This is a genomic window from Oscillatoria salina IIICB1, from assembly GCF_020144665.1.
Taxonomy (GTDB): domain Bacteria; phylum Cyanobacteriota; class Cyanobacteriia; order Cyanobacteriales; family SIO1D9; genus IIICB1.
In genome coordinates, this window is sequence record NZ_JAAHBQ010000055.1 from 1 (window position 1) to 40641 (window position 40641).

The 40641-nt window shown below is 42.2% G+C and carries 31 protein-coding genes; 15 read left to right on the plus strand and 16 right to left on the minus strand.

Annotation, left to right across the window (positions count from 1 at the left end):
* Positions 1 to 22: 22 nt before the first annotated feature.
* The 3 genes from G3T18_RS16795 to hetZ all read right to left on the minus strand — a co-directional run bounded on the left by G3T18_RS16795 (position 23) and on the right by hetZ (position 4916).
* Positions 23 to 2359 carry a transglutaminase TgpA family protein gene (locus tag G3T18_RS16795; protein WP_224411731.1) on the minus strand — a complete coding sequence of 779 codons (2337 nt, stop codon included), beginning with the start codon at positions 2357 to 2359 and terminating at the stop codon, positions 23 to 25.
* Positions 2360 to 2651: 292 nt separating this feature from the next.
* A complete protein-coding gene (locus tag G3T18_RS16800) occupies positions 2652 to 3698 on the minus strand; it encodes a hypothetical protein (protein ID WP_224411732.1) in 1047 nt (348 codons plus the stop codon).
* A gap of 108 nt (positions 3699 to 3806) precedes the next feature.
* Positions 3807 to 4916 (minus strand): heterocyst differentiation protein HetZ, encoded by a 1110-nt coding sequence (hetZ, locus tag G3T18_RS16805; RefSeq protein ID WP_224411733.1) that lies wholly within the window; start codon positions 4914 to 4916, stop codon positions 3807 to 3809.
* Positions 4917 to 5096: 180 nt separating this feature from the next.
* On the opposite strand from hetZ, the gene G3T18_RS16810 reads away from it, so the two are divergent.
* Complete coding sequence (locus G3T18_RS16810; protein ID WP_224411734.1) at positions 5097 to 5585, plus strand: hypothetical protein; 489 nt, start codon at positions 5097 to 5099, stop codon at positions 5583 to 5585.
* A 7-nt stretch (positions 5586 to 5592) separates the two neighbouring features.
* Here the strand turns inward: G3T18_RS16810 and sds are convergent, their stop codons facing one another.
* The 5 genes from sds to psaC form a co-directional block, all read right to left on the minus strand.
* Positions 5593 to 6564, minus strand: coding sequence for a solanesyl diphosphate synthase (gene sds / locus G3T18_RS16815; RefSeq protein ID WP_224411735.1), 972 nt, complete (start codon positions 6562 to 6564; stop codon positions 5593 to 5595).
* An 876-nt stretch (positions 6565 to 7440) separates the two neighbouring features.
* A complete protein-coding gene (locus tag G3T18_RS16820) occupies positions 7441 to 9321 on the minus strand; it encodes an N-acetylmuramoyl-L-alanine amidase (protein ID WP_224411736.1) in 1881 nt (626 codons plus the stop codon).
* A 590-nt stretch (positions 9322 to 9911) separates the two neighbouring features.
* Entirely contained in the window at positions 9912 to 11387 is a 1476-nt protein-coding gene (locus G3T18_RS16825) for a cation:proton antiporter (RefSeq protein WP_224411737.1), read from the minus strand.
* Between the two features lie 293 nt (positions 11388 to 11680).
* Positions 11681 to 13582 carry a glutamine--fructose-6-phosphate transaminase (isomerizing) gene (gene glmS / locus G3T18_RS16830; protein WP_224411761.1) on the minus strand — a complete coding sequence of 634 codons (1902 nt, stop codon included), beginning with the start codon at positions 13580 to 13582 and terminating at the stop codon, positions 11681 to 11683.
* 189 nt (positions 13583 to 13771) lie between these two features.
* Entirely contained in the window at positions 13772 to 14017 is a 246-nt protein-coding gene (gene psaC / locus G3T18_RS16835; protein ID WP_224411738.1) for a photosystem I iron-sulfur center protein PsaC, read from the minus strand.
* Positions 14018 to 14292: 275 nt separating this feature from the next.
* Here psaC and G3T18_RS16840 point away from each other — a divergent pair, with 275 nt between their 5' ends.
* Both G3T18_RS16840 and G3T18_RS16845 read left to right on the plus strand, forming a co-directional pair.
* Positions 14293 to 15678: a hypothetical protein gene (locus G3T18_RS16840; protein ID WP_224411739.1), complete on the plus strand. Its 1386-nt coding sequence runs from the start codon at positions 14293 to 14295 to the stop codon at positions 15676 to 15678.
* Between the two features lie 12 nt (positions 15679 to 15690).
* Positions 15691 to 16110: a hypothetical protein gene (locus G3T18_RS16845; protein ID WP_224411740.1), complete on the plus strand. Its 420-nt coding sequence runs from the start codon at positions 15691 to 15693 to the stop codon at positions 16108 to 16110.
* Between the two features lie 230 nt (positions 16111 to 16340).
* Here the strand turns inward: G3T18_RS16845 and G3T18_RS16850 are convergent, their stop codons facing one another.
* A complete protein-coding gene (locus G3T18_RS16850) occupies positions 16341 to 20942 on the minus strand; it encodes a hybrid sensor histidine kinase/response regulator (protein WP_224411741.1) in 4602 nt (1533 codons plus the stop codon).
* Positions 20943 to 21256: 314 nt separating this feature from the next.
* Between G3T18_RS16850 and G3T18_RS16855 the strand changes: the two genes are divergently transcribed.
* On the plus strand, positions 21257 to 21499 hold the full coding sequence (locus G3T18_RS16855; protein WP_224411742.1) for a hypothetical protein: 243 nt from the start codon (positions 21257 to 21259) through the stop codon (positions 21497 to 21499).
* 54 nt (positions 21500 to 21553) lie between these two features.
* On the opposite strand, the gene era is transcribed toward G3T18_RS16855, so the two are convergent.
* Both era and G3T18_RS16865 read right to left on the minus strand, forming a co-directional pair.
* The gene (gene era / locus G3T18_RS16860; RefSeq protein WP_224411743.1) at positions 21554 to 22510 is read right to left on the minus strand and encodes a GTPase Era; all 957 of its coding nucleotides are present in this window, start codon (positions 22508 to 22510) and stop codon (positions 21554 to 21556) included.
* Between the two features lie 403 nt (positions 22511 to 22913).
* The gene (locus tag G3T18_RS16865) at positions 22914 to 24047 is read right to left on the minus strand and encodes a succinylglutamate desuccinylase/aspartoacylase family protein (RefSeq protein ID WP_224411744.1); all 1134 of its coding nucleotides are present in this window, start codon (positions 24045 to 24047) and stop codon (positions 22914 to 22916) included.
* Between the two features lie 184 nt (positions 24048 to 24231).
* On the opposite strand from G3T18_RS16865, the gene G3T18_RS16870 reads away from it, so the two are divergent.
* From G3T18_RS16870 to G3T18_RS16880, 3 genes are all read left to right on the plus strand, one after another.
* Entirely contained in the window at positions 24232 to 25827 is a 1596-nt protein-coding gene (locus tag G3T18_RS16870) for an ABC transporter substrate-binding protein (protein ID WP_224411745.1), read from the plus strand.
* 29 nt (positions 25828 to 25856) lie between these two features.
* Positions 25857 to 26774 (plus strand): vWA domain-containing protein, encoded by a 918-nt coding sequence (locus G3T18_RS16875; protein WP_224411746.1) that lies wholly within the window; start codon positions 25857 to 25859, stop codon positions 26772 to 26774.
* Positions 26775 to 26855: 81 nt separating this feature from the next.
* Positions 26856 to 30182, plus strand: a complete 3327-nt coding sequence (locus G3T18_RS16880) for a tubulin-like doman-containing protein (RefSeq protein WP_224411747.1) — start codon at positions 26856 to 26858, stop codon at positions 30180 to 30182.
* A 52-nt stretch (positions 30183 to 30234) separates the two neighbouring features.
* Here G3T18_RS16880 and G3T18_RS16885 read toward each other — a convergent pair whose 3' ends face one another.
* The gene (locus G3T18_RS16885) at positions 30235 to 30501 is read right to left on the minus strand and encodes a glutaredoxin family protein (RefSeq protein WP_224411748.1); all 267 of its coding nucleotides are present in this window, start codon (positions 30499 to 30501) and stop codon (positions 30235 to 30237) included.
* A gap of 90 nt (positions 30502 to 30591) precedes the next feature.
* Here G3T18_RS16885 and cysH point away from each other — a divergent pair, with 90 nt between their 5' ends.
* The gene (gene cysH / locus G3T18_RS16890) at positions 30592 to 31326 is read left to right on the plus strand and encodes a phosphoadenosine phosphosulfate reductase (RefSeq protein ID WP_224411749.1); all 735 of its coding nucleotides are present in this window, start codon (positions 30592 to 30594) and stop codon (positions 31324 to 31326) included.
* Positions 31327 to 31391: 65 nt separating this feature from the next.
* Here the strand turns inward: cysH and G3T18_RS16895 are convergent, their stop codons facing one another.
* On the minus strand, positions 31392 to 31874 hold the full coding sequence (locus G3T18_RS16895; protein WP_224411750.1) for a tetratricopeptide repeat protein: 483 nt from the start codon (positions 31872 to 31874) through the stop codon (positions 31392 to 31394).
* A 529-nt stretch (positions 31875 to 32403) separates the two neighbouring features.
* Here G3T18_RS16895 and sbcD point away from each other — a divergent pair.
* The 4 genes from sbcD to G3T18_RS16915 all read left to right on the plus strand — a co-directional run bounded on the left by sbcD (position 32404) and on the right by G3T18_RS16915 (position 36702).
* Complete coding sequence (gene sbcD / locus G3T18_RS16900) at positions 32404 to 33675, plus strand: exonuclease subunit SbcD (protein WP_224411751.1); 1272 nt, start codon at positions 32404 to 32406, stop codon at positions 33673 to 33675.
* Between the two features lie 333 nt (positions 33676 to 34008).
* A complete protein-coding gene (locus tag G3T18_RS16905) occupies positions 34009 to 34428 on the plus strand; it encodes a potassium channel family protein (protein WP_224411752.1) in 420 nt (139 codons plus the stop codon).
* The gene (locus tag G3T18_RS16910; RefSeq protein WP_224411753.1) at positions 34425 to 35945 is read left to right on the plus strand and encodes a TrkH family potassium uptake protein; all 1521 of its coding nucleotides are present in this window, start codon (positions 34425 to 34427) and stop codon (positions 35943 to 35945) included. The genes G3T18_RS16905 and G3T18_RS16910 overlap by 4 nt, the downstream gene beginning before the upstream one ends.
* Positions 35946 to 35961: 16 nt before the next feature.
* Positions 35962 to 36702: a DUF3891 family protein gene (locus tag G3T18_RS16915; RefSeq protein WP_224411754.1), complete on the plus strand. Its 741-nt coding sequence runs from the start codon at positions 35962 to 35964 to the stop codon at positions 36700 to 36702.
* A 121-nt stretch (positions 36703 to 36823) separates the two neighbouring features.
* Here G3T18_RS16915 and G3T18_RS16920 read toward each other — a convergent pair whose 3' ends face one another.
* Together G3T18_RS16920 and G3T18_RS16925 are read right to left on the minus strand one after the other, a co-directional pair.
* Positions 36824 to 37366, minus strand: coding sequence for a (2Fe-2S) ferredoxin domain-containing protein (locus tag G3T18_RS16920; RefSeq protein ID WP_224411755.1), 543 nt, complete (start codon positions 37364 to 37366; stop codon positions 36824 to 36826).
* A gap of 21 nt (positions 37367 to 37387) precedes the next feature.
* The gene (locus tag G3T18_RS16925; RefSeq protein WP_224411756.1) at positions 37388 to 37642 is read right to left on the minus strand and encodes an Asr1405/Asl0597 family protein; all 255 of its coding nucleotides are present in this window, start codon (positions 37640 to 37642) and stop codon (positions 37388 to 37390) included.
* Between the two features lie 278 nt (positions 37643 to 37920).
* Here G3T18_RS16925 and G3T18_RS16930 point away from each other — a divergent pair, with 278 nt between their 5' ends.
* Positions 37921 to 38481 carry a DNA starvation/stress protection protein DpsA gene (locus G3T18_RS16930; protein ID WP_224411757.1) on the plus strand — a complete coding sequence of 187 codons (561 nt, stop codon included), beginning with the start codon at positions 37921 to 37923 and terminating at the stop codon, positions 38479 to 38481.
* A gap of 261 nt (positions 38482 to 38742) precedes the next feature.
* Positions 38743 to 38943 carry a hypothetical protein gene (locus G3T18_RS16935; protein ID WP_224411758.1) on the plus strand — a complete coding sequence of 67 codons (201 nt, stop codon included), beginning with the start codon at positions 38743 to 38745 and terminating at the stop codon, positions 38941 to 38943.
* A 59-nt stretch (positions 38944 to 39002) separates the two neighbouring features.
* Here the strand turns inward: G3T18_RS16935 and G3T18_RS16940 are convergent, their stop codons facing one another.
* Positions 39003 to 39947: a GDSL-type esterase/lipase family protein gene (locus G3T18_RS16940; protein WP_224411759.1), complete on the minus strand. Its 945-nt coding sequence runs from the start codon at positions 39945 to 39947 to the stop codon at positions 39003 to 39005.
* 143 nt (positions 39948 to 40090) lie between these two features.
* Between G3T18_RS16940 and G3T18_RS16945 the strand changes: the two genes are divergently transcribed.
* The coding region (locus G3T18_RS16945; protein ID WP_224411760.1) for a class I SAM-dependent methyltransferase at positions 40091 to 40641 on the plus strand (551 nt) is incomplete at its 3' end.

The following is a 40641-nucleotide window of genomic DNA, read 5'->3' on the forward strand; positions in this document are numbered from 1 at the left end:
ACTCCTTACTCCCCCTTGGGGGTTAGGTAGAATTCCTGGAAATAACACGCCGAAAACTACGTTTTAGTAATTGAAATTGTTGGCGCAAATAATCAGTATTGGGTAACTTTTCACCATAGCGCCAATCGATATAAGCTTGGGAAATTTCGGCAATAATTTCCGCCACAGCTTCTTGATGCTGCTGACGAGATAGATCTGCATATTCCAAAGGAGTTTGGGCTGGATGTTTTTTGTAACCTTTCGCCGCCAAAAGATCGAGCATTTGCTGATATAATCTTGCCATTGGCGGCAGTTTCGTCAACCTGCGTTGATAACTCCAGCTTCGCAATTGATTCCAAGCGAACCAACCCAGGAAGACAAAAGCGATCGCGCCAATTAAACCGCCAAATAAACCTAACAAACCACTAGAGAAAAATCGCCACAAGTTAGCAAATAATCTCGTCAGTCCCCCAACAATAATAATCCACAACTGATTAAGAATCGCTGTCACAGGCGAAGGCAGCCAACCAGCAACCCAATTCCAAAACCTACGCAATACCCCAAAAGTCTCATTTTCTTCAATCGAAGGCGGAATTAATTCATTACCAGGAATCGGATCGAAAGTAAACCAACCGTATCCAGGAAAATATACTTCAGTGATTGCTTGAGCATCAGTATTACTAACCAGATAATAGCCAGTAAACGGATTAAAATCACCTTGATTAAACCCCGTTGCTAATCTCGCCGGAATGCCAATCGAACGCAACATTATGGTTAAGACAGTGGGAAAATGATCCGGATAGCCGCCTTCATACTTAAATAAAAACGCTTCCACTAAATCTTCATCCTCAGCAAAAAAAGGTAGATCCCCTTGAATGCTATAACGTTGTTTTAAAGCTTGGGCGAGAAATAAAGCCTTTTCGTAAGCAGAAGTAATCGGTTTCGGCGAAGTAGCCAAAATTTCTTCTGTACGTTGGCGAACTTTGGCAGCAATTTCTGGCGGAACTTGTAAATAGTAATTTTGAATTTCTTCCGGATAATCAGTAGAAGCTGTTCCTAGTGCAGTGCGATCGCGAAATGGGACTTCCGAAACTACCGTATAAGTCAATCCATCCACCAAACCCAAAGGCGATCGCAAATCGCCCTCTGGTCCAATAGCTACCTCTCGCGTCGGAAAATAAAGTCTTTCTGGATAAGCTAACGCGGCAATTACATTTGGTAAATCAGCCACTGCCGTGTAACTTTGAATTACATCTTTGGTTCTAACTCGGGGAACAAAAGTTTGATTAGGGATGAAAAATTGATAAGACCAACTCGGACGAGTTAGAGTTTCTTCCTCTTCAACACGAGACACTTCCCAACCCTGACCAGTATAGCGGTCAAATGCCAGCACCCGCCAAAATCCCGGTGCTTGGGAACGCACCCGCAGCAAAACTTTTGGTTTCAGTTGTCCGCGTAGATTTTGATTAATTTTGGTATCAAAACCATAGTAATAAGTTTCGTCAACTTCTCCGGCACCTTCACTAGGATTTTGTCCCACACCACCACTACCTTCTTCACTTTCGGTACTACCAGGATTAACAATGCCGCGATTTTCAGGATCGAAACGGACATTATCGAGATCCACAGGCGAACTGACAGGTAAGGTTTGCAATTGATAACCGGGAAAGCGCGGCATTAAAGCAAAAATAGCTAACCCTAAACCGACAACAACCAACAACAATACGAAAAGACGTTGAGGAGACAGAGGAGAATATTTACTAGGTCGAATTCGATTTAATCTCGTTTTACGAGGAGCATTAGTGGGAGTGGGTAAAAAATCTAAACTAGGGAAATTAAGTCGAGAACGATAATCGAGGACTAAAACCGGAAGCGCGATCGCCAAAAACAACAATAAAAAAGGCGCAAAAGCCAAAGTTTGGGAAATCGTCCCCGCCACACCCAGTAAAATCAAGCCAATGACCATCGAATACCCCAAATCCTTACGTTGGGGTAAATGGAAACTGTGGATAACTTGCAATTGCACTAACAACTGAGCCAGAACCAAGCGCGTATCATTTAAATTAGCGAAAATATTCTCAAAAAAAGATGCCAGAGCAAAAAGCATCGCGATCGCTAAGACAAACTTCGTGGTAACATTGCGCTTGCGCCGTCGATACCAACTCCAAAAAGCGCCAACAATGGAAAGCGGAATCGCCCACAAACTCATCTGCGTATCTTCAGCCGCAATATCAGTAGCGACGATTCCCACAATTACTAGCGCCTGTACCAGCACCCGTAACCAAATCGATTCTTCAGTTTGAGGCAAAGGTATTCGAGCAAAAAACTGTTGCAGTGGGGCAAACAAAGGTAAATGCCCGATCCGATCTGATTTGAACATTTTGCCATAAATATAGATATCAGGGAGAGGTTTTCCACACTCTCAATATCCTCTAGGGTATCTTTTAGTTGTTAACGATGGCGAGGAATATTAGCCGAACAGTAGAGATTATTCGCACCTGAAACGTCACTGCTGAAAAATTACTGCGGGGCGATCGAAGCGGAGAAAAGGTAAGTCGGAGAGAGAGAAGGAAAAAAGAAGCCGGCAAAATTTAGACTAAGATATTGAGGCGCAATCGCTGCACCGACACGCATAGGGCGTATAGCCAAAAACATTTCTGGCAAAAAGTTGACTACTCACAAACCGCGATCGCAAAATTCAAAGGAGAAGAAGCGCGATCGCGCAGCTTAATCTCTAAAGGATAAATTTGTCCTACCTGACAATCAAACAACTCTACACAAAGATAGCCCGGATAAGTACGCTGTGCCATCACCGAAGCTTGAGGCGAAACCCAATTCAAACTACCACCTTGAGGCAATCTTAGTCTTACCCGTACCGAAATACCTGGATAAAAATCGCCACCGACTTCACTAGTTTGAGCCAAATCTGCTCGGATCTTCACCACTCCTGCTGTCGTCTGCCATTGACGTTCTACCGTAGTTTGCACGGGCGAGAGATTTAGCGTCAAACTATTAACAATTTCTCTAGCCGCGAGTAACGAAAGGGCAATTTGTTGTTCGATAGTAGCAGCTTCGTAATTTTGAGGTAATAAAGAAGCCAAATCTTGTTGAGTTTGCTCTACTGACGACGAACGACTCGGAGACAAACTAGGAGAAAGCAAAACAAATCCTAAGCGATCGAGAGCTTGAGAGCGTTCGGGAAACAAACTACTAACCGCACGTACCATTTTAGCGGCTGGCGGAATAGGCAATTGCATCGCTTCCGAGCAAGCCTCTAACAAATTTACCAGAACCCTTTCCGGCATCGGCATCAAGAGCCTCAACGTCGCCAATTGTGGATGCCACAACTGTCGAGCAGGAACCGAAAGGTTAACTACCTCGTCTGATAACTCGGCTTCATAGTCGCGAATTTCAGTTTCCCAAGGAAACAAAGGCAGATGAGCTTCAATTTCCTGTTGCATTTTGCGCTTCAAAAGCGCCTGAAAACGATTTTCCACGGTTGGTATCTCTCCCATAGCTGAAGAAGGGGGGGCATTAGCTGGATCGCGAATCTCCGATTCATCCCAATCAAGATCGTCTAATTCTAATTCTTCGACAAACCAATCTTCCGCCAAATCGGCGCTTGGCTTGAGTCGATCTCGATCTGGGCGATCGGGAACGGACTTTTCTTGGAGCCAATTTAGTAATTGGCAATACAAAAAATCCAAGTTTTGATTCATGTCACTATTCATCTTCAGATGCACCCGATCCGGATACTTAACAACCGTGCTTTTATCATAATTGGCATGAAGACTACCGCGATCGCGACCGACTTAAACGTTAGTAGTTCATGGATTGCGAATACCCCACGCGAGGGAAAGCAGTTTAAACCATTGCTTGTCCACTTGATTCGCAGTCATCGAAAGTGTTTGAGCAATTTCTGAGTTAGGTACTTTTTTTTGCTTGAGTTCAAGCAGTTTTGTTTGTTCTGGATTTAGTTGGTTTTTAAATTGCTCCCACTCTCCAGGCGTAAGTCCGAGATTGCGCTCTAAATCAGCTTCTAACCACTGATGAACGAGTTCCCAACGATGGGAAAGAGCAAAGCGGATCAGATGATATTTAAATCGCTGTTGCAAGTAATCTCGTTCGCGAGCAGTTAAGCCGAGAATCTCTTCTATTTCGCTAGCAGTCAAGTCTTGTAACCGCAAAATGAAGTAGTTAATACACTCAGGTTGCTGCCGTTCTTCTAAATAAGCGATTAGTTCCTCAATTATAGTCTCGCGTAGCGTCCCCTCCAAAAAGGCGGACTGTTGCTCGACCATTACTTCCCGAAGCTGCTGCACAGCAGAATCATTCCAGTTGTTGGTTGACTCTGGCGCTCCACCTTCAGCCGCTAAGTCCATATCTACGACTGATTCGCGAGGTTGTTGTTGAGAAAAAGTTTGCGCTCGCAAAACGATCAATTGTTGAGATCTCTTTGGTCCGAGGGGAATGCGTCGCTTGGCGTAGCGTTCGGAAAATGCCATATATTCTGCTAGTTCGAGCAGAGTCCGGGGACTGTAATTTTCACTCAGTTGGTTTTCCCGGCGAAAGGCATTCAACGCTTCAGCATAAAATCCTTGTAAGAAATCTTCAATCAGTACCAATCTGGCTTGATAGCTGGCTCGATTTTGTCCGCCAGAGATGTAGCGATAGACGATCGCGCTGAGGGTACTTTGTAGTTCGATCCGTCCTCGCTTTGAGCCAAGTTGGTAATAACGCCGACACTGTTCGAGACGGTGTAGGGCGAGTTTTTTTGCCCAGCTTTGTATATCTCCAGATGCTTGAATTCTCCTACTTTGTTGACAAATCCTGGTTACTTCGTCTGTAATACGCGCTGCTACCTCGCGACATTTCTCTGATGATGCCCGAGTAAGCTGCTTAAGTCGCTCGAATAGTAGTTGAAAGATTGCCTCCACGCTCTGGTCGATTTTCCACCGAAATTATCTATATTGAAAACACGCCCTAGCTCACACTCATAAGGGGAAACTCTGGTTCAAAAGGTTTGCCAGTTGCTTAGGCGGAGCCTTCTCCAAAGGAGATCGCGCTTTACTTCTTTAGTTAATGGTAGTTAACATCTGAAAAAAGATTAAAAAAAAATGGATTTAGAGCAACAAATTTCTCTTTTGATTCAGGATGCTCCTCGTTATGGTGTTTCTGCTGTCGCGATCGAACAGGCGATCGCGCCAGTGCTCAGACTCTTTGCTAACCAGCTCCAACATCTCGAATACTATGTTCTTCAGACGCTCGCTGACGATTGGGTCTTGACTACTTTAACCAATCGCGCTCAACCTTCTCTGGAAAAAAAGGTTATTTATGCTTTCCCGACGCTTAAAGATGCTGCTGATTTTCAGGTCAACAAAGATCCGCAAATTATTGCCTCATCCGTTCCTGTTGCCCATATTTTGTTCCAGGTTTTTCATCTCGAACAGGTAGACAGTGTGGTATTTGTCGAAACACCAGGTAATTTAACCTCTGGTCAAGAAGTACGGATTGAGGACTTAAAAAAGTTAATGATGATGCAAATTCAACAATTACGAGCTAAACCCTCATCTGATGCTAGTAATCTTCCTCCCGATTTTGCTTAATAATTTTTTAGTACAGACGACTAACTACATAGTCAGCCAGATTAATTAAAGCTTGGCGGGATTCTGAAGCTTTGAGGCAGCTAATTTTATCCACCGCTAATTTAGCTTGTTGGCTTGCTAGCAGTCGGGAACGCTCAATCCCGCTACTTTCTTTAATCAGTGCTAGGGCTTGCTGAATATCCCCTTCTTGGCTGAATTCCCTTTCAATGAGGGTTTCTAAATAAGGTTTTTCTTCTAAAGCGTATAAGGCAGGAATGGTCAGATTGCCACTGACTAAATCTGAGCCTGCTGGTTTGCCCAATACTTCTGTTGAACCAGTAAAGTCCAAGATATCATCAACAATTTGAAATGCCAAACCTAAATTGCGTCCGTACTCGTATAAATTTTGGGCAATTTCTGGAGAAACTCCGCTTAATATTCCTGCTGCCTTGCTACTATTAGCTATTAATGAGGCTGTTTTATAGTAACTCTTTTCTAGGTAAGCTTCAATAGATAAGCTAGTGTCAAATCGGTTTAACCCTTGAAGAATTTCTCCTTCGGCGAAGTCGCGAATTACTTCTGAAAGTAGTTTGACTACTAGGAGATTGTCCAGGTTGGCTAAGTACCATGAAGATTGAGCAAATAAAAAATCACCTGCGAGAACGGCAATCCGATTGCCAAATCGACTATTGACTGTCGCTACGTTCCGCCGCATTTCTGATTCGTCAACAACGTCGTCGTGTACTAAGCTCGCTGTATGAATCATTTCGGTGATTTCTGCCAAGCGGCGGTGACGCTGAGTAATCTCGGCATCGAGCATTGTTCCCCGGGAAATTAACAACACGATCGCTGGTCTGAGTCGCTTTCCTCCTGCTCCAAACAAGTGTTCGGCAGCCGCTCCCAAAATTGGGTGTCGCGCACTCACCAGGTTTTTTAAGTTCTCTGTCAAGAGTTTTAAATCTCCCTCAACAGGAGCGAACAGGGTGGTTACTGAGGTCATTGGTTAGCCTGTTCTGGCGTTCTAGTTACGAAATTTTACATTTACTTTAATTTATTTTAAGCCAACCTTTCCCGACATGAAAGTCTTTTTCTGAGAATTATCATCTTGGAGTTTGACCCACATTACCAGAAATTGTCAAGTAAATTTGCGGCGATCTCTTTAAGATTTCTGTAGATTGTGTTATTCTTATATTAAGGGTTTTAAGAATTTAAGCAGCTCGTTGATTCCCAAATTGGCGGTAAAAATATTTACCCGCAAACCAATTTTGGAGACAGGTCTAGTTAGGCGATTTTCGTCTAACCACTTGATTATAAGTCTCAATTATTTAAGCCCTAAGTTTTGCTTCTGTAAACTCTCAACAACAGGAGCGCAGTTTCTGGTGCGGTTTACAGTAGCAGCAAGGCAAGGACTTTTGTGATTAACAAAAAGTCAGTTCTGCTGTACTTATCCGCCAATGTCCGCAAAACTAATCAAGCACTCTGCCTCAGCCTCACCACGGGCAAAAACGCAGTGAGTGTAAGTTCAAGCTAGCTCGAACTAAAAAAAGCGAGTTATCCTCTACAAATTGTTCACCCTAGATGAGTTATGGAGTTATGGCCGTGATTATCCCCCTTCTTGCCACTAGCTATTTATTAGCTATTTATTTGTTATTAACTTTAGTTGGGCGTACAGCTAAAGTAACACAATCAAATTCTAAAGAGATCACATAAGGAAAGCAGCTAGCTTCAGGTTTGCTGAAGAAATTTAAGGAGTAAACGACACTCCTTAAATTTCATATCTAGAAGCAGTCAGTAGAAGCAAGGTAATTTTTGCTCTACTGACTGGTATGGTAATTAAGCAATGAGGAACGGGGGTAGCCTCGATCGCGCCAGCAGACTAAACACGATTTTGTTGAATGTACTCTAAAATTCCCACAGCGATCGCCTGCGCCATTTGGTTTCGATAAGTTGGGTTAGAGAGATTAGCCGCATCATCCCGACCAGTAACAAAACCAACTTCGACCAATACCGAAGGCATAGAAGTTCTGCGGAGGACATAAAACCGAGCTTGTCGCACCCCGCGATCGCGGACATTGACATTGCGGAGAATACTACGGTGAATTGTTTGAGCCAGACGCAAACCGCTACGGTAATGATAAGTTTCCAAACCATTAACATCCGGACGGCTAAGACTAATCGCATTAGCGTGAATACTAACGAACAAATTAGCCCCCGCCCGATTAGCCATTTGCACTCGCCCTTCCAAGCTAATAAAGCGATCGTCAGAGCGAGTCATCATCGCATTAACTCCCTGCTGTTCCAGATATTGTCCCACTTGCTGGGCGATCGGCAAGATAACATCCTTTTCTTGGAGTCCTCCTCTACCGATCGCCCCTGGATCTTTTCCCCCGTGTCCAGGGTCGATCGCCACCAGCGCTCGTCCGTTAGGAACTCTCGGCAAAGATCTTGACGGCGGCGAACTCAGATTATTATTGGGCGTTGGCTGCGTCCTTTCTGGTGGCGGTACAGGAATAATCGTGCTGTTATTAGAACTACTAGCCAAAGTTGGTTGTCTAGTTTGTTCCAGCTCTAACGAGATACTATTTTCAGTTGGTTGATTAAGTTGTCCGATCGCTACCCCCACCCCAGGCTTAACTGCTACCACAACAGTATCTCGATCTTGTTGGCGAATGCGTACTTGGGAAATCGTACTACCTGCGGGTAGAGAAGGTCCTCTAATCGTGTCAGCCAGTTGAGCATTAGGAATACTAATTTCGTAAGTTCCCTCTTGACGATTCCAACTGCTAGTAGCTCTGAGTGATTGGTTAGCACGAATAATCAGTTGACTACCGCCAACAGTCAAATCCACCGCCTCAATTATTACCCGTCGCTCAACCGTTTCCCCTCGAACTTCTCGTTCCGGAGTAGAAGAAGAAGCATCTTCTAGCTGTCTAGCCGGGACTCCATCGGGTAAAATCACCAAACCGCCACTACTAAAACTCGCCTTCCAATCAGGACTATCTCGGTCTACCTCCAAAGTAATTCGAGCCACTGGAGGAGAATTCGAGCCTTGGCGAAATGCCACCTGACTAACTCCATAACGATTAACCTCCAAATTCTCTTGAGCCAATCGATTCGGGAGAGTCACACCTTCAAGTTGAATATCGATTTCGCGGCGATCGCGGCTGCGGGTAATTTTAATTTTTTTAGGTTCTCCATCATTGAGACGCACAAAAAAACCACTCCGCGTTACCTGAAAATCATCAAGCGTTTCTACCGAACGATTTTCTCGAGTTGGTTGGGGAGGACTTTGTACCCTCGGTTGCTCATTTTGAGGCGAAGTTTGCTGCGTCGGTGGCGGTTGTATGGGCTGTGGTTGAGGTTGTACGATCCTTTGCGGTGGCGGTAATACTACCGTCCACTGAGTCGGAGAAATACCTCGAACTCTCACTTGTTGAGGATCTACAGTATATCCCGGTGCTAATTCAATCACCAAACGAGTTGTTTGGCTATCAACCTGTCCAATTCGTAACTCTGTTAACAATCCACCTAAATTTTGCCGAACTGAAGGTCGTCCCAAACTAGTTCCGGGTAAATCGATTACGATTCGACTAGGATTAGTAATCAATTGCGCCCTTGGTTGAACGCCTTCGTTCGTACTAAACGAAAGTCGGTTTTGACTCTTATCAAAACGCCAAAAAAGTAGTCTCCCAGCTTCAGCCGGAGAGCTAAACAGCAAAACACTTAAAAAACTTAGTAATAACCAGTGAAATCTCACAGTTGTCGATCCTCGCTTGTACCAAGCACAGTAACAGTAGAAAGAACTGTTCTAGTTTGGCATAGGTTCGCTCCTTAAATTATCTCAAAAGCAGCGATCGGGCTATTTCCCAGATACCACAAGTTGGCAGAATCATCGTGCTTTGGGATAACTTAGTTGCCACAGGACTTATTTAGCAAGCCTATTCCTAGGGTTTGTATGTTAGCACCTTATACCACTATTCGTGTCTGACCGGGAATTAGCCAAGTCCTCGCAAAAATGCCATAACTTGAGTAGCAGCATTAATGCACCTCTAGTTTTCGCGATGCTTTCTAGACTTAAATATTATCGACGCAAACAGCAACAGTTTAGTTTCAAAAATTTTAGTTGAAATTCCTACTTGCGACTAGGTTATTTGCTTCCAGTGCTAACGCTAGCGCCGAGCGCATCAGAATTATCGCTCTCCTGCTTAATTTTCATTTTGTCACTGTTAAAATCAAGCTTGACAAATCGAAAAAAATGTGGATAAAAACCTGTGCCAGATTTTTATCCTTTTGTTCTCTGTTCAATTAATAGTAGCTAAGTAAGCGATCGCGCTTTTGAACATCTTTTTAATTGTTAGGTTTTTGCGCAGTTTCAATTTCTGACGAGGGAGAATCACTTTCTGAACTAGCTGACAAATTCACTGATTCAGTTGTCGTCCCATTCAAAGAAGATGCTGTTTGCGGTTCTTGGAAAACAAAGCGTAACAGAGGCGGCGCGATAAAGGTCGTCAGAATTACCATCATAATAATCGCAGCTTCCGTCGCTTCCGACAAAGCACCACTCGCTGCGCCCACACCAGCAAATACCAATCCTACTTCGCCTCTTGGTATCATCCCGACACCAATAGCCAACTTGTTCAAATCCGGCTGACCGAAAAGAGTAAAACCAGTAATTACCTTACCAACAATAGCCACCACAATTAGAAAGGTAGCAATGATTAATCCTTCTCGATTGCTAGGGACGGCAGGATTGAGGACTCCTAAATCAGTTTTTGCGCCGACACAAACAAAGAAAATTGGCACAAGAACGTCAGCCACGGGAACCACTTGTTCTTCTAATTCTTTCCGCTTTTCGGTTTCTGCTAGCACTAGCCCAGCAGCAAAAGCTCCTAAAATTGCTTCTAGCTCAATTACAGTGGCAATATACGACAAGCTGAGAGCAAAAATCAGTGCGGTGAGCAATAACTCGCCACGAGTCCTCATCTGCTTAACCAAAGCGATTAAGTAAGGACTGAGGAAGCGTCCGACTAAAATAGCGCCGATGAGGAATACCCCAGCACTAATAATCAGGTAAATGATATTACTGATTTGAATTTCTCCAGTTTTTACCAGGGAAGCCACAACTGCTAAGACGATAATTCCTAGAACATCATCGAGTACCGCCGCTCCAATAATTATCTGACCTTCTCGCGAACTAAGCTGTCCTAATTCCGCGAGAACCTTGGCGGTAATCCCAATACTGGTAGCAGTTAAAGCAGCACCCGCAAAGACTGCTGGGACGACGGGAACGTTAAACAAATAAACCAAACCTGCGGTACCTGTAGCAAAAGGGGCGACAACCCCCACTACAGCAACGATCGCAGCTTGGGGTCCGACGCGAATTAGTTCTTGCAGGTCTGATTCTAAACCGATTTCAAACAAAAGTATAATCACTCCCAGTTCGGCTAGGAGAGAGATGACTTCGCTTTGCGTAGCGAAAATTGAGTCCGCGATTTCGGGACTCACCGTAGTAGTACGAGCAAGAAAGCTCATCACCAATGAATCGCTGGCTGCGGCACCACCTTCGGGAAAAACGAGTAGATGTAAAGCAGAAACGCCGATGACAACTCCGCCCACCAATTCGCCTAATACTGGTGGTAAGTTGATTCGCGAGCAAATTTCTCCGCCGAGTTTGCTGGCGAAGTAAATTACGATTAAACTTAGCAGTACCCCAGCAAGAATTAGGGTACTGCTTGCGGTTTCTGTTTCTTCTGCTGTTGCCAGCAGAGGTGCTAGGGAGAAGTTGAAAGTGAAAAAACTCACTGATGTTATTAGATGAGCCATTTGGTGCGGCAAAAATCACTATTATCTAATTTACAAGCTTCACTGTAAATAATTTGTCAACTCATAAAATAAAAGTTTAGCAGTTTCCCCACCGCAGCGAGAGCGAATCAACTTAATTGAGCGCTTCTGCTGCTTCTTTGGGTCTAATTCTAATCGAAAGTAGTAAAGCTCTATATCACAGAAAATTTTATTTGCTGATATAGAACTTTATTTTGTAGTACATGAGTTTATCTCATAGTATACGTTCTTATCTTGAACGCTCCATCAACTAAATCACAGATTATAGTTTTTGTTTACTCAACAGTTACCGATTTAGCAAGATTGCGAGGTTGGTCTACATCTAAACCTCGCCTTGCGGCGATATGATAAGCCAGGAGTTGTAAGGGAACTACTGCCAGAATTGGCGAGAGTAATTCTTCGACTTCTGGTACGGGTAACAAATCGTTGAATGTTTCTGCGGCTTCAAGATCGTTAACGGGAGTTACGCCGATTAAACGAGCATCTCGTGCTTTCGCTTCTTGGGCGTTAGAAACAACTTTTTCGTAGACACCACCAGGCATCGCGATCGCCACTACTGGAACTTTAGCATCTAATAGGGCGATCGGACCGTGTTTCATCTCTCCGGCGGGATAACCTTCTGCATGGATGTAACTTATTTCTTTCAGTTTTAGCGCTCCTTCTAAAGCAATGGGAAAGTTAATTCCTCGTCCGATAAAAATAAAGTCTTGTGTCTCAGCAAAATCGTGTGCTAAGTCTTCTATTACTCGCTCTTGCTGTTCGAGAACGTTTTCAATGTGTTGGGGTAAGTGACGCAAACCAATCAATATTTCTTCGATTCTACTCGCAGATAAAGTTCCCCGACGATCGGCTAAATCTAACGCCAAACAGTAAAAACCAATTAATTGAGTAACAAAAGTTTTTGTCGCTGCTACACCAATTTCAATTCCCGCTTTAGTATCAATTATCTCATCAACAATGGAAGCAAGGGTACTTTCGGGTCGATTTGTCATTCCTAACAACCGCGCTTGAAATTCTGGTTGCAATTGACTGCGACGCTGTTTTTCCATTTCCAAAGCGGCTAAAGTATCGGCAGTTTCTCCCGACTGAGTAACGCCAATTGTTAGTGTATTCGGTGTAATTGGTGTGGGTGCATAGCGAAATTCCGAAGCATATTCTACCTGAGTAGGAATTCCGGCTAACTGTTCCAATAGGTATTTTCCCACTAAAGAAGCGTGCCAACTCGTACCGCAAGCAAGAATTTGAATTTGTGCTAAATTTTCCGATAGTTTCGGCGATAAACCCAGGTTAATTGGTGATAATTCGCAATTTTCTTGAGCGTGCCATGCTTGGTTAACATAAGCTTCTAAACAGTTACGCACTACTGCTGGTTGTTCGTAAATTTCCTTGAGCATAAAGTGGCGGAAACCGTGTTTTTCCACCAAAGTTGGACTCCAGCTTAGGGTGCGGGGCATTTTTTTCAGCCTTGTGCCAGTGAAATCATAGACTTCTACACCCAAGGGAGTCAACCGCGCTAATTCCCCATTTTCTAGAGATAGTACAGCGCGAGTGTGCGGAACTAATGCCGTAATATCTGAAGCACAGAAAAACTCCCCCTGTCCAAAACCGATCGCTAAAGGAGCTTGCTGGCGGACTACAATTAACTCATCAGGATATTCTGCTGCCGCGATCGCTAAAGCAAATGCTCCTTCTAAGCGGTTTACTGTTTTCTGTACTGCCTCTAAAAACGCATTTGAGTCTTGAAGTTCGGGAATTGGTTTTTCCGGCAAAAACTGGGCAATTAAATTAGGAATAACTTCTGTATCTGTTTCTGAGCGAAATTCACAGCCTTTACTTTTCAATTCATCCCTTAATTCGCGGTAATTTTCAATAATCCCATTTTGTACTACTGCTACCCGCATTCCACAATCTAAATGAGGATGAGCATTATATTCTTCTGGTTTACCATGAGTTGCCCAGCGAGTATGTCCAATACCTATTTGCGCATGATTTACTTCTCTTTCCAGCTTTTCCCGTAAATTGTAGAGTTTGCCTTTAGCCCGCACGCAATGAATTTTACCTTCACTGACTGTAGCAATACCAGCAGAGTCATAACCTCGATATTCCAGCCTTTCCAAACCAGCCAGCAAAATCTCTGTAGCTACTTGAGTACCAATATAGCCAACAATTCCACACATTTTGCCACTCACTCCTCTCAATCGTACTTGTAACATCATAAATCTTTGCTCAGAGGTACTCGGTTTTTCAGGAGAACTTGACTAACTTACTAGCTGGGTTTAATTCTACAGCCACCCAAAGGAAAAAAGAGGGGCAAAATGCTCCCTCTCTCGCAAGAAATATATTTAACTTAACAATGATTGCTACTTTTAGTACGCGAGACCCATACTGCGAGTAGTTTCTGCCCCTAGATAGACGCGAATGCTTAAGAAATCTGTTGGACAAGCAGTTTCGCAGCGCTTGCAGCCCACGCAGTCTTCGGTACGTGGAGAAGAGGCGATTTGAGCAGCTTTACAGCCGTCCCAAGGTACCATTTCTAGCACGTCTGTCGGACAAGCACGGACGCATTGAGTGCAGCCAATACAGGTATCGTAAATTTTGACTTGATGAGACATTTACTATTGACTCCTTACCGAGTGTTCTCCGTTTAATACAGCTTTTGGCTGTAGGCTAGTTTACCCTTGCATTTAACCTCCCTAACGTAAAAAGCTACAAACCTTTAAATTCCTTAACAAGTTAACCAAAATCTAGAGGTTACATACCACATTTTTACGCTAGCGAGCAGTTTTTGCTCGTTCTGATGAGGGGGAGGTAGGGATGTTTGGGAAACTTAGGCTCAATTTTGACGTCTTGTCAACTTATTAGCACTGCAAAAAGTCGCCCAAATTATATGTTCCAAAATGCTCGGGGAATACCCGGTTTACCCGATCTTACCCACCCGGACGAATTAATCAATTTTGGCATTCAATTACTCAAATTGTTCGGGGTTGTAGCTATTTTAATCTGTGTGTTGGGAGTTGCGATCGCTTTGATGAGCTTTTCCTTGCGTCGTCGAAATACAGAGAGTGAGATTTTCGTTTTCCAGTGGTTTCGGCGCTATGATACTTGGTTAAAATCTCTGCAACACGGTGCTTTGATTTTAGCACTGTTGGTTGTTGGTTTCTTACTTTTTTCTACTCTCAGCAATCGCTACCATCACTGGGAACAAGCTAAAGTGGCTCAAGTTGCTGCTAGTGTTGAGGGAGAGAGACTCACCCAACCTGCACCAGGAGTTCGTTATTTGGTCGAGGAACCTTATACTTATACTACTTTTGTGGATGGTCAACCAGTTCAGGTGGAAGAGATACAAAAAGTAAGTCGCTCTCTCACTCTGGACTCGTCTTCAATTTCGGTTAATATCAACGAAGTTAAGAATTTAGCTAATAATAAAAGCAATTATAGCGTTGATTTTAGCGCTCTTTATCAAGTTACTAATTCTCTTGCTGAAGGAGAAGATTTCTTTTTTGAAATTGCTCCTCCTTACAGTTATTTATTGTTGCAAAATTTCCGGGTTGAACGAGAAGAGGAAATTTTGCAACCTAGTAATCAGGGTGTTTATAGCTTTCCTTTCCGTTTAGAATCAGGGGAATCTACTCAGTTTCGGGTTATTTATCAAGCTCAAGGTTCGCCGCGTTGGGTTTATGAAGCTGGGGGACAATTATTAAGTAATTTTCGTTTGACAATTAATACTAATTTTAAGAATGCTGATTTTGCAAGTGGAATTACACCTACAGAAATAGAAAATCGCCAGAATGGTACAGTTTTTACTTGGATTTTTACGGAAAATGTTTCGGTACAAAATCCTTTTGGTGTCTTTACAGCTACAGAAAGAATTACGAATACGGGAATTTTACCTCGCTTGCTAATTTTAGCTCCGGCGGTATTTTTGTGGTGGTTGCTGTTATTGTATTTATCAATACCATTATCGCTGAGAAATGTGGCGATCGCTGGGGGATTATTTTTTGCTTGTCTGCTCGCTTTAACCTATTTTAGTCGAGTTATGGCTCCTACTTTCGCTTGGAGTATAATTTCGTTGGTACTTTTGGGACTGGTTTGGGGTTTGGGAAAATCTCGTAGTACATCCCTGGCTGCGGTCATTTGTACTATTGCGGGGGCGATCGCGCCTATTTTTGGTTTGCTTGTTCCTTATTCTGGACTTACTCTTAGTTTAGCGGGATTATTATCGGCTATTTGGTTGACAATTCTCAATTGGTATGATTGGAAACCACTAAGATAATCTCTAAAGGATATGGCATTAATTTCATCTCAATGCTATGACTGTAAACAATTAATTAAATTTGAAGTTCAGCAAACAATAATTAATCAAAAACTAAGATGGTATCTTTCAGGTAATTGCCATTTATGTGGCTCTTCAATTGAACTTGACGATGTAGGTTTTCTGCCAGAAAATCTTCGTCAAAAAATACTAAAAGAGGAAGGAGAGTGGAAAATAATAATCAAAAATTATGCCCAGAATAAATCAGTAATAATTAAATGCTTTCGTCAAATTTTAAATATATCAACTGTAGAAGCTTATCGAAAAATTCAGGAAACGGTAAATAATCATGACTTCATCTATAGAGGAACAAAAGTTGAAATTGAATGGTTATTGTCGTACTTTCAATTAGAGAAGATAAATTGCATTGTTCAACGGATTGAAGCGAGCTAATAACCTAACTTGATAGGTAATAAGATTGATTTTAAGAACTAAAAAATGAGTAATGGGTGTAAACTTGTAAATTAATTTATTTCGGTTTTTAGATAATATTTTTACTTGGAAAATTTAGGACATTTGTGTGTAAATGGATCGTTAGTATTTAAGAGTTATTTTAATTAATCTAAGAGACGTAGCACTGCTACGTCTCTACAAAAAGAGGTTAATTGATAATCAATTGAAGACTAAATTGCTTCCGCTTTCAACAATACCTCACCTTTAAGCATCCGTTCAGCAGCATCGAGTAATTCAGGTTCTTTATAAGGCTTGACAAAGTAACCTTTTGCCCCTTTATCTGCCGCTTTTTGCTGGTGTTTTTTCGCGCCACGAGAGGTAATCATCGCCACCGGGACTTGAGAAAGTTTTTCGTCTTCTTGAAGCTGAGACAGCAGTTTTAAGCCATCCATACGGGGCATTTCGATATCGCAGAAGACGATATCAAAACCTAAATCGGAGTTGAGTTTTTCCCAAGCATCTTGACCATCGCGGGCTTGTTCTACTTGATAACCTGCTTTTTTAAAGGTAGCTGAGAGCAATTCGCGGACAACAACCGAGTCATCAACGATGAGAACCTTGATTTCCGACTTAGGACGTACTTCCTGAATAAGTGTTGGCGGTTCTGTGGGAATTGGTTGTGGCTTACTTTTGCGGGTACTATTTGGTAATAAAACTTCGCCTTTGATCATGCGCTGGGCAGCATCGAGCAAGGCTTCTTCGAGATAAGGTTTGGTAAAATAACCACTAGCACCTAGTTGAGCAGCGACCTGGCGATGGCGATCGGCTCCGCGAGAGGTAAGCATAGCAATGGGAATAGAGGAAAGTTCTTCGTCTTTTTGCATCCGAGACAAGAGTTCTAAGCCATCCATGCGGGGCATTTCAATGTCGCAAAAGACGATATCGCTAGGCAAGCCAGAACTGAGTTTTTCCCAGGCTTCGTGACCGTCGCGAGCTTGTTCGACGCGGTAGCCGGATTTAGTAAAGGTAATCGAGAGGAGTTCGCGGACTGTAATTGAGTCATCGACAATTAAGACTAATGGCTCGCTCTTCACCGTACTAGGTTCTGGAGTTGCATTGGTGGTATCTTTACGCCAGAGGATGTTGGCGCCATCTTTGCGAATGCGTCCTTGGGAGATGTCAATCAGTTCGAGAACATCAGCGATCGCCATAACTCTTCCGTCTCCTAAAACAGTTGCACCTGCAATTCCTGGGGGTTTGGGAACAGGACCGCTAAGTTGTTTAATGACGATTTCTTGTTCTCCAAGAACTTGATCTACTTGAATGGCGAGTAAACTACCTGCACTGCGCAAAATTACAATCGAAATTAAATCATCTTCGCGTTTACCAGCATAGTGCTGACTTCTGCCAATTTGACGGTTGTAAGTTAGGAGTTCGCAGAGGGGCTGGAAGTTAAGTTGGCGATCGCGCCAGCGAATGCAATGATTGCCATCAGAAGTGGTTTGAATTTCACTGTGCGGTACGTCGAGCATATCTTCTACACCGTCCATCGGGAAGGCGATCCGATTTTTGTTGCTGATGCAGCAGAGGGCTTTACAAATACTTAAGGTTAAGGGTAGGCGAATCGTGAACGTGGTTCCCTTACCTAAAGTGGAGTCAATAGTGACTGTACCGCGAATTTCTCTAATGCTGGTACGCACTACATCCATACCTACACCGCGTCCGGCGAAGTCGTCGGCTTTGTCTTTGGTACTGAAACCAGCATGAAATAGCAACTCGTAAACTTCGATATCGGACAAGTTTGCTGCTTGTCGTTTGGTAATTAATCCGATTCCGACTGCTTTGTTTTTGACTCGTTCTGGGTCAATTCCGGCTCCGTCATCGGAGACGGAAATCACGGTTTGGTTTCCTTGGTGAAAAGCGCGAATAGTAATTTGTCCTGCGGCTGGTTTCCCGGCAGCGAGGCGCACTTGTTGGGGTTCGATTCCATGAGTCAGGGCGTTGTTAATCAGGTGTTTCATGGGATCGGAGAGATGCTCGAGAATCATCTTGTCGATCGAGGTTTCTCGACCTTCGATATGCAGCTTAGCTTCTTTATTCAATTTCATACAGATGCGCTTGACTGCACCAGGGAGATGAATGGCGGTTTCAGCAAAGGGAACCATGCGGGATTTGGTCAAGCCTTCTTGGAGTTGGTTGGTGACTTGCTGTAAGACTCTGGCGACTTGGTTAATTTCGTCAACGAGAAACTCGATATCTGAGGTGGACTCTCGCACCCGCACGATTAATTCGATCATCTCTTGAGAGAGCAAATGGAAGCCTGTAAAGCGATCCATTTCCAGGGGATCGTAATCACCGTGACGATCGTGACGATCGCTGCGAGACCCTGCGCTAATGTTGGCTGCTGCTCCGGTACTGCCGCGATCGTAAGAACTACGATTGGCAAGTAAGGCGCTTTCGAGTAGCGATCGCTCGTACAAGTCTTGCATTCTGCCGCCTACGTCGCTCAGTTGTCCTACTTGATGCAACAAATTATCTAAGAATTGGCGCAGTCTTTCTTCGTCTTGTTCGAGGCTATTGCGGTTGACTACTAACTCCCCAACCAGGTTACTCAAGTTATCCATTTGCTTGACTGGTACTTTGAGAGTTTGATCGCTGACTCGCGTTTGTCTGGAGTAACGTGGTGTTGGGGTAGTAACTGCTGTTGGGGGTCCGCCCATGGTTTGGGTGGCGAGGTCGAGTAATTCTTCTAAATCGGCAAAGTCTTCTTCGACAAGACTTTCACTACCCGCCTCAGTTACAGTTGTTTCTTCTTCTACTTCTACTAAGGCTGCTACTACTGCTTTTGCTGGTTGTTCTAGCCATGCTTCCAACTTCTCAAAGTCGCAGTTGTTAGTCTCGTCGAGTTCGTTTGCTTCAGGGATGGGTCGATCGAGCATTGCTTCTAGTTCGTCGAATTGCTCGAAATATTCGATGGACGCAGTTTCGGTTTGGACTGCTTCTTTTGGTTTGCTGGTTGGTACTACTGGGGGCGCAGTTTCATCGCTCAATAAGTTTGCTAAACTGTCTCCTGGCGTTTCTGAGTCGTGAGAATCGGTTTTGGCGGTGGCGAAGAGTTCGTTTAAGTCTGCTGATGTCTCAATTGATTCGTTTGTTGTTGAGTCGAACTCAGCAAATATATCTTCTAACTCTTCGAGGTTGGAACTTGTTTGTGTGTCGCGAAGCTGAGAATCTTCTAGTTTGAGCAACCTATCTGGGCTGTCTGACTCTATTTGAGCAAATAATTCATTCAATTCGTCAGCATCTTCGCTCCCGAAACGATTTTCTCTGACTAAATCTTTATTTTTGTTCGTTTCTGGGGCTGTGGATAAGGATAAGTCTTCTAATTCGCCGAAAGTGGTGGGTTTAGCTTGAGTTTCTTCTTCAAAAGCAAAGTCTTCGCCAAATAATTCGCTCAAATCTTCTGCTGAGGATGCGCTTGGGGTTTCGGCTTGAGTTTCTTCTTCAAAAGCAAAGTCTTCGCCAAATAATTCGCTCAAATCTTCTGCTGAGGATGGGTTTGGGGTTTCGGTTTGAGTTTCTTCTTCAAAAGCAAAGTCTTCGCCAAATAATTCGCTCAAATCTTCTGCTGAGGATGAGGTTTTTGTCTCGTCAATTGCCAAGATATCTGCTAAATCCTCTTCTTCAGTTTCTAAATCGGTTTTTAAATCAGTTGTTGGTGGATTGCGGGACTCAACTGGTTTTGCAGTTGTTTCTTCTGCAAACAGATCGCTCAAATCTCGATCCAAACTTTTACTGCTAGATTCTTCCGCTTTGTTGACATCACTGAATAAATCGGCAAAATCTCCTGTCTCGATTTCGAGATTGCTGTCAACTTTTTCTTCGGATGCAAAATCGGGTTCTTCACCTGCGAAAAGATCGGCTAAAGTGTTTAATTCTGCCATTCCCACTTCCGGTTCGACAGTAATCAGTTGGTTATTTTTGCCGACTGCGGTGAGTTTGGCTGATTCTGAAGTTGCAATGGTTGGTGAGGTTTTTTTGCTCGCTATTGCTTGCAGTTGCTGACTGGCTTTAATTTCGTCACCGCGATTTGCCACGACAAGTTCTGCTGCTTGTTTAATTTCTTTAACGACAATGCTGGCTAGTTTGGCAGTAGAATTTTGTGGATTGGCGATCGCTCTTGAAGCTGTTTGTAACAATTTTACCCAGTTTTTCTGTCCTTGATTGGCTCGCAGATGAACGAGTTTCTGACAGCTATTTTGCAGTTTGACACGGTTTTCTGGCAGATCTGGCTGCTTAAACAACTCCAGCATTGCTCGTAACTGAAGCAAAACTTGCTTGTGAAAGTTTTGCTGTTGGTTGGAGGCTTTCTTTTTCTGGGCTGGCTGTTTGCTTGCTGATTTGCTTTTACCGTAAGCAAGTTCTTTGAGTTGGCGATCGATTTGAGGAAAAAGTGGCTCTACTTCTGCCATTAATGATTTTCCTACGGTTTCGGGGATACCGCCCGGTTGTTGCAAGTGTTTGAGGAGTTTGTCTAGCACGGCAAACACCTGCATTAATTTTGATTTTAGTTGTTCGTTAACCTTAACTGGCGATTGTTTGAGAAATTTAAAATAATCTTCTAAGTGTAGGGCTGTTTTTTGAATGCTACCCAGATTTAACATTGCTGCTCCCCCTTTGATTGAGTGGGCTGCACGGTATACTTCTTGGATAGCTTCGGGATCTGCTAATGTCTCTGCGAGATTGGTAATCCCTTGTGAAATCGTTTCGAGGTATTCTTTTGATTCTTCTATAAAGTAACCTGTAATTTTTTGTAGTTGTTCTTGTTCCATTACCCAAATTCCCCCTCTTAGGAAGTCAGCTTATTTTTAGGGAATGCTGGACTCCTAGTTTTTTCTCGAATCTTTGATGTTCTTAGCTTAACGCGATCGCCTTTCAGTTGGACTTTCTTTTCTGGATACTTTTCCTTATTTTTCTCGGCTCGGTGGCGATCGCGATCGCCACCGCTATTGTCTCATATCACTATCAATGAGTATCGCGATCGCTAAATCCTAGTGGACGCGATCGCAAAAAGACCTAATTTCCCTCACCCACATAAGCTCTCAAATAAACGATCTTAGAAGTATCGAGTTCAGTATAAGTTTTTATGAATAACAAATTTTTAGTCCCTCCTCGTCTTCTTCCTGGTGCTGTCTCGGATCTTTTCGCTCAAGTTAGCAAATCTGGATGTATTACTCTTGCCGATCGTTATGGCTTGATGGCAGCTATTTTAGAAGAAGATTCTCTCTCTGAGGAAGAAAAGGCTTCTCTCGATCGATTGTTGCGAGCTACTATCCGAGGACGAATGCGACTGGTGGATGAACTTTCTGCTGTTTTAATCATTAATTGATTCGCGCTACTCCTGTTCTACTTTTCATGCACCAGTTCACTGCATTAATTTAATTTATTCTTCGATTTTATATCCTAATTCTGCTAACGTTAATCTCGATTGTCTCCATTTCGGCTGCACCTTGACAAATAATTCTAAATAAACTTTTCCAGCTATTAATTTTTGGATTTGCTGACGCGCAGCAGTACCAATTTCTTTGAGCATACTGCCACCTTTACCAATTAAAATACCTTTTTGCGATTTTCTTTCTACATTAATTGTCGCATAAATACGGGTGATATGTTCTTCTTCTTCTACTTTTTCGACCGCAATTGCTACTGAATGAGGAATTTCTTGACGAGTTAATAACAAAATTTGCTCGCGAATTAATTCACCCATGATAAAACGTTCTGGTTGGTCGGTGACTAAATCTGGGGGATAATAATAAGGTCCTGGTTCTAAGTTAGCAATTAACAAGTTTTGCAGTTGCTCTAATCCAGTCCCTGTTAGGGCTGAGAATTTGATTGAATCCCAATTATTGGCTTCAGAAATTTCCGCATAAGTTGCATCAATTGCTAAGAAATTTTCCGGCTGTTGGTCTGATTTATTTAGCCCCAAAATAACTGGTGTATCGGTATTTTCGAGAACATCAACAATAAAGCGATCGCCACCTCCAGCTTCTACCGAACTATCTACTAAAAATAATACTAAATCTACAGCATCGATTGCACTCAAGGCATTTTTGACGATGACTTTACCTAATTCGTGATGGGGTTTATGAATTCCCGGTGTATCGACAAAAATTATTTGGGCTTCTGCGGTGGTTAAAATACCTTGGAGTCGGTTGCGGGTGGTTTGGGCTACAGGCGAAGTTATCGCTATTTTTTGCCCGATTAATTGATTCATCAAGGTAGATTTACCTACATTTGGTCGTCCGATAATGGCGACAAATCCCGATTTGAATCCTTCGGGTGCTAAAGGGATTGTATATTCGCTTCTTTCGGGATTTATTTCTAAGTTTTCGTTAGTCATTTTCCTAATTATATTTTTGTCGATTTGTCTAATTTTAACCTGCCATAAAGGCTAATTTTGCTTTTTTTCATCAAGTCAAACTACAGCCTTGACTTCAAGGAAAATATCAAATAATTCTAACATATTTTCAAGCATTTTTTTATTAATTAAATTACGAAATTCATCTAACTTAACTTTAATTTCAATCAAAATATTTAGCCATCTATTCACCTAACTCATTTTAATTTTCCGGTGCTAGCAAAAGTGTATTTTCCCTTAAATTAGAATCATATTTTTGGTAAATAATTTTCAGCCAAATTTGATAATCCTCTCCTGAACTTCCACAAAAACTATTGAACATTTAACTATCAACTCACCTCTAAAAAATAACATTTTTGCTCCTAAACTAGTTAAAAAATCGCCTTTATATTTCCATAATTGAAAGGACATATTCTCCTTGATTAACTGATTTATTAGTAGCTACATCAAAAACTATTCCTGTAGCTTCGGCGCAAATTTCGATCGCCGTTGGTACTTTTCCTTGCTTGTTAAAGCTAAGGAGTTGATAAAGTCGATCTCCTGGTTGCACTCTACTTCCTAAAGGAACTATTTCTTGAATCATTCCACCACCAAAAGTATAGTATTTTTTAATTTTACTTTTCTCAACCAAGGTGATTTGATGTTTCGCAGTTTCAGCGAGAGGAAATTCAGCTAATTGAAGCATTTCTTTAGCAGCTAAGTAATTAATAATTCCGCGAAAACCTTTGTCAACAGACTCTCGTTCCATCTGCATTCCCGAACCTAATTCGAGCGTCCAAGATTCCAAATCAAATCTAGTTTCTTGTCCCAGTTGAGCTAATTTTTTTTCTAAAGCTAGCCAAGGTTTGATAAAAGCTTCGTCAAAAGCATCACCATCATATTCATTGAGAACAATCCCATAATCGAGGAGAAAATATTTAGCACTATCTTCGCGACTTTGGGAACAATAAAGATAATCGATAGCTTGGTTACTCGAACTATGAATATCGAGCGCATAATTAGCATCTAAACATAATGATTGTAAGATATAGCGATACTGTTCGTGATAAGGAAGACTGCTAGGTTGGTGAATTTTGGCAATTTGTTTTTGGAAAGCAGCTTGGATTACTTCCAGAAAATGATACCTAAGTTCTTCAGTTTCTTCAGTAATATTTTTCGAGACAAAAGAATCTAAGCGATTTGTTTCTTTTTCATAATCCCAAAAAATGCGGTTCCAATCTTTGCCATCATAACTATTGTAGCGACCCGAAGCAAAAAAATGACTGCGTTGATTGGTACTAAGAGGGTTACAAACAGGAACAAGCCAAATTTCGCCCTCAAGTTGAGTTGATTCTAAACTAGAAAAAAACTCAATTAATTGGTGAATAACAGCATTACCGACAATTTCTGCACCGTGCAGGTTACTTTGAAGATAAGCTTTTTTACCTGGTTTCGAGCCAATAAACTTGTAAACTTGGAGAGAAAGGCGATCGCCAGATGCTAGTTGTAGTAAATCGAAGGTGTCAATTTTGGGGATCATCGCATTGAGCTATTGGTTCAGATAAAACTCCCATTGTAATTTATTTAAATCAGGATGCAAACGCAATCGCTCGAATTCGTTAACGCTAGCTGAACAAGCTGGCTTGAGCGTGTTATCTTCAAGTTAATAGCTAAGAGAAAATTCTAAAATAGTACAAATAAGGGTAAAACGGAGAGCAAAGAAAGTGAATCCAAAGGGTGAATGGACTTGCGATGGAGTGCCGAAAAATGATGCTTATTCCTCTCAGGGTACAGGTCCCCATCCCCCACATCAAAATACGGGTCCCGATTGTGCAGTTTGTGGTTTACCTAGGGAAGCAATGGAAACCTCTAAGAAATCGAAGACAACTGTGGTTTCTAATCCAATTGGTTCGTCTAAACCGGGATTAGTTCCCATTTTACTAGCGGTAGTTGGGGTAATTCTGTTGTTGGGTGTGGGGTTCGGTTTGTATCGAGTTGTTGCGACGCGAAATAATAATGTCTCAGATTCAGGGACGACAGAATTTGTTAGTAGCAATGCGGTTAATGAAAGTTTAATTTCTCAAGGTGAGAAAGTTTTATTAGAGGTAACGCCAGCAAAAAGCAGTGCTGCGTTAGCATTTACAAGTAAAGATTGGTTAGAAGCGATCGCGCTTTATCAACAAGCAACTGATAGCGATCCTAACGATCCCGAAAGTAAAATTTATCTGAATAATACCCAAGCTATCCAAGCTGGTAATCCTTTAACGATCGCCGCAGTGGTTCCGATTTCCTCTAGTAGCGATACGGCTAAGGAAATCTTGCGCGGTGTGGCTCAAGCTCAAGATGAGTTTAACTCATCGGCTCCCCCTGGAGGTCGTTTGTTACAAGTTGCGATCGTCAACGATCCTGAACCGACAAAATCGGCTACTTTGGCGCAAGATTTAGTTCAGTCGCCAAATATTCTGGGAGTATTAGGACATGGAATCGATAGCGGTAGTCGTCAGGCGATCGCAATTTATGAGCAAAATAATTTAGCGGTACTTTCTCCGGTGAGTACGAGTATTACTCCTAGTGGTGATGGGAATTCGACGGTAAAAACTATTCCCCAAACTGAGAAAACTGGTGAGTTACTGGGTAATTATTTGCAAACGGTGGGGATCACTTTGGCTAAATACGCTAATACTCAACAATCTTCCCCCGCAGCAGTGGTTTTCTTTAACTCTGATAGTCCCTACAGCGAATTACTCAAACGCGAATTTATTAACGCTCTTTCACAACAAAATGGGAGAGTAGTTAAAGAAGTAGATGTGACAACGGCTGATGTTGCAACGGAAATCAATGCTGCTTCCCAAGCAGGTGCAAACATAGCGATGCTGGCTTTAAGTAAAAATAAGGTTAACCAAGCTGTAGAACTCGCCCAAGCTAATGCTAACCTACCTCAACCCTTAACCTTAATTGGCGGTGACGAACTGTATAACCCGACAATTCTCGTTGAAGGAGGAGACGCGATCGCGAATATAGTTTTAGCAGTTCCGTGGCGATCGCAACCTAACGATCCTTTTGCGGCAGACGCAGCTAACATTTGGAAAGGAAGGGTAAGCTGGCGTACTGCTACCGCTTACGATGCTACCCAAGCTTTAATTCAAGCTATTAGTCAAAACTCTACCCGCGAAGCCGTTTCCCAACAACTCGCAAGCGGTATCCCCATCGAAGGTACAAACACCGAAGCGAACGTTCTTGAGGAAGTTCCTCTCGTTCAAGCAACTCCCGGTACTCAAGGACCTCCCGGTTCTAAATATCAATTCGATCCTGTTCCCTAATTAGTTGTCTCACCTCTTACCTCAAAAAAATGACTTTCTCTCGTCGTCCTTTGTGGTTGTATCCCTTATTTCAAATTCCCCTAATTTTGTTGGGTATTTTCTTAGCAACAGCATTACTTTTCTGGCTATTTGGGATTGGTAGACCGAATGTAGCCGTAGCTATTGGTTTGGATCTGAGTACGAGTACCTATGCACCCCAAGAATTTAACGCCCCAGGTACAGTAATGTCTCAGGAAGTAGCGGCGGTGCGATCGTATTTAGACATCAACGATCGCCTTTTACGTCAACCAAACCAAGTGCAAGTATTTGGGTTTGGAGGAGTTACAATCTCGCTAACTGGTGATTTTCAAACCGACAGTCAAAAAATCAACGCAGAATTAACTCAAGCCTTACAAGATCCCAATTTACCTCAAAGCGTCGCTAACGAAAGCACCGACATTAATTTAGCCATCCAAAGTGGGATCAATGCACTCAGCCAAATTAGCGATCGCTGTCGAGAATTTCTCTTAGTCACCGACGGTGGCGCCCCCGTTTCCGCCGAAATCATCGCTAACGCGAGATCCCAAAGAGTCAAAATCAATACTGTTATTATCGGGGGCGAATCTTTAGAATTACGAGCAGCAGCTTTTGCCACTAGAGGTAACTATCACACCACTGCTAGCAACAATCTCGAAACCTTATTTACCGAACGATTATTCACCAGTTTCAACAGCAATCTCAAATGGATAATCTTCTGGCTAGGTGCAGCTTGGATAGCTTTAATGTGGACGCTAGTTTTACCTTTAGATCGTTGGCTTTTCCAAAATATAATGCAAATGCCCATTAATTTAGCAGGTCAATTAGCATTAGGAAACGCCTTCTTCTGGACTGCTGCCACCCCAGGAATTATCATCGGCATCTATCGCTTATTAAACCTTTCCGGCTTACCCTTCTTTTCTAGTTGTTAAAACCCTCGTTACCTAGCTCCGCCTGGTAACGCCCTCCAGAGGCTCCCCCTCCCCCGAAAATCATCACCAAAGGAGTAACCAATGCCAGCACAAACAGAAGAAAAAAGTATGGTTCCCACAGTCCTCGTCGGCATCGGCGGAACCGGAACCGAAGTCTTAGCCAGAGTACGAAGATTAATCGAAGAAACCTACGGCAGCTTAAACAAATTTCCCATCGTTAGTTTCCTAATTATCGATACCGACAAAGATTACAAAATTAATAACACTGAAGCCGGAGGTTCCCCCTTCAAAGATAACGAAAAACACTGGGCAAGAGTAAGCGGCAAACAAGTCCGAGAAATGGTCGCCGACATGGAAAATTATCCTTGGATTGACCGTTGGTTTCCCAGAGAATTAGAGCGAAATATCACCTCCCTTGAAGCAGGTGCGGGACAAATTCGCGCTTGCGGACGCTTCGCTTTTTTCTGCAATTATCACGAGATTCAAAAGAAGTTTCTTGAAGCAGTTAATCGCACCAAGGGCAAAGATAATTTCATGTTAAACGAGTATGGAATTAAAGTAAATAGCGGCAGTATTAATGTTTTCGTTACAGGTTCTTTATCCGGCGGTACGGGTAGCGGAATGTTAATCGATATCGGCTACTGCGTTCGTAACTGGCTAAAAAAAGAACAAAGTCCCCTCATAACTGCAATTGTCCCCACCCCAGAAGCTTTTGCAGGTATCAATGTTGGCGATAAAGTCTTAGCAAATGGCTATGCGGCGATGATGGAATTAAGTTATTTTTCCGATTATCGCACCGAATATGTCAGTCAATTTAGTAGCGGTTTAGTTGACGAAGTTCGCAGCAAATCGGCGCCCTTCGATTTCACCTATTTAGTAGGGACAAAAAATGGGGAAAGTGACTTTAAATTAGAGCAAATTCGGGAAGCGATCGCTCAAAATATTTTCCTCGATTTAACCTCTGATTTTTCTCCTCATAAACGTTCAATTCGCGATAACATTAAAAGTGCTTGGGCGCAAGCAGATCCTGGCGGACGAGGCTACCCGAAAAACTTTATGAGTTTTGGGCTATCAACCATCGAAATTCCGATCGCGCAAATTCGTACTTCTTTAAGTAACCGAATCGCTCAAGATTTAGTTAGTTGGTGGCTGAATGAAAAAGTAAATTTGCATCCACAAATGCGCGAATTTGTGCAAAACGATATTCTCAAAAGAATGCGCCTTACCGAAGCAGAAACGATCGCCGATATTTCTGCCGCCCAAGATCGTTCTTATCTGGCAATAATTTCCGACTGGATTAACAGTATTCGTCAAGAAATTGCTAGTGAAAATTTACTCCAATGTACCCAACAAGGTGTCAATATGTTGGGGCGAGAAAAAGGTAAAATCCTGCAATTCGTTGATGGATATTTAAAACCCAAAGTTGATGAATATCGCAGCAATCATTTTCGCGAATTAAGTACCGACGAACGCTTACACGGCGATTACTTGCAGAAAATGTACGACAATCGGAATCAATTAGTTATCCGAGGTCGTCAAAGTTTAGAAAGCGAATTTTATCGCATTTTAGAAGACCGCACTCAAGGACCCAAATTCGCAGCTAGCTTTATTGTGACTGTGCGGCAAATCTTGGAAGATATGGCGGAAAAATTCCGTTCCCAACGCGATAAAATTTGGGAACCAAAAGAAAACGAACGTCAAAAACAATACGAACAAGGACTTCAAGATTTAACCGAATTTAAAGACAAATTTGGCACAACTAAACAAGCAAAAATGGAGCAGTATTGTGAAAATGCTCTCAGTGGTTTAGAAGGTACTTTAATCGCGATAATTCAACGCAAAGCGCGGTCAATAAGCTTAGATGTAATCGACCGCTTACAAGAGCATTTAACCTTATTAGAACGACGTTTTAATCGCTGGCAACAAAAGTTAATTCAAACCCGCGATTTGTACAAAGAAAAAGCTGACAAGCAGGCTAAAAGCGCCGATGCTTTAGTTATTAACGGGATTAAACTATACGATCGCCAAGAACTCAATAGCTTGTATCAAGACTTAATCGAACAGCTAGCAGGTGCAACAGTAGGTAACAAAACTGCTTATGAAACTGGTATGGATTCGATTTGTAGTACCATGTCTCAAGATGTTCTCGATCGAGCAAGTTCCTTGTGGAAAGAAACCCGTGCAGCTAACGAAATTATGCGGCTATTTGACATTACTGAAATTCCCGATGTCAAAGATGAAGATTTCCAGCAAATTATCTTCGAGCGCACGAAAAAAGTAGTAGAAGAGGCGCCCCAAACAAGTAAAATTAAACAAGAATTAGCTGCCTGCGATCGCATCTTTAAGCTTTACAATGACAATAGCGAAATTGTCAATAATATTCGCATTGCTTTTAACAAATCTAAACCTTTAATTCTCCTCAATCAAGCTGTATTACGCGGCAAAGATGCCAATTTCACCCCCGCACTAAATGTCAATGTTGCTGTTTTAGGAGGTCGGAAAACTAGCGATCCTGCCGCTCAAAAATTTATTCCCATGTTACAAGAATTTATTGGCAATGAAGATGCCATTAAACCATTAGGAGATCCCGAACGCCATCGCATTATTTTTGTGCAAGAAATTGGTGGTTTTTCTCTGCGGTGTATTGATGGAATGCGCGATTTACGACAGTCTTACCAAGATTGGAAAGGTGAATTTATTGTCGCTAAACGAGCGCAATTAAAAGGTGAAAGTCGCGATTTACCCGTTCCCGTTCACATTCAAAAAGAACCGCCTTTCTGGGACATATTTCCTGAAGATCCGCGCGTTTTTTACTTAGTAGTCCAAGCGAGAGCATTAGATATTCTTCGCCAAGAAGAAAACAAAGCTACCAAAGAAAATTCGATTCGCTATACAAAATCAACTGCGATTGGCGAACAAAAAGTCGATCTGGCTTCGAGTTGGGAAGAAGTAACCCAAGTGTTAGAAATTAAAGCTTGTCGTGAAGATCGCGAAGAAATTCAACGTCAATTGTTGCAAAAATTAAATGCGGCTGATACTGAGGCGAAAAAACAAGCCTTATTTCGGCAATTACTTGCTTATTTAGAGCAACGTGCGTTAGAATTAGAAGGAGGAAAAGATAGTCCAGATTATAAACGAGAAGCACAAATTATTCTCAATTTAATCGAAGCCAAAAAACTAAAAACTGCAACTGAAATTTCCCTCCAATCAGAGCAAATTAAACAACCCGTAAAAGTTACCCAACCAGTAAATTCAACAGGTGTACCTAATCAAATAGAGGGAAATAATGGTGCGAGAAATCAACAAGATCCGACACCGCGAAGTCACGTTTTTTGCACTAACTGCGGTACGCCAAATCCGGCTAATTCTAAATTTTGCTTTAAGTGCGGCACAAAGTTAGTTAAGTGAGATTAAGAGTGGGTAGCGATCGCTATTGAAGGCTCGATCTGATTGACACGCCCTAGCGATCGCCAGTTAGATATTTTGCTAACATTTTCTCAATTTGCTTAACTGAGGCGCGTGGAGAAGGGCGGGGTAGGATTTGCTCTTTTCCTCCTTGGCTGACAGATAATACTGGTACTTCGTATTGGTAAGCGGCAAACCAATCTTCACGAGTAGTAATATCTCGCATTTCGAGGTCGAAATGCGGTTCTTGTATTTGGGCTAACTTTTCTGCTAGTCCCTCGCAGAGGTGACAACCAGGTTTGCCATAAAGAATCAGTAGCATAGTTTTAGTCTCGATAAAAATACGGTTTTCCGGTCGGGTTATGTTTGTTTATGCTTTACAATAAAAATTGACCGTTGGAAAGGAGTCCACATGGCAAGCCATACTACTCTCAGCCCAGTTCAAATTTCTCAGCTTGACCTCGAAGAACTTAATCAACGCTTTGAGAAAGCCGATCCGAAAGAAATTATCGCATGGGCGGTGTCTAATTTCCCGACTCGCTTGGTGCAAACTAGCGCTTTCAATATTGATGACTTAGTTATCACTGACCTGATCTACCGCAAACTTAAGCCAGCAAAGCCAGTTCCGGTGTTGTTTCTCGATACTTTGTTCCACTTTCGGGAAACGCTGGAATTGGTGGCAAAAGCTAAAAGAATTTATCATCTCAACCTCAAAGTATCTCAAACCCTGAATGTTAATAGTCGCGAAGAATTTGCGGCTAAGTATGGCGAAGCTTTATGGGAAAAAGACGTAGCTAAATTCCATGAAATCACGAAAATTGAGCCTTTGCAACGGGGATTAGCTGAGTTAAAGGCAGGAGCTTGGATTACCGGGCGGCGACGGGATCAAGCGCCAACTCGCGCTCATATGCCAATTCTGGAATTAGATAACCAAGGACGTTTAAAAATCAATCCCCTGGCTAACTGGACTCGTAAAGAAAGTTGGGCGTATGCTTATGAATACGACCTAATTTACAATCCTCTCCACGATCGCGGCTATCCTAGTATTGGCGACGAACCTTTAACTACTAAAGTTGGTCAAGGCGAAGACGAACGCGCCGGACGTTGGCGTGGTATGAGTAAAACTGAGTGTGGTATCCACCTGTAAAACAACTAGGGTGCGTTGTCTACTAACGCACCTTGCTTTAAGTAAATTAATATTTTTGCTGAGTTTTATGCGGCTTTTTTCTGATTAGGCTTTTTTTTACACTTACGAGTTGGTTTTTCCGGTTCAACAAAATCTAGAATCCAGTTCAACATCCCTCTGATTTTGCGCTTAAAAGGATTTCTTTTAATTCCGAGAGTGGTGTCGAAGCTTTCGTAAGCTTTCTGATAGTCTCCCATGTGTTGGAGTGCCATTCCTCGAAATAACATCGCTAAATTATCTTCTGGTGCTACTTTTAAAGCTTCTTCAAAGCTAATAAGTGCTTCTTCGTAGCGATCCAAATGAGTTAGCGCTGCACCCCGCAACACCCAAGCAGTGTTATCATCAGGCTGCATTTCTAAATACTTATCGTAGCTGGCGATCGCTTCTTCGTATTTAGATTCGCTAGCTAGCTGCTGCCCTTTTTGATAGAAGTATTGGCGATCGTCACGAGGATTTTTTGATGGTTGATTTGGTGTGGTACTTTGCTGGTTCATCATTGCTGTCAGCATTTGCTTTGTCGGAGTTAGTAGATGTGATGTTTACCCTGAAAACCCTACTTAACAAGTCTTCTCCTCATGAAAGTATTTTGTCATTTTTCCTGAAAAGGAGTCTTGCTAGCATGAAATTAGACAAAAAGGAACGCGAAATTGACTAGCAAATCTGAGTTGGCAAATAACTCCAATTCACTAGTTTAATTATCTATTTTATTAGAGAGCTTAACATATCATTTAACAAAAATCCATTTTTTCACGGAGACTTTAGAAAACCTTTACAAATGAAGACTTTCTTCTTAAGTATGAATACTAAGATTAGGAACAATGTTGTCACATTCTTGAGTGAAATTACTGAAATTTCTTGAGTGTCAACAAATAAATTATACTTCAAGAAAACTAGCGATCGCTAATTGAGGAGAAACAGCAAATTTGCTTAACTTAACAAGCATATTTACCACAAAAACTTGTGCGGTGATTCTCTCATAGGATGTACTAGCGAACTTTTGCTGACAAAATAAAATAAGACACAGTAATCGAGAAAAAAATGATTCAAGTTCTTCATTTATCTGATATTCACATGGGGAGTGGTTTCTCCCACGGTCAAGTTAATCCCGAAACTGGCTTAAATACACGATTAGAAGATTTTATCAATAGTCTAGGAAAATGTATCGATCGAGCGATCGCCGAACCAGTAGACTTAGTATTATTCGGTGGCGATGCGTTTCCCGACGCGACACCAGCCCCCTACGTCCAAGAAGCCTTTGCCGGGCAATTTCGGCGTTTAGCAGACGCAGGAATTCCCACCGTAATGTTAGTAGGTAATCACGACCAACATTCCCAAGGAAACGGCGGCGCGAGTTTGTGCATTTACCGAACCTTAGGAGTACCTGGGTTTATTGTCGGCGATCGCATCGCTACCCACAAGATCCCTACTCGCAACGGCGACATTCAAGTGATAACTTTACCTTGGTTAACTCGTTCCACACTCTTAACTCGTCCCGAAACCGAAGGACTTTCCCTCGGCGAAATTAACCAATTATTAATTCAACGTCTCCAACCCGTCTTAGAAGCCGAAATTCGTCGATTAGACCCCGAAATTCCGACAATTTTACTCGGACATTTAATGGCAGATCGCGCTAACCTAGGAGCAGAGCGTTATTTAGCCGTCGGGAAAGGATTTTCCGTTCCCGTTTCCTTGCTAATTCGAGAACAATTTGATTATGTCGCATTAGGTCACGTTCACAAACACCAAAACCTGAATAAATCTAACCAGCCACCAATTATCTATCCGGGTAGTATCGAAAGAGTAGACTTTTCCGAAGAAAAAGAAGACAAAGGTTATGTCATCGTTGAAGTCGAACCAGGAAAAGTAAAATGGGAATTTTGTCCTTTACCAGTACGTCCTTTCTGTACAATTGAAGTTGATGTTTCCCAAGTCGAAGAACCAGAAGCGGCAATAATTGCAGCTATCGAAAAAAAAGACATTCAGGATGCAGTCGTGCGCTTAATTTACAAACTGCGATCGGAACAGTTAGATTTAGTTAATACTGGTAAGTTGCACGAAGCTTTGACAACAGCACATACTTTTAGTATTCGTCCAGAATTAGTTTCTCAACTAGCCCGTCCTCGCTTACCAGAATTAGGAGTTGGTAGCGGTTTAGATCCTTTATCAGCTTTGCAGACTTATTTAGAAAATCGTGAAGATTTAAAGGATATTCAAAAAGAAATGGTCGCTGCCGCAGAACGTTTATTGAGTGGTGTTGAAGATGAAGGTATAGTGGTAGAAACGAGTAGCAAACAGTTACGGTTGTTGTAAGTTGGGTTTTTGAGATGGGTTGGGTTTTGAGTGTCTCGCCAAGACGCTAAGACGCAAAGAAAGGGCGCAAAGTAATTTTGCTGTTGGTATGATTGAGGGGGATTTTATTTATTTGCTGATTTGATGCCAGTATTGGGAAAAGAGTTGACTTTACCACCAAAATTATACCCTTAGCCAAATCCTCTATCGAAGAAATCAAAATTTAATTTTTTCAATTCATGCTTGTCTCCCAATTCCCCTAAATTTCCCTCTAAAGGTCTATTTTCTTGGAGAAACATCAAAGATTAGGATTGAGTTTGGGTAAATAAACTCAACTATCTATGAAAACTGACCATGTATTTTATTATCGTTGGTGGAGGAGCAGAAGGAGCTAGCTTGGCATCTCTAGCCTTAGAATTAGGACATCAAGTAGCAATGATCGAGAGTAATTCCGAACAAGCTCAGACTCTCTTGCAAAAATTTGATAATGTTAAAGTATTTAATGCTGATATTGCCGAAAGTGGTATCCTCGAAGAAGTTGATATAGAACGAGCAGATGCGCTTTTTGCCACCACAGACGATGACTCGGCAAACTTAATGGCTGTTTTTTTGGCAAAAGAAAAAAAAGTCAAAAATATAGTCACGATGCTGAATAACAAAGGACACCAACAGATGTTTGAACGTCTGGGAGCTAAAGTTTTAGTCAATCCAGAAACAATTATCGCTCAGCGTTTGCTTGATTTCCTCGATCGCGAGGAGGATACATCTGAGTGAATCCTTACCTGAAAACAATTCTCCGTGACCTTGGCTTATTTTTGCACGTTCCCGGCATCATGGCGCTAGTGTCATTGCTGGTATGTGTAGCCTGGGGCGAATATTTTGCCATTCGTGCTTTTACGATAACCGCGATCGCCACTCTTGCTACTGGTCAATTATTCTACCGCACTTGTAGTCAAGGTGCTTCGGCTTCTCGAATACGCTATGCGATGTTAACCGTAGCTTTAGCTTGGGCGATCGTACCTTTGTTTGGTGCAATTCCGTTTATCCTTATCGCCCAAAATTTAACCATCTCTGGCGACGCTTCAGCAACAGTTATCTATTTTCAAAACTCACTCAATGCTGTGTTTGAAGCCTTTTCTGGCTTTACCAGTACCGGATTGACAATGGCACTAAATCCCAGCCGACTACCTCATAGTATACAGTGGTGGCGATCGCTGATGGAATGGGTTGGTGGAGTTGGTGTAATTGTTTTAGTTGTCTCGTTGCTCGATCCCAGTACGGATGCTTATCAATTATATAGTGCTGAAGGACGCTCGAAAAGAATTGGTTTAACTGTACAAGTAACTGTACGCCGCATTTGGTGGATTTATATCCTATACACTTTTGTTAGTATTATTTGGTTGCGCTTAGTGGGAATGCCTTGGTGGGATGCAATTAATCATGGAATGACGGGAATTTCTACCGGAGGTTTTAGCATTCAAGATGACAGTATTGGTGCTTATAGTCAAACTATTCAAATGGCAGTAGTACCAATTATGATTGCTGGGGCAATTAGTTTCCCAGTTCATTATCAATTAGTGCGCGAGTTTCGTTTTTTTGCTTTGTGGAAAGATTCTCAACATAAAGCTTTCTGGATTTTACTTGCTTTAGGAATCTGTTTACTTTGGTTTTTTAACTATTCTTTTAATTGGTCAGTTGTTTGGCGGGAAGCAGTTTTTCAATGGGTCTCAGCTTTAGGTACTTGTGGTTTTAGTACGGTTAATCTTAAAAAATGGACGGCTGGGGCTAAGTTACTATTAAGTATAGGAATGATTATTGGTGGTGCGGCAGGTTCTACTGTTGGTGGAATTAAACTTAGTCGAGCAGTGGTATTGTTTAAAGCAATCCTTTGGCGTTTTCAGCGTTTGCATCTGAAACCTCACCAAATTATGCGTTACAAATTAGATGAACGGGTAGTAACTGAAACTGAAGCTATTCGCCGCGTAGAAGCAGCCGCAGTCTTAACAATTCTTTGGCTGGGATTGCTGTTAATCGGAGTTTTTGTCTTGCTTGAGGTAGTTTCTGCTTATGAATATAACTTAAGTGATGTTATTTTTGAGGCGGCTTCGGCTTTGGGAAGTGTTGGTTTATCTACCGGAATTACGGCTCCGGATCTAGCGCCTCTGGGGAAAATAAGTTTAATTATTTTTATGTGGATGGGACGCTTGGAAATTATTCCAGTTGTGCTTTTATTTTCGGCTCCTTTCGTAGCTTTGACTAAGGTATCGAGGTCGAGAAAAATTAAAAAATAACTAAAAATTACAGGTTATGATTGTCAATTTGTTAGAAAATGGTTGGGAAATAATTTATCATCGCGCTCATGCTTTACTTGCGGCGCAAATTGCCGGATACTGGCAAAAAGAACCTTCTTCACCTTCCTCGCGTTTGTTTGAAACTGTAGCGGCGATCGCGCAACATGACGATCTCGAACGAGAATGGGAGGAAGAGTTACTTACTTCTGCGGGCGCACCTCTAGATTTTCGCCTGGAAAAAAGTTTAAGTGTAGAACAATTATACGGACAAATTGAGGAAGCATTTTATCGCGGACGTTGGGTGGCGATGCTGACTTCGATGCACTTATGCTTCCTTAACCAAGCTAAGTCAGATAAGTCTGAGGAGTTAAAGAAATTTCTCGACGAACAAAAATTTAGACAACAGCAGTGGCGTAAAGAATTAGGTATAAACGATCGAGAAGCAGAGAAACAATATGCTTTTATGCGCTGGTGCGATCGCCTCTCTTTAATTCTTTGTCTGCAAGAAATTCCTAGCGCCCATCGTTCATTAGAAATTATCACCTTTCCTGATGGCACTCGCTACGATATTCAACAGTTAGAAAATAGTTATCTTACCGTTACACCTTGGGTTTTCGCTGAAACGAAATTTACTGTTAATGTCGATGCTTGCTATCTCGATCGTCTCAAGTTTGAAAGTAACGACGAAATTAAAGCAGCATTGAAAACAGCGCCGAGAAAACTCCGCGAATGGACTTTTGTGAAAGACAGTTGTTAACTTAAAGTGAGACAAACGTAACATTTGCTCGTTGCTAATGCTTCAAGTCAGGCTAAAAAAGCAAGATATTCTGAATTTATCTAACTTTTGTTAGATGCCAAAGCGAGATTTCATGGTTTAATCAACCAGTAAAATGTTTTGTAATTAAAGCGGAGATTTGTTCGGGATGCACGTTGCTATAACGAGCTTTATCTGGCATAACGACAATATTGGGTCCACTTTTACATTGCTTGAGACAACCAGTGGCTCTAATTGTAACTCGATCTTCAAGCTGGTGCGATCGCAAAGTTTCCGCGATCGCACCATAAACCACTCTCCCACCTCGCTTACAGCAATCAGCTTTCTGACAAACTAAGATACTCGCTTTGGCTTTCGGTGGGCTAACTGCATTCACTGATTGAGGATTAGCTGCTAACTTCACCTCATAAGCTGTTAACTTCAGTTTCCCCGTTTTGTACTTTTGCTCTCCTGTCACCTCAACCCAGCACCCAGGTTGAATTGCTGGATCTAAACGATAACGAATCTCTTTTGAGAGTTTAAACCAATATTCTCTTTGCGCGATCGCTATTCGCAGATACTTAATTTTGTAACCGTCTTCGATAACGAAATCCAACAATTTCCCAACTACGGTGAATTCTGTAACTGGGGATTTTAACATAACCATAACTTTTGCCCAAACCTCGGATTAACTTTCTTCGCGAGAAGTTTCTAGCTGCCAACAACAGTTTAGCCAATTAATTAGATCGCGGCGAGAAGCTGTAAGATTCCTGACAACGCTCCAAAGTTGAATTGCCCCTGTTGGACTGTAAACTTCAACTTGTAACTCCTGATTAGTAGCACAACGACAGGGGATCTGTAAGTCTTGCAAACGGTAGTAGACTTGCCAGCGATCTGCCCAGTTAACTGCTACACCTGTTTCTAGTTTTGGATTTGAACTCATTAGCCCTCACGACGATGAAGATTAGCACTTTTGGGTTGCCCAGCACGGTTACTAGGCTTAATTTTTGGTTTTAGTTGAATTTGTTAAAAAATCGTGACTATAATTAATATAGACTAAAACGCAAATAATTCTCAATTAGCTGAAAAAAATTTAAGAAAGTTTTTTGAGTAAGCGAAAAGCCTGTTAGCTAGGGATGACAGGCAAATGCTCCTATGGCTGAAGTGTGTGGTAGACTACTCTCAGTTAGCAATAAAGCCCCCTAGCTCAAAGGTAAAGAAATGACACAAGCACAAGGTTTGCTCCGCCCCTTTGGTGAAGTAGCAGATAATCCAATCATGCTAGAGCGCAACGTTACCGAGCCAATTTGTGAAGGCTTAAACGTATTGCTCTCCAGTTTTCAAGCTTTGTATTTGCAGTATCAAAAGCATCACTTTGTTGTTGAAGGTTCAGAATTTTACTCTCTGCACGAATATTTCCAAGAAAGCTACGATGACGTACAAGATCACGTCCACGAAATTGGCGAACGCTTGAATGGATTGGGAGGAACTCCCGCAGCGACATTTAGCAAATTAGCTGAGTTATGCTGCTTCGAGCAAGAAGAAGATGGCGTTTTTCCTTGTCGGGAAATGATCGAACACGATCTAGCTGCCGAACAGGAGATCATAAAAGTGTTACGCCGTCAAGCTGCCCAAGCAGAAAGTTTAGGCGATCGCGCTACCCGCTATCTCTACGAAAAAATCCTCCTGAAGACAGAAGAACGTGCTTATCATCTCGGTCACTTCCTTGTCCCTGACAGCTTAACCCTTGGTTTTGTCGCTAGCAAAAACGGCGCCGCCTAAGCTAAGATTCACCAAAACTGCAAAAGTCTCCCCAGCTTTTGTAGTTTTTTTTGTCAGCCTACTTGACAAAAACTCGCGTTTATTCTCTCACTAAGATTTTCAAGACAGTTTGCTAATGCTTAACTTTTTTAACAAGATGTTGAGATATTTGTAAAGATTGGGCTGAAATCAAGCAAAAATTGCAGTGTCATGGTAACTTCAATTGGTGTTAAGCCACAAATCCGTAAATAACGAGTAACAAATTAAGCAAGGAGGACGCGAGTGAAATTACAATCTACTCAAGCTGAGAACCAACTCTTCCGTGAAGATATCAGTGAGTACGTTGCCGAGCTACAGCTACACATGACATTACAAGCTCGTAACTTAGTACCCAATCTCAGTCAAGCAGCAGATAGTCGAGAACAGTTGTTACAAGAAACCCAAGCTAATATCGAAAAATTGGTTTCACGTCAAGGAATTTAAGAAAATTTAACTTTAAAATTAGCGATCGGGTGCGTTAGTTATGTAACGCACCCGATTAATTAATCGCGACTGAGAGCAAGCCAAGATTCAGCCAGTTTGAGTCCAGTTTGCCAAACCTGATAACCTTTGCGATTGAGATGCAGACCATCAGTAGTTAACTCTTGGCGTAGCAGACCATCAGCATCAACAAACAAGCGATGTAAATTAAGATAACTTGCCCCTTCCTGTTTCGCAATAAAAATAATTTCTCGATTCAGACGACGAATGCGATCGCTAGGAATACTAGCCAAGCGAGTTGGTAAAATCGACTGGACGATAACTTCCGCTTGCGGATGACTTGCTCTCAATTTCTGGACGATCTGGCGAATATTAGCCAAAATCGTTTCATCACTCGCCCCTTGACGCAGATCGTTAATTCCCACCATCACATAAATCGTCTCCGGTCGAGTTTGCTCAAAAGCCTGAATGCGTTGCAAAACCTGAGGAGAATTTTCGCCCGAAATCCCTTGATTGAGCCAAAACTTCCCTTTAGGTAGCAATTGGGAAGGAAACCAAAGACTCAGCGAATCACCAACCAAAACATTCAAGCGATTATTACCTTGACCCTGAGCTAAAGCTAGTGCCTCTTTCTGTAATAATTGTTTCCAATGTTGATGAGTAGGTCGATCCGACGCTTTCTCCCAAAGCGATTGAAAACTATTCGGACTCAAGCGAGTATACAACGTTCCCCGATTCAAAGCAGCCAGCCTTTGCTGGTAAAGTTGAGAACCAGAAGCCGGAGTCGGGAACGAAGATTCGAGAGTAGAAAATTCGCTAAACTCCGGATCGAGACTTTCCACAGTGGGAATAATATTCTCAGTTTCAGCAGCCTCAGATAGCCCCGCATCGTTAGCAGCAAAAATAGTTAATAGATTTTCCAGGGGGTTTTGAGGTATCGGCGGAGGCGGAGCAGAAACAGGTCCAGTAGATAGTAAACTAACAGCCAGTAAATAAGGATCGCTCATCAAGTCACCACAATCTCTTATTCCTTTGACAAGACTTAGATGTCAAACTCAGGAATTTTTTCTAGGGTAGATAAGTTTGGGTAAGTCTTATGTAACGGCAAAACCTAAAATAGTGTCGGTGAATAAAAACAACACGCTCTGTAATGACAATTAAGATGCAATCTGTAGAATCAAAAACCCAAGATGCGCCAGACTGGTATAAACGCCTGTTTGCTTGGTTGATGGCTCATGGTACTGCTAAGTACGAAGCCCAAATGGCTGACTTTAAGCGAGCCTTATTCAATGACTTACAAGGGAATGTTTTAGAAATAGGGCCTGGAACTGGTCCAAACTTATGTTATTATCCGGCTGACATTCATTGGATTGGGATTGAACCAAACCGATTCATGTATCCCTATTTGAAGCGAGAAGCTGAACGACTTGGCTTAGACATCGACCTTCGTTTGGGAACCTCGGAACGATTGGATATCGAGGATAACAGCATCGATGCTGTTGTCAGTACGCTTGTTTTGTGTTCGGTGGATAGTCTCACCGTAACGTTACAGGAAATTATTAGAGTTCTCAAGCCTGGTGGACGCTTCTTTTTCCTCGAACACGTAGCTGCACCAGAGGGTACTAAGTTACGACAGATACAACAATGGGTGCGACCCTTATGGAAAACTTTTGGTGATGGTTGCCGCCCCGATCGCGAAAC

Coding starts and splice junctions, on each gene's coding strand:
- G3T18_RS16885 (WP_224411748.1), bottom strand. CDS start 30,501: ATGCTACTGATTCTTTATGGCAAACCTGGTTGTCACCTCTGCGAGGGA.
- G3T18_RS16810 (WP_224411734.1), top strand. CDS start 5,097: ATGGATTTAGAGCAACAAATTTCTCTTTTGATTCAGGATGCTCCTCGT.
- cysH (WP_224411749.1), top strand. CDS start 30,592: ATGGCAAGCCATACTACTCTCAGCCCAGTTCAAATTTCTCAGCTTGAC.
- G3T18_RS16915 (WP_224411754.1), top strand. CDS start 35,962: ATGATTGTCAATTTGTTAGAAAATGGTTGGGAAATAATTTATCATCGC.
- glmS (WP_224411761.1), bottom strand. CDS start 13,582: ATGTGTGGAATTGTTGGCTATATTGGTACTCAAGTAGCTACAGAGATT.
- G3T18_RS16825 (WP_224411737.1), bottom strand. CDS start 11,387: ATGGCTCATCTAATAACATCAGTGAGTTTTTTCACTTTCAACTTCTCC.
- psaC (WP_224411738.1), bottom strand. CDS start 14,017: ATGTCTCATCAAGTCAAAATTTACGATACCTGTATTGGCTGCACTCAA.
- G3T18_RS16940 (WP_224411759.1), bottom strand. CDS start 39,947: ATGAGCGATCCTTATTTACTGGCTGTTAGTTTACTATCTACTGGACCT.
- era (WP_224411743.1), bottom strand. CDS start 22,510: ATGACTAACGAAAACTTAGAAATAAATCCCGAAAGAAGCGAATATACA.
- G3T18_RS16855 (WP_224411742.1), top strand. CDS start 21,257: ATGAATAACAAATTTTTAGTCCCTCCTCGTCTTCTTCCTGGTGCTGTC.
- G3T18_RS16845 (WP_224411740.1), top strand. CDS start 15,691: ATGGCATTAATTTCATCTCAATGCTATGACTGTAAACAATTAATTAAA.
- G3T18_RS16925 (WP_224411756.1), bottom strand. CDS start 37,642: ATGAGTTCAAATCCAAAACTAGAAACAGGTGTAGCAGTTAACTGGGCA.
- G3T18_RS16895 (WP_224411750.1), bottom strand. CDS start 31,874: ATGCTGACAGCAATGATGAACCAGCAAAGTACCACACCAAATCAACCA.
- sbcD (WP_224411751.1), top strand. CDS start 32,404: ATGATTCAAGTTCTTCATTTATCTGATATTCACATGGGGAGTGGTTTC.
- G3T18_RS16795 (WP_224411731.1), bottom strand. CDS start 2,359: ATGTTCAAATCAGATCGGATCGGGCATTTACCTTTGTTTGCCCCACTG.
- G3T18_RS16840 (WP_224411739.1), top strand. CDS start 14,293: ATGTTCCAAAATGCTCGGGGAATACCCGGTTTACCCGATCTTACCCAC.
- G3T18_RS16920 (WP_224411755.1), bottom strand. CDS start 37,366: ATGGTTATGTTAAAATCCCCAGTTACAGAATTCACCGTAGTTGGGAAA.
- G3T18_RS16850 (WP_224411741.1), bottom strand. CDS start 20,942: ATGGAACAAGAACAACTACAAAAAATTACAGGTTACTTTATAGAAGAA.
- G3T18_RS16930 (WP_224411757.1), top strand. CDS start 37,921: ATGACACAAGCACAAGGTTTGCTCCGCCCCTTTGGTGAAGTAGCAGAT.
- G3T18_RS16865 (WP_224411744.1), bottom strand. CDS start 24,047: ATGATCCCCAAAATTGACACCTTCGATTTACTACAACTAGCATCTGGC.
- G3T18_RS16875 (WP_224411746.1), top strand. CDS start 25,857: ATGACTTTCTCTCGTCGTCCTTTGTGGTTGTATCCCTTATTTCAAATT.
- G3T18_RS16880 (WP_224411747.1), top strand. CDS start 26,856: ATGCCAGCACAAACAGAAGAAAAAAGTATGGTTCCCACAGTCCTCGTC.
- G3T18_RS16800 (WP_224411732.1), bottom strand. CDS start 3,698: ATGAATCAAAACTTGGATTTTTTGTATTGCCAATTACTAAATTGGCTC.
- sds (WP_224411735.1), bottom strand. CDS start 6,564: ATGACCTCAGTAACCACCCTGTTCGCTCCTGTTGAGGGAGATTTAAAA.
- G3T18_RS16905 (WP_224411752.1), top strand. CDS start 34,009: ATGTATTTTATTATCGTTGGTGGAGGAGCAGAAGGAGCTAGCTTGGCA.